The sequence below is a fragment of the Paenibacillus tianmuensis genome (genome assembly GCF_900100345.1).
In the GTDB taxonomy this organism is placed as follows: domain Bacteria; phylum Bacillota; class Bacilli; order Paenibacillales; family NBRC-103111; genus Paenibacillus_G; species Paenibacillus_G tianmuensis.
Genome location: NZ_FMTT01000046.1, coordinates 1 through 51,266 on the forward strand (window position 1 = coordinate 1; position 51,266 = coordinate 51,266).

At 51.6% G+C, this 51,266-nt stretch carries 37 protein-coding genes, 1 pseudogene, 1 CRISPR repeat array and 2 riboswitches; of the genes and pseudogenes, 10 read left to right on the top strand and 28 right to left on the bottom strand.

Going from position 1 to position 51,266, the window contains the following annotated elements; all coding sequences use genetic code 11:
* The 3 genes from tnpA to BLO51_RS22970 form a co-directional block, all read right to left on the bottom strand.
* Window positions 1-288: IS200/IS605 family transposase (gene tnpA, locus BLO51_RS22960; protein ID WP_090675614.1), on the bottom strand; the 288-nt coding region annotated here is incomplete at its 3' end.
* 224 nt (window positions 289-512) lie between these two features.
* Window positions 513-1,367 (bottom strand): VanW family protein, encoded by an 855-nt coding sequence (locus BLO51_RS22965; protein ID WP_090675554.1) that lies wholly within the window; start codon window positions 1,365-1,367, stop codon window positions 513-515.
* Between the two features lie 328 nt (window positions 1,368-1,695).
* A CRISPR array of direct repeats spans window positions 1,696-2,809; the repeat unit is 30 nt; unit sequence GTTTCAATTCCTCATAGGTACGTTCAAAAC.
* 196 nt (window positions 2,810-3,005) lie between these two features.
* Window positions 3,006-3,929: an arginase family protein gene (locus BLO51_RS22970; protein ID WP_090675556.1), complete on the bottom strand. Its 924-nt coding sequence runs from the start codon at window positions 3,927-3,929 to the stop codon at window positions 3,006-3,008.
* 112 nt (window positions 3,930-4,041) lie between these two features.
* Between BLO51_RS22970 and BLO51_RS22975 the strand changes: the two genes are divergently transcribed.
* Both BLO51_RS22975 and BLO51_RS22985 read left to right on the top strand, forming a co-directional pair.
* Window positions 4,042-4,593, top strand: a complete 552-nt coding sequence (locus BLO51_RS22975; RefSeq protein ID WP_090675557.1) for a CGNR zinc finger domain-containing protein — start codon at window positions 4,042-4,044, stop codon at window positions 4,591-4,593.
* 1,489 nt (window positions 4,594-6,082) lie between these two features.
* Window positions 6,083-6,301 carry a helix-turn-helix domain-containing protein gene (locus tag BLO51_RS22985; protein ID WP_090675559.1) on the top strand — a complete coding sequence of 73 codons (219 nt, stop codon included), beginning with the start codon at window positions 6,083-6,085 and terminating at the stop codon, window positions 6,299-6,301.
* A 375-nt stretch (window positions 6,302-6,676) separates the two neighbouring features.
* Here the strand turns inward: BLO51_RS22985 and BLO51_RS22990 are convergent, their stop codons facing one another.
* Window positions 6,677-7,555: a LysR family transcriptional regulator gene (locus BLO51_RS22990; protein ID WP_090675561.1), complete on the bottom strand. Its 879-nt coding sequence runs from the start codon at window positions 7,553-7,555 to the stop codon at window positions 6,677-6,679.
* 88 nt (window positions 7,556-7,643) lie between these two features.
* On the opposite strand from BLO51_RS22990, the gene BLO51_RS22995 reads away from it, so the two are divergent.
* The gene (locus BLO51_RS22995) at window positions 7,644-8,822 is read left to right on the top strand and encodes an MFS transporter (protein WP_167670291.1); all 1,179 of its coding nucleotides are present in this window, start codon (window positions 7,644-7,646) and stop codon (window positions 8,820-8,822) included.
* Window positions 8,823-8,929: 107 nt separating this feature from the next.
* Here the strand turns inward: BLO51_RS22995 and BLO51_RS23000 are convergent, their stop codons facing one another.
* The 4 genes from BLO51_RS23000 to pnuC form a co-directional block, all read right to left on the bottom strand.
* Window positions 8,930-9,862, bottom strand: a complete 933-nt coding sequence (locus BLO51_RS23000; RefSeq protein WP_090675565.1) for a manganese-dependent inorganic pyrophosphatase — start codon at window positions 9,860-9,862, stop codon at window positions 8,930-8,932.
* 427 nt (window positions 9,863-10,289) lie between these two features.
* Complete coding sequence (locus tag BLO51_RS23005) at window positions 10,290-11,186, bottom strand: ADP-ribosylglycohydrolase family protein (RefSeq protein ID WP_090675566.1); 897 nt, start codon at window positions 11,184-11,186, stop codon at window positions 10,290-10,292.
* 22 nt (window positions 11,187-11,208) lie between these two features.
* Window positions 11,209-12,237 carry an AAA family ATPase gene (locus BLO51_RS23010; RefSeq protein WP_090675568.1) on the bottom strand — a complete coding sequence of 343 codons (1,029 nt, stop codon included), beginning with the start codon at window positions 12,235-12,237 and terminating at the stop codon, window positions 11,209-11,211.
* Window positions 12,234-12,890, bottom strand: coding sequence for a nicotinamide riboside transporter PnuC (gene pnuC, locus BLO51_RS23015; RefSeq protein ID WP_090675570.1), 657 nt, complete (start codon window positions 12,888-12,890; stop codon window positions 12,234-12,236). The genes BLO51_RS23010 and pnuC overlap by 4 nt, the downstream gene beginning before the upstream one ends.
* A 299-nt stretch (window positions 12,891-13,189) precedes the next feature.
* Between pnuC and BLO51_RS23020 the strand changes: the two genes are divergently transcribed.
* Window positions 13,190-14,197, top strand: a complete 1,008-nt coding sequence (locus BLO51_RS23020; protein WP_167670292.1) for a copper amine oxidase N-terminal domain-containing protein — start codon at window positions 13,190-13,192, stop codon at window positions 14,195-14,197.
* 6 nt (window positions 14,198-14,203) lie between these two features.
* Here BLO51_RS23020 and BLO51_RS23025 read toward each other — a convergent pair whose 3' ends face one another.
* The 7 genes from BLO51_RS23025 to BLO51_RS23050 are packed head-to-tail and all read right to left on the bottom strand — an operon-like array spanning window position 14,204 to window position 25,090.
* Entirely contained in the window at window positions 14,204-14,884 is a 681-nt protein-coding gene (locus BLO51_RS23025) for a DUF4956 domain-containing protein (RefSeq protein ID WP_090675574.1), read from the bottom strand.
* Window positions 14,885-14,911: 27 nt separating this feature from the next.
* Entirely contained in the window at window positions 14,912-15,622 is a 711-nt protein-coding gene (locus tag BLO51_RS28785) for a polyphosphate polymerase domain-containing protein (RefSeq protein ID WP_167670293.1), read from the bottom strand.
* 3 nt (window positions 15,623-15,625) lie between these two features.
* Window positions 15,626-18,742: an exopolysaccharide Pel transporter PelG gene (pelG, locus tag BLO51_RS30530; protein WP_167670294.1), complete on the bottom strand. Its 3,117-nt coding sequence runs from the start codon at window positions 18,740-18,742 to the stop codon at window positions 15,626-15,628.
* Entirely contained in the window at window positions 18,718-20,163 is a 1,446-nt protein-coding gene (gene pelF, locus BLO51_RS23035; RefSeq protein WP_090675576.1) for a GT4 family glycosyltransferase PelF, read from the bottom strand. The genes pelG and pelF overlap by 25 nt, the downstream gene beginning before the upstream one ends.
* Before the next feature lie 2 nt (window positions 20,164-20,165).
* On the bottom strand, window positions 20,166-22,013 hold the full coding sequence (locus BLO51_RS23040) for a DUF2194 domain-containing protein (protein WP_090675578.1): 1,848 nt from the start codon (window positions 22,011-22,013) through the stop codon (window positions 20,166-20,168).
* Between the two features lies 1 nt (window position 22,014).
* A complete protein-coding gene (locus BLO51_RS23045; RefSeq protein WP_090675579.1) occupies window positions 22,015-22,911 on the bottom strand; it encodes a tetratricopeptide repeat protein in 897 nt (298 codons plus the stop codon).
* 4 nt (window positions 22,912-22,915) lie between these two features.
* A complete protein-coding gene (locus tag BLO51_RS23050; RefSeq protein WP_090675581.1) occupies window positions 22,916-25,090 on the bottom strand; it encodes an NAD-dependent epimerase/dehydratase family protein in 2,175 nt (724 codons plus the stop codon).
* A 213-nt stretch (window positions 25,091-25,303) separates the two neighbouring features.
* On the opposite strand from BLO51_RS23050, the gene BLO51_RS23055 reads away from it, so the two are divergent.
* Window positions 25,304-26,713, top strand: a complete 1,410-nt coding sequence (locus BLO51_RS23055) for a DUF4832 domain-containing protein (RefSeq protein ID WP_090675582.1) — start codon at window positions 25,304-25,306, stop codon at window positions 26,711-26,713.
* 11 nt (window positions 26,714-26,724) lie between these two features.
* On the opposite strand, the gene BLO51_RS23060 is transcribed toward BLO51_RS23055, so the two are convergent.
* The 11 genes from BLO51_RS23060 to namA form a co-directional block, all read right to left on the bottom strand.
* Complete coding sequence (locus BLO51_RS23060; RefSeq protein ID WP_090675584.1) at window positions 26,725-27,495, bottom strand: NUDIX domain-containing protein; 771 nt, start codon at window positions 27,493-27,495, stop codon at window positions 26,725-26,727.
* A gap of 146 nt (window positions 27,496-27,641) precedes the next feature.
* Window positions 27,642-28,391 (bottom strand): PIG-L deacetylase family protein, encoded by a 750-nt coding sequence (locus BLO51_RS23065; RefSeq protein WP_090675585.1) that lies wholly within the window; start codon window positions 28,389-28,391, stop codon window positions 27,642-27,644.
* A gap of 31 nt (window positions 28,392-28,422) precedes the next feature.
* Entirely contained in the window at window positions 28,423-29,415 is a 993-nt protein-coding gene (locus tag BLO51_RS23070; RefSeq protein ID WP_090675587.1) for an N-acetylglucosamine kinase, read from the bottom strand.
* Window positions 29,415-30,923: an argininosuccinate lyase gene (gene argH / locus BLO51_RS23075; RefSeq protein ID WP_090675589.1), complete on the bottom strand. Its 1,509-nt coding sequence runs from the start codon at window positions 30,921-30,923 to the stop codon at window positions 29,415-29,417. Before argH ends, BLO51_RS23070 begins: the two co-directional genes overlap by 1 nt.
* 4 nt (window positions 30,924-30,927) lie before the next feature.
* Window positions 30,928-31,692: a creatininase family protein gene (locus BLO51_RS23080; RefSeq protein WP_090675591.1), complete on the bottom strand. Its 765-nt coding sequence runs from the start codon at window positions 31,690-31,692 to the stop codon at window positions 30,928-30,930.
* A gap of 101 nt (window positions 31,693-31,793) precedes the next feature.
* On the bottom strand, window positions 31,794-34,343 hold the full coding sequence (locus BLO51_RS23085; protein WP_090675592.1) for an NEW3 domain-containing protein: 2,550 nt from the start codon (window positions 34,341-34,343) through the stop codon (window positions 31,794-31,796).
* Window positions 34,344-34,455: 112 nt separating this feature from the next.
* The gene (locus BLO51_RS23090) at window positions 34,456-36,171 is read right to left on the bottom strand and encodes an ABC transporter permease (RefSeq protein ID WP_090675594.1); all 1,716 of its coding nucleotides are present in this window, start codon (window positions 36,169-36,171) and stop codon (window positions 34,456-34,458) included.
* Window positions 36,172-36,186: 15 nt separating this feature from the next.
* Entirely contained in the window at window positions 36,187-37,266 is a 1,080-nt protein-coding gene (locus BLO51_RS23095; RefSeq protein WP_090675596.1) for an ABC transporter ATP-binding protein, read from the bottom strand.
* A gap of 57 nt (window positions 37,267-37,323) precedes the next feature.
* On the bottom strand, window positions 37,324-38,418 hold the full coding sequence (locus tag BLO51_RS23100; protein WP_090675597.1) for an extracellular solute-binding protein: 1,095 nt from the start codon (window positions 38,416-38,418) through the stop codon (window positions 37,324-37,326).
* A 78-nt stretch (window positions 38,419-38,496) separates the two neighbouring features.
* On the bottom strand, window positions 38,497-39,675 hold the full coding sequence (locus BLO51_RS23105; protein ID WP_090675599.1) for an ROK family transcriptional regulator: 1,179 nt from the start codon (window positions 39,673-39,675) through the stop codon (window positions 38,497-38,499).
* Window positions 39,676-39,918: 243 nt separating this feature from the next.
* Complete coding sequence (gene namA / locus BLO51_RS23110) at window positions 39,919-40,923, bottom strand: NADPH dehydrogenase NamA (RefSeq protein WP_281180418.1); 1,005 nt, start codon at window positions 40,921-40,923, stop codon at window positions 39,919-39,921.
* A gap of 167 nt (window positions 40,924-41,090) precedes the next feature.
* Between namA and BLO51_RS23115 the strand changes: the two genes are divergently transcribed.
* The 5 genes from BLO51_RS23115 (at window position 41,091) to BLO51_RS23135 (ending at window position 49,125) form a co-directional block, all read left to right on the top strand.
* Window positions 41,091-41,531: an Lrp/AsnC family transcriptional regulator gene (locus tag BLO51_RS23115; RefSeq protein ID WP_090675603.1), complete on the top strand. Its 441-nt coding sequence runs from the start codon at window positions 41,091-41,093 to the stop codon at window positions 41,529-41,531.
* A 92-nt stretch (window positions 41,532-41,623) separates the two neighbouring features.
* Window positions 41,624-41,707, top strand: a riboswitch (cyclic di-GMP riboswitch).
* Between the two features lie 60 nt (window positions 41,708-41,767).
* Complete coding sequence (locus tag BLO51_RS23120; protein WP_090675604.1) at window positions 41,768-45,847, top strand: collagen binding domain-containing protein; 4,080 nt, start codon at window positions 41,768-41,770, stop codon at window positions 45,845-45,847.
* Between the two features lie 72 nt (window positions 45,848-45,919).
* Window positions 45,920-46,600: a class D sortase gene (locus BLO51_RS23125; protein ID WP_090675606.1), complete on the top strand. Its 681-nt coding sequence runs from the start codon at window positions 45,920-45,922 to the stop codon at window positions 46,598-46,600.
* Between the two features lie 42 nt (window positions 46,601-46,642).
* A riboswitch (cyclic di-GMP riboswitch) is annotated at window positions 46,643-46,732 on the top strand.
* A gap of 14 nt (window positions 46,733-46,746) precedes the next feature.
* Window positions 46,747-47,544 carry a transglutaminase-like domain-containing protein gene (locus BLO51_RS23130; RefSeq protein WP_090675608.1) on the top strand — a complete coding sequence of 266 codons (798 nt, stop codon included), beginning with the start codon at window positions 46,747-46,749 and terminating at the stop codon, window positions 47,542-47,544.
* Window positions 47,545-47,718: 174 nt separating this feature from the next.
* Complete coding sequence (locus BLO51_RS23135; RefSeq protein WP_090675610.1) at window positions 47,719-49,125, top strand: hypothetical protein; 1,407 nt, start codon at window positions 47,719-47,721, stop codon at window positions 49,123-49,125.
* Window positions 49,126-49,271: 146 nt separating this feature from the next.
* Here BLO51_RS23135 and BLO51_RS23140 read toward each other — a convergent pair whose 3' ends face one another.
* Both BLO51_RS23140 and BLO51_RS31055 read right to left on the bottom strand, forming a co-directional pair.
* Complete coding sequence (locus tag BLO51_RS23140; protein ID WP_090675612.1) at window positions 49,272-50,717, bottom strand: MFS transporter; 1,446 nt, start codon at window positions 50,715-50,717, stop codon at window positions 49,272-49,274.
* A gap of 285 nt (window positions 50,718-51,002) precedes the next feature.
* Window positions 51,003-51,266: pseudogene (locus tag BLO51_RS31055) on the bottom strand (IS4 family transposase); the annotation flags it as partial.

Genomic DNA, 51,266 nt, shown 5'->3' on the forward strand with positions numbered 1-51,266 from the left:
GTGCTTAAATTCTTGACGCAAACATCGCGAGGTCGTACCTTTCAATTTTGCCATAACGTCCGCTGGAGAATCCGTTGGCAGCACGTTTAAGAATAGGTGCACATGATCTGGCATGACTTCCATCGCAACCATAAGCCAATCGTTTTTCTGGCATAGCTCTTGCACAAGCTCTTTAAATCTCGCTTCGACTTGACTCACAAATACCTTTCTTCGGTATCGCGGGCAAAACACAAAATGATAGTTGATGAGTGATACGGTTGTGGTCGTTCTTCTATATTCTTGTCCTATATACCAATTGTATCAATTTTAATAACAACTGCAAAAACACGAAGGAATGTAGGACAATGAAGCTGTCCAAAGACAGCCCTTGTCCTAAGCCGATTCATCCCATGCCTAAAGGCAAGGGCTTTCTCGGCTAAAATCTGTAATTATCCTGCCCGTTAGCGGAATGGTTGCCGTACCCTCGTAGCAGTCGGGTGCTTTTGCAACATTTCAATCCGCTAAAGAAAAACTCACTTCTCTTCCCCATATCTCCCCACACTCTTATGTCCCATTTTCTCCTGCCGTACCACATATTTAACTTCTGCCCGGTTATGCAGCAGCATAGTTTCAGTTAGTATATCGCCTGAAGCCGCATCCAGCTCCAGCCGCCAAATTTCGTTTTCGCGATACCATAACCCGTTCCATTCATAAAAGCGGTGATTTCGTTCCTCAATCCGATACAATAACGGCAGTAAGGAATCACAGCGAACCGTTCCCTCCAAATGAGTGTCGGTGAGCCACAGTTTGAGTTGGAACGTATAGTCGGTCGGATTAAAAAAACGGAGGTCTAGGTAATTGTAAAAGATACTTGTACCACTTCCGAACGGTACAGTGCGGCGGTCGTCGGGAAAGAGGTCGAAGCTATGATGGTGGCGTTCCTTTATTTGCAGCGGCGTGTGCAGAGCAAGCCAAAATAGCAGGTTCGCCAACTGGCACAGTCCTCCCCCAACTCCTTTGCGAACCTCGCCGTAAGCGAGCATGAGCCCGTCGATATACCCCTTGCGAGCCGTTGGTTTGCCGACGAGGCGCCAGAATGAAAATGTCTCTCCAGGACGGATTATAATGCCGTCAATATGTCCCAGGGCGATGCGCAAATTAGTAATTTTGTTCTCCTGCAGTTGTGGGTCGGAACCCTGCAGCGTCCGCCGCAATACGGATTTATGCTTCGCGCAGCGATAAGGTAGTTCGATAGCAGATTTGCGTCGGGCAAACAGGCACCGTGCCAAAACATCTTGAAATCGCCTTCGAGTTTGCAACTGTGCCACTCTAACCTTGTATAGAAAAGGGAACTTGAACAGCACCCACTTTTTTATCGAAATAACCATATTCAAACGATCTCCTTTGTAACCTGCCGTCTGTAGATGAAGGGGTATGATTGTTCTCGACTCTGAGAAGATTGTTTTACAAACAGACAATCTTGAAGAGGCTGAAAAGTTTTAAAAAACAACACTAAGTAATACAATAGAGTAGGCCCATGTCAATAACATGGCCTCCATCAGAACATGTGTTCCACAATCGTGTTGTAAGCGTCAAATCAAACAAATCTGTTCATAGGAAGCAAAGCCTGTCACAATGAATCCATCAGACAAAAGGGTTCGGATGGAAGAGACGCTACAGGAAGTATGGTCAAAACATATTGCGGCTTCGGTGACTGTTTCAATTCCTCATAGGTACGTTTAAAACCGAAGCGTTTGCCATGGGAGACGCCTTAGCGGTTGCATAGTTTCAATTCCTCATAGGTACGTTCAAAACGTCCGCTTAGTATCGGTGATTCTGTATGGGTCATGTTGGTTTCAATTCCTCATAGGTACGTTCAAAACTTTAAAAAGTGTACGACATGCAGATTAGTTACGTGGTTTCAATTCCTCATAGGTACGTTCAAAACTTGATTAAGCGCCGTAGCTGACTATCCGTCATGCTGTTGTTTCAATTCCTCATAGGTACGTTCAAAACAGCTGGTAACGTGGCAAGGTTTTGGCTTCAATCGTTCCAGTTTCAATTCCTCATAGGTACGTTCAAAACCTCACATTACGTCATGGGCCGCAAGATTATGTCTTTGGAGTTTCAATTCCTCATAGGTACGTTCAAAACAACGACCATATGCCCCGAATTGATCGTCTTGGAAGTCGGTTTCAATTCCTCATAGGTACGTTCAAAACGTCCCCGCCGCTTGTATCTATCTCGACACCTTCGCGGTTTCAATTCCTCATAGGTACGTTCAAAACCTTAAATGGCTCCCGTTGACTCATGGGGTCATTGAAGTGTTTCAATTCCTCATAGGTACGTTCAAAACGAGAGTTTTCGATAGAAGAAAGTACGATCATCAACTGCAGTTTCAATTCCTCATAGGTACGTTCAAAACGACAACATCATGAAAACACTTGCAACTTTCTTCTTGTTTCAATTCCTCATAGGTACGTTCAAAACCATGATCGGCAGCAGCTTGTCAAGAACTGGCGCAAGAGTTTCAATTCCTCATAGGTACGTTCAAAACGAAGGAATTTTCATGCTGCCTAAGCTTACAGAGAAATGTTTCAATTCCTCATAGGTACGTTCAAAACTTGTGAAGGCGCTGCAAGAGATGCAACGGCGCTCGATGTTTCAATTCCTCATAGGTACGTTCAAAACGAAAACCAGTTCCGATTCGGATAGGGCCGTAATATTGCTGTTTCAATTCCTCATAGGTACGTTCAAAACTATAAAGCAGATCGATGACTATTACAGGTGCGGAGAAGGTGTTTCAATTCCTCATAGGTACGTTCAAAACCCATCAAAATGCCGTAATTCCTGTAGTTTCCTTTCCTTACACAAAACATTCAAGTCACCCAAATCGCCAAAATCCCGTCGCTACGCCATTCATTTGTCGTCGATCCCCCGGCTTTTTTGCAGCATTGGAGGTCGACGACAACTTCAGCACAGTTAAATTATAATACGTCCGCCACCTTTTTCCAACCCCTATGATCTTACGCTTCTTCGTGTCGGATTACTTCCACTCTCAACACTTTTGTTAATAATGCAGAAAAAGTTCGCGTTACCTCATGCATAATGTCCAGATCAGGATCTAAAATAGTCACATCCATCCCGATCACTTTAGGCGAAGAAAGTATCCTGTTCAAAAGGATGGTTAGTTCGTCCCACTGTAGACCTTCGGACTCCGGGCAATCCACACAAGGCATGATCGCGGCATCCAGTATGTCCGCATCCAAATGAAGCCAAAAACCTTCAACTTCTGTCTGATTTATGAAATTCAATACGTCGTCAGCTACTTGTTCAATTCCAAGTTTCTGAACTCTCGCTGCACTCCAACATGTAATGCCGTCTGCTATGGCTTCTTGTATAATCTCCTGTTCAGGATCAGCTTCACGGTAACCAAAACTAACGACGTCCCTACTGCGTATGTATGGTCTATGATTTTCAAGGTTTGTAAGAACTTCCGTTCCTTTTCCCGAAACAATTGCCAAATCCATTCCTGCCACAGCTGCTTTATCTTTATTGAGTTTATTATAGTAATCTGGATGTGCGTCAAGATGAATCAGTCCATATCTTCCCTTACGCTTTAAAGCCAAGGTACTTCCGATAAGTACACTACAATCCCCGCCCAACACAAGGGGAAAACCCTGGCGCTCCAATGCTTTTTCCACTTCATCGGCCAATGTTATAGAAAAAGAAGCGATTGGGCGACCGTTTAATGCACCGTCATCATACTGTTCAATTGCCGGATAGACAGGTTGAGAAAGCTTGATTACATCATGAGGTTTAACTGAATCATGAAAACCGATTTGTTCAAGTACTTCCGGCAGTTTTCCACATCCCCTCTCTTTACCGTCCGGATGTTTTCGTAGACCAAGATTGATCGGGGCATGAATGATGCAAATAGTTCTCCTCATAAGTCACTTCCCTTCGCATAAATTAAAAATAACGTTGGCCTTGCCCAATTTGTAAGACTTAAAGTAAAATTTAAGTATTACAATATATGAAAGCAATGAAGGAGTCAATACCATGAAATATGACAAAGATCAGTGGCTTGCATTTACTTGCTATGTTCTAAACACATACGATCCTTATTATAAGCAACCCGAGCTGCTTGGAAGTTTAGAGCAGTTGAGGGCGCTTCTTAAAAAATATGATCTGTTTGAAGGGTTACCTATTTCTGACGATGACCTTCAAGCAACACGCTCCTATCGCGACCAGCTTAGACATCATATCGCTATGGAGAACGATTCCGATCTGGTGCAAATCTTGAATGAATTCGAACAACGTTCACCTATTCAATCCCGCTTACAGATCAAGGCAGACCGTTCATTCGATTATGTGTACGAACAACATCCTGGGAGAGAAATTAGCGTGGCCGATCGCATTAGTGCGATCTGTGCGTTTACGTTGGGAAGAGTACTCGTGGAATATGGAAGAGGGCGACTCAAAATTTGTGCTTCTCCCCCCTGCGAGGAGTTCTATGTGGATCAATCCAAAAACGGGCTGCAGCGCTTTTGCAGCAAGCGGTGCTCTACCCGGTTTCATGTAAAAAAACATCGGCACTCCAATGAAATATAGTACGATGGACGTGGGATACTGCAAGCCCTCCGCCAGCCATTGTATTCAACATTAGTCGGTGCATTTTTCACCGTCAATGACGTGAGCGTTTGTATTTGGAGCGGAACAAGCGCCGCAAGAGAGCGGACTTGCCGCTGCCCGCCTCGCGCGTAAAGGGATGCAATGTCATCGTGCATCATCACCTTGCGCTCCGCAAAGCCTGACGCTTCTTCTCAGTTAGTAGAGCGATTCAAAAATAATCTTAAAGATATAAGAGGTCATTTGACGGTCTTACATTTCCCGTACCCCAAGCCCAAGTGTCCTCCTATCTTACGGGGCGGCTCCCAAAGGAACCGTCGGCGTCACCAAGTCGAATCTCACGTTTTTCGATACCGATTTGGCCTTTGCGCTCTCAGGCCCATGTCAATAATATGGCCTCTCTCAGAACATGTGTTCTACAGTCGTGTTTGTCCATCGGCATTGATGATAGTTCACGACTTCCTCTTTCGTGATATGGACCGACAACGAGGAACGGCGGGATAACCGCCGTTTTCCGTCTCCTGGATGATTGGCATTAGCATTCTCACTAAAGTGGCGTCCCCTGATATACAAAGGTTCACGTCATTGACGGTGATAAATGCACTGACAATTACGTGAGCCTTAACAGCAGGGTCTCCGTGCTAAAAGTCGCAAGTATACGCTCCCGACTCTCCGTTCTGTGACTCTAGCATACAACAAAATTCGCTATTTTTTGGGTCAGAGGGGTGCGGAATGTGAGAACTGTTCAAAACTCGAACACCGAGTGCTGAGTCCCGTATTCAGCCGGAGTTTCAATTCCCATAGGTACGTTCAAAATGATACAAAATTTTGTTTCAAACACGCAATCCGTATGAGGTTTCAATTCCTTATATTACGTTCAAAACATCACGATAGTGCTCGTTGCGAATGCTTGCATAGATGTTTCAAATCCTCGTAGGTACGTTCAAAACCTTACGTTTATCATTATGCACGAACGTGCTGTACATCGGTTTCAAATCCTCGTAGGTACGTTCAAAACCCATAAAAACCCCGCTACTACGCCATTTCCACATATCCCACACTTTCGTATCTCCAACAGCTAACGCTACAAACCCTTCTGCCCCGTAGTTTTCGTTGTCGTCGACCCCCGAGCTTATTCGCAGCATTGGGAGTCGACGACAAAAAGCATGGTTAAATTATAAACCTTTGTCCACCTTTTTCCAAGCCCATGATCTCCCGATCCGAGTACTTCTGAGTGCGCCAGGTATAGAAAATAACCGAATCCTCATCGTCTTCGATAATTTTATTCAGTTCCGCCTTCTTTTTCTCTACGCAGAACTACAAATATATCACCCCCTTAATTGCCGACACCTTTAACGTGTCATAAACATCATTGTACACCGACCCGTTTAAGGTGTCAATTCATGTTCTCTATTTCATTGATTGACATACGTAAGTGGTAATCCTACAATTTGAGCAGAGGTGAGCAGCATTGATTCATTCAAAATTAAAGTTAGTTCTTGACCAGAGGGGAATTTCCATTCGACAGTTAGCAAAAGACATTGATTATCGTTTCGATAGTGTACGGGCTCTTTATAACGATCAAACGGAACGTTACCCGAGGGAGCTTTTAGACAAGCTCTGTTGCTATTTAGGCGTTGGTATTGGAGATTTGTTAGAGTATCAAAATGAGGGCCAGTCAGTTGATTGATTCCCTCTTAATTTATTACAAATTTTTACTTATTTTCATTAATTTTGAATTAATATATTCTTGGAATTAAAATTAAAGACTAATTACTCGTTACAATATTGTCGTCGCCCCCCAATGCTGCAAAAAAGCCGGGGGATCGACGACAATATAACTGCGCAGAAATAAAGCATTCTCTCATTCACACCGTTTCAGACATTCCTTTTGCATTAATAAAAAATGTCGTCACGAGCGGACCGATGCTTCCCCCTTGGCCGGTTTTGAACCTACCTATGAGGAATTGAAACTCGGAACTGGCGGTTGATCCTTCGGAATGACGTTAATTTTTGAACCTACCTACGAGGAATTTTTTACCCTCCCCTTACCCCCTCCCCCTTATCACGTTTCTTTATCGAACGTATTTTGCGCCACAGTAAGAAATGCTTGCGCGGCAGGCGAAGCGCTGGAGAACGACGGGCACGCTAACGCTACAGTCCGCCATTTCGATACATTCAGGCTGCCAATTTGAAGATGAGGCTGTGTTTTGAGAAACAGTTCAGGGCCTATGGTAACGCCAAGACCTTCCTGCACCATATTGGCAATGGTAGTGCAATCGTAGACTTCAAAACGGATGTTTGGCTTAATTTTCGCTTCCTGAAAAATGTCTAAAATATGCGACTGATACATGCCGGTAGGCATAATAAACGGCTCGTCCCCCAACTCCTCAATGGCGATATCCTTCCTTCCACTAAATTTATGATTGGCAGGAAAGGCTAACACCATGTTGTCCTTGGTGAGGGGAACCACGTCAAACTCTGGATTTGAATTTTGCTGCACCACAAATCCAATGTCAATGACGCCTGTACGCAGCCATTCCGTAATTTCCTCGTAAGAGCCTTCATAAAATCGAAACTCGATGTTGGGGTGCTTCTTCTGGAATTTCGATAAAATCTTAGGCAGTAGGCAGGAAGAAGCGCTGGCAAACGTACCGATGCGTATCGTCCCCGTTTCCAAACTTGCAGTTAAAGCGACTTCCTGCTTGATTTTTTCCATGCTGTTCAAGATTTCTCTCATATGAATGACCAATTTGTGCCCGACTTCTGTCAGCAGCACGCCTTTTTTACGGTCGCGGATCAACAACGTTGCTCCAAGCTCCGATTCCAAGCTTGCGATGGCATGACTGACGGCAGATTGAGTCATATTTAATTTTTCGGCGGCTTTCGTGAAGCTTCCGTATTCCACAACTTTAATGAACACTTCGAAACGGACAAATGACATGAGTTTTTACTCAACTCCTTCATGAATAACATTAACTTTACTAATACTATCATGCGAGATAAAATGATAGCAAGCTTTTGATGAAGGAGTGAAAACACCATTGAATCGCTTTGCTATCTATTTATTAGCTCTAGGAGCCTTTGTCACAGGCACCGCAGAATTCGTCGTTTCGGGTATTCTCGAAATCATATCCGCTGACCTGCATATATCCATTGCAGCAGCCGGACAATTAATAACGGTTTATTCCCTGTCGTATGCAATCGGAGCGCTTGTACTGGTGATGCTGACAGCAAAGTTTAACCGAAAAAAGGTACTGATGTACGCCCTGCTCACGTTTATCGCGGGAAATATCGTGGCACTATGCAGTTCGAATTTTGGTATGCTTATGCTTTCCCGCATCATCCTGGCATCGAGCGGAGGGCTATACACCGTTATTGCTACGAGCTACGCTGCCCGCCTTGCCTCGCCGCAAAAACAAGGCAATGCCATTGCTACAGTCATTACCGGGTTTTCGGTTTCATTGGTACTCGGTGTCCCGTTCGGAACGTTGATCGCCGCCTATCTCGATTGGCGCTACATCTACCTTATTATTGCGGTCGTTACCCTGCTCAATCTGTTGCTGCTTCAAAAGTTTATCCCGAAGTTCGAAGGAGCGAGTCCGGTTCCTTTGAAGCAGCAGCTTCTTTTGATCAAAGATAAACAGGTGATCAGCGGGCTAGCCACTACGGTATTCTGGATTTTGGGTTATACCATGGTATTTGCCTATATTGCTCCGATGCTGAGCGAGTTGGCTGGCTTCTCAATCGAAATGATCAGTTCTGCGCTTCTTGTGCTCGGCGTGTCAGCCTTTATCGGTTCGCGTTTTGGCGGTTACGCCGTGGATCGATGGGGGCCTGTCCGAACGATCTTGATCAGTCTGATCCTTCATTCTGCAACGTTATTCGTGCTGACATCAACGACGGCTTCAACGGTAACGCTTCTTATGACGATCATGATTTGGGGGGCGGCAACCTGGACGACAACGCCAGCCAATCAATTTTATTTGATTTCATTAAGGCCGCAGTCATCGGAAGTTGTCCTTAGCTTCAATACGGCTTTCATGAACATCGGAATGACATTAGGTGCAGGATTGGGAGGAATCGTTATTGAATATACGAACATTCAACATATGGGATGGATTGGAGGAATAACCGTGTTGCTTGCGGTTGTAACTGCCTCTTATTCGTTTGGGATTGGAGTAAGAAAACGAAGCCAGAATATAGGGTGAATGAGTATCCGGTCTTGGATGCCGGAATGTGCTGTCCCGTCTGACCCCATCAATACAAAAAGGCCGCCAAGCGCAAAGTGCTGGCAGCCTTTCTTTTCATCCCTGGATTACAGCTTGTTGAACACGTCGGTGAGCACCGGTACGATTTGCGATTTGCGGGAAACGACGCCTTTGAGCACGGCTTTGTTGTCGTCCAGCTTCACGTTGTACGCTTGCTCTACGGCATGCGCGGCGCGGCCGAGGGCCAAGCCGATCGAATCGTTGTTCAAGATGTCCGTCACGACGAGGAGGAACAGGTCCAGGTTTTTCTCCGCGATGATGCCGGAGAGAGCTGCTTCCAGCTCCGCTTGGCGCGACAGCACGTCGTTCGTGTCGACGGCGTTCACTTGGGCGATTTCCACCTTGTAGTTACCCATTTGGAACTCTTTGGCGTCGAGCGAGATCAGTTGCGCGATCGTTTTGTCGCTCAGATCGGCGCCAGCTTTGAGCATGTCCAGACCGTAGGCGTCGGCGTTCACACCGGCGATTTCGGCCAGCTCGCGGGCGGCGGCTACGTCTTCATCCGTGCAGGTAGGCGACTTGAACAGGAGCGAGTCGGAAATGATCGCGGACAGCATGAGACCGGCGATTTCTTTCGGAATGGCGACCCCGTTTTCTTTGTACAGCTTCTTCAGAATCGTCGCCGTGCAGCCGACCGGCTCGGCGCGGTAGTAGAGCGGACCGCTCGTTTCGAAATTGGCGATGCGGTGGTGGTCGATAACCTCCAGCACGCGAACCTGATCGATGTCGGACGCGCTTTGCTGGCGCTCGTTGTGGTCGACCAGAATGACGTTTTTCGCTTCGTTCGCTACCGTCTCGACGAGGCGCGGCGCTTCCGTTTTGAAGTAGTCGAGTGCGAATTGAGTTTCCCCGTTTACGCTGCCCAAGCGGACAGGCTCGACATTTTGGCCCAGCTGAGTTTTCAAATGCGCATACGCAATGGCAGAGCAGATCGTATCGGTGTCTGGGTTCTTATGTCCGAAAATAAGTACTTTATCCATCCTTATTCTCCTTACTTGTTTTGTTTTGGCGAGAAAAGTATACCGTACATCGACATTCACAATCAAGATTCCTCATGCAGATTATATCGCAAAACTAGCATTATTCCTATCCCTTTACATAGAAAAGTTCCTATCCGGCGGACTTCTTTCAGATTATATTAAGGTTTCATAGAATCCGGGTTAAGTTTCATCCGGTATGCTTGGGAAGTCATCTCGTTACAAAAGACATCATTTAGAAGAGACAGGAGAGAACGAATATGATTAAAATTTACTTGCCATCCGATCTGCCTACCATAACCGCCCGCCCATCCGCCCCATGATCGCAGAGAAAATCCGGGAGGAATTCGCACGGAAACGAGCCTGCTCTATGTCATTCAGATCATCTCGGACTTGACTCCCGGCTCCCCTCCCCGAGTTGTGCGCGCCTTCATCGGGCGGCTTCCTCCCGCAGAGCCGTCAGCCGCTCCGCTACGGCGTCCAGCCGGTCCTTGATCAAGATGACGTCCGCATAGGCAGCCGGGATGCCGTCGTAGCCGTAATACACGCCCGCCAGCCCACCGGCGATGGCGCCGATCGTATCGCTGTCGCCGCCGAGATTGGCGGTGCGCTGCACGACGTCCGCGAAGCCGTCGCCCTGCTGCAGGCAGTACAGCGCCCAGCGCATCGTATCGACGACGAAGCCGGTCGGCTCGCAGTCCGGCGCTTCGGCGAGCGCAGAAGCGTACGGCGTGCCCTGCGTTTCCGCCGCCATCGCCGGGCGCAGCGCTTCGCCGTTCAGCAGCCGCAGCGCGATGCGGTTGTACAAGCCGCACGCTTCGTTGCAGCGCTCGTCGTAGTGCGTCATCTTCGACTGCATCCGCGACATGTGATCGACCCGGCCCGGGTCGGCATAGGCGAGCGCCACCGGCAGGCAGCGCATCAACGAGCCGTTGCCCGCACTGCGGCCCAAGTCTTGATCGGCCAGAAAAGCCGCTTCGAACCAATGGCCGTCATACCGTGCGAATGCCCGGCGGATGATATTGCCGATATCCTTCGGATCGGAACGGTACCACGCCAGGAAGCGTTCCCCGATGCTCGCCATCGGGTCGTTTGGGCAGTCAAGGATGCCCTCCGCCACGCAAAGCGTCATCATCGTATCGTCCGTGACCTCCCCCGGTTCGAGGTCCCATACCCCGCCGCCGACGATGTCGGTCAAATAGCCGTACTTGCGCCGAATCTCCTTGGCGCTCATGAATTCGGTCGTCCCGCCGAGCGCATCGCCGATGGCGACGCCATATAGCCCGCCTTTGATGCGGTCCGCCAAGCTTTTTCTTTCGTCGTTCATCCCGTTCTCCTCCTCTCCCACTCTATAGTTCGGCCCACGGTGCGCCTATGCTCGCATACTTGCGGTAGCGGCCAAGCACCCGCTTCACCCGCGCGATCCGTTCCTCCAGGCTTCCGTGCAGCGGAATGTAAGGCACCCGCCGCACCGCCAGGTCGGCCGCAATCCGCTTCTGGAACACGCGCCGCTGCACGTCGCCCGAACGGTCCCACGTATCGTCGTACGGGATTTCGTCGCCGCACAGGAAGACGAGATCGTAGCGCGAAGCCGCCTGCGCAGCCAAATCCCGAAGGCGCGGCAGCGCCATCCCGTGATAATCGTGCGCGAACATGAACGTCGTGATCGCATTCGTATCGACGAACACATAACCGTTCGCCTCCGAAAGCAGCTTTTCCTCCCTAGCCAGATGCCCCTCGGCAATCTCTACCAGCTGGTCCGGCGTCAGCCGGCGGTCCGTCTGATGCTGCTCCCAGTACTCGCGCCCATACTCCGGCATCCAGACCGTCCCGAACTCGCGGGCCAGTGCTTCGCAAACGGTCGTTTTGCCGGTCGAGGGCGCGCCGAGGAAGACGACGGTCGTCACCAGGTCCCGGTAAACCCGCGGATCGACGAACGCCCGGTTCGCCAACGGGTCGTGCCGTACCGCCGTTCCCGATACCGGAAACGTCTCCCGCTTCGGGTCAACCTGCCGGTCCACGGCGTTCAGCGCTGCGCTCATATGCTCGCCATACGGCTCGCTGGAATAAAAGTGCGTCACATTTCGCCCGCCAAGCAGGCCGAGAATGTAATCCTCCTGCGCCTTCTTAATCTCCGGCGTATACCCCGTTTCCGTCGGCCCGTCCCAAGCCTCGATCACCTCGACCGCGGGATACAGGGCGCGAATCCAGCCAGCCCGCACCGTCAGCGGAATGTCGGTCGTTTCGGGACAATCGTAGATGACGACGATCACATGATCCGTCTCCGCGAGAGCCGTTTCGATCATATATTGGTGCCCCCGGTGCAGAGGCGCGAATTTGCCAAGCGTCAGCCCGACCGTTAATTGAGTATTGCTCATAAGCTCACCCCCATGCGGCCCGACCGCTGCGACGCCCGGTGTTCGCTGCGCCACTGGATCAGTCCGCTTGTCGCGATCCCGAGGAAAATAACGTACAACAACGACAAAGTATACAGCTCTTTATACGCATACATCCCGATTGACAGCACATCGACCGCAATCCAGAAGTACCAGTTTTCCAGCACCTTGTTCGACAGCAGCAGTTGCGCGAAAATGCTCAGCGTCGCAATGAACGCGTCCACATAAGGGATCGACGCGTCCGTGAAGCGGGCAAGCGCATAGCCCCAGCCTGCCGTCACGACGACGAGCAGCAGCGCCAGCCCCAAGCCGAGCCGTAGCGTCATCCGCCGCGTCGGCCGCACCTTCGCCTGTCCGCGCTTGGTCAGCCAGACGATCCAGCCTTGAATGCTCAAGACGAAAAACACGACTTGCAGCGTCATATCCGCGTACAGCTTCGCATCGTAGAACGTGACGAAAAAGCACGCCACGTTCACCAGCCCGACGGGAAAGCACCAAACGTTTTGCCGCGCCGTCAGCCATACGCTGAGCAGTCCGCTTGTTGTAGCCGCAATCTCCAGCGGCGTTGACGACGTGAAATAAGCGACCAGCAGCATGCAGGCGAGCAGCCCGACCATCGTATACCATCTGTCCATGAATCTCATCCTCCCGGTGTCGTTCTCCGTTGTCAATACTTTCAAAACGACTATATTGAAATGTAAAAAAATGAGCTGTACAACGACAGCTGCGGCAGATTGCCAGTAAAACGGTACATCTGTGCGGCGCGCTGCGAGCATTTCTATACTTTCAATTTTATAATGTCATTATGACATTTTCAATTTCAATTTGTCAATGCCTTTTTCAAAAAGAACGGCGGCTATGGTATACTTGTTCTGAAATCGGCTTCCGAGCTGCCGTAGCGAAACTATACATCATCAGAAGGGTGACTACTTGCATGCGAATGTTTCGGTTCCTCTCCTTTTGTTTCATCATGATTACGATCGCTTCCCTCCCCGCTCCTGCGTTTTCCAAATCCGACGAACCCGAAGCCCGGCAAGTCACCGACGTTCTGCAGCTTCGTTCCATCGAGGCAGGATCGGGCCGCTCCTTGACACTGGCTCTGAAAGGAGCAGAACGGTTTACCGTCGCTTGGCGTCTGAGTGAAGCCGGACCGGAAGGATTGGCTTTTTCTAACGACAGCACCGCTTATTACCGGTCGGAAGGACAGCTGCGGTCCGTGCTGCCCTCCGGTGAACGCATCGTCCCGCCGGACTCCTCTTCCAAGCGGACAGATGTGCCGCTGCAGCGCCCGGCCGATGTGAACGCGGAAGGCGGAGCCGTCACCAAGACGGGTACAGCCGGAGCGTCATGGAAATACAAGCTCCCTAACGAAAAACAGGTTGCGGCGGAAACCTTGCAATCCGACGGCAACGGGAACATTTATTTTCAAGACCAAGACCGCAATTGGTATTCTTTGAACTCAGCAGGAAAGGAACGCTACGTGCTTCAGCTGGATGGAACGGGAGAGAAGAGCGTCTGCCGGGTCGCGCCGTCCGGGGATTCGATCTGCACTTCCCCTTCCATCGGTCTGATTGGCATCCGCGAACAAACAAACGCTCCCCGCCTCGTCATTGACGGCAAGGAGCGATTTTTTCCGCAGCGACCGGAGGTCGTGAACGGGACCAGTCTGGTGCCGCTCCGCGCGATTTTTGAAGCGCTGAAAGCGAACGTCGTTTGGCATGAAGAAGACCGGTCGGTCGAAGCGGTGAAAGGAAAGCAGTCGGTTCGGTTAAAGCTTGGCAGCGCGGAGGCATCAGTCAACGGCAAGAAGCTTGTGTTGGAACAGCCGCCCACGCTGCGTAACGAAGTGATGATGGTACCGCTTCGCTTCGTCGGAGAAGCGCTCGGCGCAACGGTCTATTGGGAGAGCGGGACGAAGACGATCCAGATCGTTACCCCATAGGCAGTGTTATTGCGCGTAATCGCCGGTATAGTTGATCAGGGACGCGTCCAGTACGCCTTCGATCTCTGTAATATCGTTCATGAACGCCGTATTGTCATCCCGGAGGCGCATTTCCAGCGTAAGCTCGACAAAATCTTTGCGCACCGTCTTGGACTTCAACCTGTGATTGATTTTATTCAACTGCTTCCGCAATTCGGCGGCAGCGGCATCTGTATGCCGGATAATGAGCAGGTAAGGCTGCTCCCTGATTTTCTTTCTGGACAGCCATACCAGCGCGAAGCCGACAGCCGCCGAACCGAGCAGGGCAATCGGATATTGCTTGGCCCCGATCGCGATGCCTGCCGAGATCGCCCAGAACATGTATACGATATCCAGCGGGTCCTTCACCGCCGTCCGAAAGCGGACGATGCTGAGCGCCCCGACCATCCCGAGCGACAATACAATATTGGTGCTGATGGTCATAATGATCGTTGCCGTGATCATCGTCATCAGCACGAACGTGACATTGTAGTTATAGCTGTACACCACGCCGCGAAACGTCTTCTGGTAAATGTAAAAAATAAACATCCCGATGCCGAACGCAATGGCTAATCCGAGCAGCAGGTCGACATAAGAGACCGTACGGAACGTCTCCAAATGAAGCATGCTTTTCTTGAATAAATCCTGAAAACGAACTGCTTCTCCCATTGATGTGTCCCCTTTTTCCTAAATGAATTATGGCTTTTCGCTGCGAATCCCGACTTCCCGGCAGATGAGATACTTGGAAATGGCTGACCGCTGATGCGCTTGCGGCTGAACCAGCGCCCGGATGAAATCCGGCAAAAAAGCGTTGTATTTAATTTCCATAATGGTCCTGGCCGGCTCCAGCGCTTCCTTCATGATCATATGATCGGAAAACAGGTCGTACGTATTGATCGCGGCAGCCAGCTTCTTGTCAAACGTGATTCGCACGTCCCCCGGATCGTAGACATAGGCTTCCCTCGTATAATCCACAATGACGGCCGGGCGGAAGCCGCGCTGGGCGATCGCGCGGTAAAAATCCTGCACCAGCGGCACCTTCGACTCCTGCAAGCCCGCAACGTCGCCGTCCAGAATCCGTTCGTAATCGTCTCTGCTCAACCGGGCGGCTTCCTTGCACACATAATCGCCATACTTGCTTTTCCGCTCCAGCTTGATCGTCCGGTCGCTGCCGTTGTAAATCCGGATGCGGTATTTCTCCCGGCTAAAAATGCCATGCGATTTGTCATACAGCGCATGATTATGCGGTCCGTCGAAATATAAGCTGCGGATACCGTACCCGTCGGGACTGCCGGAATTTCCGTCCAACGTCAGGATGGCCGACAGCCGCTGCCGAAGCGCGGCGTGGTCATGAGAATGGATGTAATATTTGAGCTCGTGCCGCAGCTTTCGCCCGAGAAATTGCATGCTTTATTCCACCTTTATTTGTCGCATCCCGTAGTAAGGCAAATCGCGCGAATCGCGGTAAATATCGAAGGCAATTTGCTGATTCCCTTTTTGATCCCGGACAATCACTTTCCAGTAGTACTCCCCCGGTTGTAAAGCGTCAAGCGTCACCGTAGTTTCCTTCATATTTTTTTGCTGCGCTACGATTTGGGTAAACAACGGATCTTTAGCTAGCGTCCAGTCATAGACCAGATCATCCCCTTGTAAATCGAAGGACTGATCCCAGACGAACACCGTTTTTCCGTTTTCACGGAGCAGATCCCCGAGATAGAACGGCTTCGGCTTCTCCAAATCCTCGTTGAACCGCTTCAGAGAACGCGCCGGAACCTCGGCGATTCTGTCAAATTCCTGGTCCAGTTGGTCAGCCTTGACGGGCAAGAACCGGATATCCGGATCGCTCTTCAAGAAGGGCTCGACGGTGCCCCTGTACGCATCCACACGCTTCGTTACCGTTTCTTTATTGATCGACTGATACAGCTCGTCGATTTTCTTCTTCAACTTCTGGACATTCTCCTCGCTGCGGAAGAAGCGGTTGTGAAGAACGCTGCCCCAATAGTTGCTGATCCCGTTCGAATAATCGCTAATGCTCCGCAAGCCCCGTTGCAGCTCCCAGCCTCCGTCGTAATCCCAAGGAACGAAATACCATTTGTCAGAGTTCAAAGGCGAATACAGCAAAAAGTTTTGCGCGTCCGTGTCCATGTTATCCATCAGAATGTTGCTGGCCAGCCAGGTCAAATAGTTGTCCAGATCAAAATGCTTCTCCATGACCTCGTTGATCGGAATCGCCATGTTGTTGACATCGTTCAGCATCATCAGCAGCTTGTCGTGATCCTCGCGGCCCTTGATTTCGAGCTGCTTTTCGAAAGCCTGCTTGTCGTACTTCGGATCGGATTGCGACCGCAGCGTCTCGGGATAGCGAAAAAATTCAAACATGACCGCCTTGTACAATTGCCCGTTCGGATCGAGCCAGTGGTTCTTCAAGAACATTTGGTTTGGGTGCTCGATTTGGGTGAACAGCCCGTAATCCTCGTAAGGCGCATTCGCTTTGCCCCCTCCGGACAAATCCTTGACATACAGGTGGACAAACTGCGTTCGAAGGCTTGCCATATGCGGAAGCGTCTCAAAAATATCGAAGCTGAGCTTGTTGCGGATACGAGCCGAATCGTAATAATGCTTGTTCAGATCGATCGTTCGTTGGTCGCGCCACAGTCCCGCCTGATTATTGAGGCGGATTTTGTACGACCGCTGTGGCGAATACCGTGTCGTATTGCCGCGCAAGCTTACTTTCGCGTTGGTTTCCGTCGCGTCGTAGCCGAACAGACCGGATTGGGGACCGCTGCCATCGGCGGCGCCTTCCTGCAAGATAACCTTCAGATCGCCTTCCTCCATCCAGTTTCTGACCCGGTTAAGGGAATACCAGGACAGCCCCCGTTCTTTCGTATCCGGCAATACGGTCATATACAAAGCGGCGACGGAAGTATCGTTATCCCGTTCATAGAGACGTTTGTCCTCGGCCAATCCTTTGGCCGTAAGCGGCGAGCCGGGTACGGCGGATTCGGCGACGGGAGCCGGCTCGGCCGGGACCGGACTCGCGGGAGCTTCATTCGAACACGCGCCAAGCAGGAGGCCCACCCCCAGCAGAAGCAAGGAGGAAGCCGCCATTTTCCCCGGGCGACGCCGCCAGAACGGAACTTTGCGCGGTGTGGCAAGAGGCTGGGCGCAAAAGGTGTAATATTCAATGTTACCGACGTAATGCACCAATCGCCACAGCGCGGCGGCCAGCGCCAGAAATGCGGCAACGAACAAGCCGATGCCGTGGTAGTTGGCGGCCATCGTCCAGGAGGTCAGGTTAACATTAAGCAAAACAAACAGGCTGCTGATCACAAGCACACCCTTCCGATCATCAAAGTATAACAAGATAAGCATGACAATGAAGGCGATAATAAATAAAAAGTACCCGAGCACGAGAATAACATACGCGTCGAGCTGCTCCATCGAAAAGCCGATTGTAGGAAGCAGCTTCAGACCGAGAGCAAGCGAAAGGACGGTAAAAAGCAGCTGCACTTCCATCATAAAGCTGATTTCCCGTGTCAGGGTACGCTGCATCTCTTCCTTGGCGCGAGCAATATCCAGAAGGGTCCCTTCGTTCAAAATGTTGCTATAGTAATCACGGAACTTCTCATAGAAGGCCGTTTCTACAGACACGACGAAGGTGATCAGCGTGGGCGTCACGGTCAAATAAGCATAAAATACCGGTGGGTCGAAGAAAGTGGAGACGGCAAACTGCTCCGCGACCCGTCCGCCGGCCGGACCGAACCAATACACAAAGCTGTGAATATAGACGCCGGAGTAGAACAACGTACCGATACAGAACAATGCGGGATATTTGCGCAAGTAAGAAAGGAAATCAAAATACAAGCGGCTCTCCTTTGCCGGCAGCGTTTGTTCGAGATGCCGTCCCGTAAGCAGCACGATAACGAAAAAACCGGCGGCCAGCATCGTCAGGGCTGCCGTCGCATCCTGAAACGGAGTATACTTTAACACCAGCCATGCCCCTGCCAAGGCGACACCGATGCCGAAGCAGTAGTTGCGGACAATCCGTTTGAAATCTTTAACCGCGCTTAACAGAACCCCTTGAAAGGAAAGGATGATGAGTTCGGCGAAAAAGAGATACGCCGCCGCTTTATACCCGAATCCAGCCGGTACGCCCCGCAAAAACAACCAGGCGCAAGCCATGCCGACCGGCAAGGAGACGGCCATAGCTCCGTAATAAGAAGAAAGCAAATATTCGTACTGCTTCATATACATCTTGTCGGCAATAAACCGGGTCAAGATCATCGACAAGCCGCCCGTAAGCAGCGTAGAAAAGATAAAACCATAGACGATCGTCGCCTGAAACAGCTCCCGTTCCAAAAAGGACACGCCGTACCGCGACATGAACCGCTGCATGAAGAGGAGCATGAAGAGGCACAAAATCATCGGCCCGATGGTGGTCAAGGACGAATAGGCATACGCCTTGACGCTGTGCAGCAAGCCTGCTTGGCGAAACAGTTTTTTTAGTTCGAACCCGATACCGGCCATGTCCGTTCCTCCTCGTAGGATGAATAAAGCTGCCGGTAGCGTTGAATAAAGACTTCGTGCGTATAATGTTTGCGCACCCGCTCCAACCCGTTTCGGCCCATGTCTTCCCGCAGCTTGCGGCTATTGCACAGCTTAATAATGGCAGACGCCATGTGGTCGTAATGCATGACTGGCACCACCACGCCCGCAGGACCGATGCCGTCGTCCAGCCCGTGCAGCAATTCGCGGCAGCTGCCGACGTCCGTCGTCACACACGGCTTGGCGCAGGCCATCGATTCGAGCACGGCCAGAGGCATTCCTTCGCTTATGCTCGACAGGAGCACGATATCCATCCGGCCCAAGTAGTCTTTAATTCGCACCTCGCCGGTAAACGTCACGTCCTTGATCTGCAGCGATTCGACAAGCTGTAAACATTCCTCGTAGTACTCCTGGTCCTCTTCTGCGGGCCCCATAATATACAGCTCGGCTTCCGGCACCTCCCGCTTCACCAAGGCAAAGCTTTGAAGCATGGTCTTAATATCTTTAATCGGCACTACGCGTACGATAGCTCCCAGACGGATTTTCGATTCGTCAACGTCCGGGTTCTGAACGATGTCGGCATAGTCATGAACCTTTACTCCATTGGGAACAATGCTGATCTTGTCCGGCTTGCAGCCAAGCTCCATCTGAATCTCCCGGTTCCGGTTGAACAACGTAATGACCTGATCCGCATAATCGTAGGGACAACGGGAGAGCCGGTAAAAATATTCAATCCACAAATCTTTGAAATAGCCCTTCACCCAATCGGCCTTAATGATTTCTTCTTCCCGTTCGCGGGAATAAATGCCGTGCTCGGTCAGTACATACGGCTTCCCGTACAGATGCTTGGCCAGCGATCCGATGACGCCTGCGTAGCCGGTCGCCACGCTGTGATACAAGTCCGCTTTCGGAATGTCATGACGGATGGACAAAAAGAGCGGAAGAATCATGGAACGTACGGTCCAGAACATTTCCGTAAACGGAATTTGCGCATATTTTTCCTTGCACAGGTTCACCAAAATGTCGAAGAAGTCCTTACTCATCAAAAAATCGGCGGCATTGCGCAATTTCTTGCTGCGGAGCAGGTCGAACAGTCCGCCCCACTCCAAGTCTTTGTTGCCGCCGAGCAGCGAGTGCAGCGCCTCTTTCTGCGTGTCGGTCAACCGGTAGCGGTGCCCCCACTCCCCCGCTTCCCGCAAGTAATCGTCCAGGAAAATCTCTTTCACTTCAACCACGTTGGGCGGCAGCTTGTATTTGAATTGACCGCGCTGCTTCTCCTCCGCCCCGATCGCGAGGATCACAAACTCAAATTCGGGCAGGTCCGTGGTCAAGGAATGAATCCAGCTGGAAACTCCTCCGGTAATGTACGGATATGAGCCTTCGGCAATGATGCAGATACGCATGTTTACTCACCCAATTCAATCTCAAAGTTTGCTTTTCCAGCGGTAACCAAGTAGGTTCCGTCGTCGATTTTTCTCACCGAGGAGCCCGTCAGCTTGCCTATTTTCTTGTCCGTCCTGAGCACGAAGTAGGCTTTGCCCTGGAAAGGCGCAATCTGGCCCCGCAGCCGGTTTCCTTCCCGACTCCAGGCGACATCGCTTGCCAGCACTTGCTTCATATCGACCGCCGCCTCCGTGGAGGTCATCGAACGGAGCCACGGATGCGTCTGTTTCACCCTCGCGAGTATACTGCTGTACTGTTCATACATCTCTTCCCAGGAAAGATTGCGATTGCGCTTCGGGTCCAACAAATCGTCCGGGTGAATAAAGTGCGAAAAAATACCGAGCGCCGTTATCGTATTGGCTTCCGCCCAGCGCTCGAACGGCTGATTGAAATAACCCGAAGTGACCCGCGGCATCTCCAAGATCCCGTCCTGAGTCATTTCAAATTCCTGAACATAGGCGATACCGGACGCATCTTCACCGTAAAGAGACGCAATGACGGCGATGGAAGGCCAGCCCTGTTTCAACGCTTCTCGTCCCTCCGGGCTAAGCACGTTGGAGGGCGGCACATAAGACAGCATCTTATATTTCGGGAACGCCGCGCCCATAAATCGGACCGCTTCGGCAATGGAATCGGCCATATGGCCGATGCTTTTCCACGGCTTGTAGTTGAATTCGTCGGCCACCTCCTGGCTGAGCGTCAGCGATTGATGATTGTAGCCGTGCAAGCCGATTTCGCCTCCGCTTTTAATCACTTCGCGTCCGTAGGAGATCAGACCGTTGGAATCGGCGTCGGTCGGATATTCGAACGGCGGATCAATCTGATCGTGATACGACTCGATCAGCACCGCCGTATATTTGATATCGTTCTGTTTCGCTGCTTTCAGCATGTCCGGCCACCAAATTTGCTTGTAAAAGGTAGGGATGTCCCGGCGGTAAGTGCGATAGATTTCGACATCGATTCCGGTATCCGTTCCCTGCGAAATCGGCGCCGGAAAATCGTCGATGTACATGATTTTCGAGTTGAACACCGGATAGATGAAATCCGGCTCCAATAAACTGATGGCGCCGGCCAGCATGCCCCGGTTGATTTTCTCCTGGAGCATCGCTCCATTAAACGTCATAAATTTCCCCTGTCCGTAGGCGAAGTCCCACAGCAGCGGCACGCCTTCGGCGGTTTTGGCCAACACCCGGCTCTTTTCATCAAGCTCGACGGTCAGAGTCGGATTCGTAATGAAGGAATCGTCGAGGATCAGTCCCGCTTCTCCTATTAAGACATTGGAGGTCAGCTGAATGCCGTCGGAATCCTTAAACTCCCCTATGGCCAAAATACCCATCTTGCGGTACAAGCGGTACAAGGTATCGTCCAATTCGGGGCGTACGGCAAAAAAAGCATATCCCCCTTGCTCCACATAGCGGGCCAGCACATCCGGATCGCCCAGCAGCTTGAGCTGTTCGATAGAAAGAACGGTCGCAGCGCAGCTATCCGGCCGGAACGTCTCCCCGCTTCGCACATCAAACGATTGAACCGGCTTTTTCATATACTTCAGCGTACGGTCGGCGTTGTTTTTTACCTTCACGCTGTACTCTTCCGTACTGTCGAAGACGAGGCAATAGGGCCGTACGGAAGTCCTGGTCAACGTATTCTCGGAGGCAGCGGTAGCCGCGCGTTTCGCGCTTTCCGCCAGAACCTCATTATGGCTGAATTGCAGAACGTACTCGGAACGGGCGATCTGGATAACGGCAGCCATGAGCAACACGCTCAAGATAATGATGTACACATTGCGGTGCAGTCTGAACTTGGGACTCATCTTACGCTCCTTCCGACCAAAATCTCACCATGGTGATTCCTTGATTCGACAAGCGGATCGAGGATTGCTTCAACGCTTCAAGCGTCCTTTTCAATTGTTCGGAGGAACCTACGGAAAAATAGACCTTCATCAATGTCAGGTAGGCCTCTTCATGAAGTGGGAATTGCTCAAGATATTGTTGGGCCGTGTGCTCCGCTGCGGTATAATCGTTCAGCTCCAGTTCGGCATTGAGCTTCTCGACGTAGGCGTCTGCGGATGCGGGCTCAAGCTTGATTAAGCGATCCAATACCGATATGTACGTGCGAATATGCATCGTCAAGGTTCGTTCATCAAGAAAACCGCTGCGCATAAATCCCCGGAGGACATCGGCATAGGAGCGCAGTAGATACGGATCGTTCTTGTTTTCCTCGTATTTGACCGAAAGCTCCTGCATCGTCAGCATCAGCTTTCGTTTGACTTCCACAATCGCGCTGACAGCATAATGGGATGTTTCCGTATCTTCGTTGTTGACCGCCATCCGCAGCACCTCAAGGTACTGCAAGGAGTCCTGCTTCAGCAAATCGATGACCACCTTACGTCTGGTCGTTAGATCGTTGATGAGCAGCGCTTCCTCCAGCGGCACCACATTCATTTCCTTCTCCGTTTCCAGCCTGCGAAGCACACTGCCGGTCAGGCTCGTATCCTCTTGCACAATGAGATTCAGCTCGGCAAACTGTCCGGTCGCGTCATCCGATGCCCTCGATCGCTTCGCCCATAACGCCGGTACCCAAAACCCGATGATCGGCAAGCTCGCCGCAAGGCTGAAACGAATCCACCATTCGCGCCTGTCTTTTCTGTACCGGATGCCGAGGATTGTACCGCTAATGACGATGTACAGCAGCCATATCCACTCAAACATAACGTTAATCCTCTACCGCGACACGTAACGAAATGCCGGCTTTTTCAAACCGCTGCAGAACGAATGCCGCTTCTTCCAAGTTGGAGTTGGTTAGCAGAACGAGCAGCTGCCCGCTTGTCCCCTGGCCGATATAGTCGGTTTCCCGAAGCAATCGCGCAATTAGATACGACAGTTCCTCGGCAGCGGCGTCGGCCTTGCCTGCGGTTAACAGCACGAACTCGACGCCATGCTTCGCACGGGCAGCTTTCTTGCTGTCCAGAATATCGGAGAACACCTCGGCTTTCAGAACGGGCGTTCCTTCGATAAACCTTTGATCGCTTGTGGCCTCTACATACGACAGCGCACGAGACAACGCGGAGGAAATCAAATCCACAATGACCTTGAACAAGTTCTGGTAGTATAACGTGAAATGTTCGAACTCCATGCTTTGCACGGAAATGACGGCAATCACTTCCCCATGACGGAGCACCGGAGCGGCGAGAAGCGGAGCGTTGATGAACAGCTCTTTATTAATAAACGGCTTTTTGTCATGAAGCACCTGCCGCAAGTAAGAAGTCTCCTCCACTTTCACCGATTTGGGCGCTTCGAAGCCGCTCGTATGGGACTGAGCCATAAGCCTTAAAAAGCTTTTATCCTTATTGGTCATATAAATCGTTACCGTTTGCGACTTCATGATCGATTCAACCACGCTCACCGTGGAGGTGAGGATGTTCTCCGGCTCCAAGCTTTCCAGCTCTTTGGTTACCGAGTATATTTTCCCGAAGCTGTCGCCGTTGTTCATAATTTGCCGCTGCAGCTCATCCTTAACAAGACGGGTCTCGTTGTAGACCTCGGTCAGAAACGCATACTTTTCTCCTAAAGCTTCTATCTGCCGTTCCTTGTCTTGAAGGGCGTCGTTTTTGCGCTCAATCGAGTATCCTACCACCAGCCCGACGAACAAGTAAACGGCAATATGGAAGAAGAACTCCGTATCGTAAAACATCGCAATAAACTCGCGTCCGTTATGAAGCTGCTGGTAAACGTACAACGAAACGGATAAAAGAACCGCGAGGATCGATTGCCGGTTACCGTAGATCATCCCGAGAATAAGGATATAAATCAGCCGCAAGTCGATAAATCCGTACAGTTCGTCTTCCAGGGTTAAGGTTAACCAGGCTGTCAGCGCAAAGGCCAGCGCATTTTCCAAATAAGGCATCGCCTTTTTGAAAAGAACCGAGACTGCCGAAGGGCTCTCCTCAACCTTCGCTTCATCCTTCTCCGCACGCGGCTTTTGATGCAGAAACCATTCGTACGTTTTGCGAAGGCCTTCTTTCAAAGCATACTTTGGCGCCCAATCCAAATCCCGCATGATTTTCGCATTGTCCAGCACGGAACGGTAAATGTCCCCGGGTCGCTTATCCTTGTAGATGGCGGACGCCGAGCCGTGGATGCCGCGAAGCGTATCGATCAGGTCGTTGACACTGCTTTCCGTATACGTGGACAAATTGTAAACGCCTGTCAGCTTCGAGAGCGACGAGCGATAAATGGCATCCGCCACATCCGCGACATAAATAAAATCCCGCGTCTGACCGCCGTCTCCGTAAACGGACAAGTCCTTCCCTTCGATCAAACCCTCCATAAACAGGGAAATGACTCCGCCTTCTCCGTTACTGCCCTGCCGGGGTCCGTATACGTTGGAGAAGCGGAAGCTCAGCGTTTCAAGCCCGTATAATTCCCCCCACTTCCGGCAATACGTTTCTCCGATCCACTTGTTGATTCCGTAAGGAGAGATGGGATCGCAAGGCGAAGATTCCTGAAGCGGGATGTGGTCAAGTGCGCCGTAAACGGCTGCGGAAGAAGCGAAAATAAATTTGGGAACGCCGTATTTTTGGGCTAGCGATAGCATATTGGACAGGCCGAGTACATTCGATTGGGTGTCGAGCCGCGGGTTAATCATGGAGGTGCCGACGTCCACTTGAGCTGCCAAATGAACGACGACATCGAATCGGTAACTGCGGAATATTTCTTCGCAATTGGTATCTTCCACAGACAAGGCAAAGGCTTTGTGTTTAAAATCGATATTTCGCTTGTCGCCGGTGGACAGATTATCGATAATGGTTACCCCGTATCCTTCCTTGTGAAATCGGTCCGCGACAAAAGAACCGATAAAACCGTAACCGCCCGTAATTAATACTTGCATGATTTCCTCCGTTACTGACTTTTCTGCAGCAAAAGTCATTATATCGTAATGGATCTAAACAAAATCTGAACAAAGTGCGAAATTAAACATCATTTTTCGACAATAACATATGTATAATGACATTATTCTACCACATAAATAGGAGTTTCGATCTATTGATTGTAAGATTTTTTGTGTTTTGATATATTACATGTTAAGCAGGAGGGGATTTGCATGCGGCGTCGCCGTTTGACTATGATTGCGGTTATATGTCTTGTCGCGGGCTTGACCAGCCTGTTTGGTTACCGGTACATTTCGGCAGACAGGACGACGGATCGCGTCGCCTATATGCCGGCTGAGACCGATCAGGTGCTGGCCAATCCGTACATGGGTTTTGTCGTTGACGCCAAATACGACGATGCCAAGCAGCCTTTCCGGCTTGCGCACGCCAATCTCACATGGCGCGAGCTTGAGCCCGACAAAGGAAAATACGCCTTTGACGCCATCGAGAAAAAGTTCAATTTCCGCTTATGGAAAGAAAGAGGGGTCAAGCTCGTGATGCGGGTGGTGCTCGATTATCCGAGAGAAACCAGCCACATGGATATTCCGGACTGGTTGTATAAGGAGATCGGGAAAAGCGGGGAATGGTACGATACGGACTACGGCAAAGGATTTAGTCCCGATTATAATAGCCCCGTGCTTATCGAAAATCACGAACGTTTGATTCGGGCTCTGTCGGAGCGTTATAATAACGACCCACAGATTGCTTTTGTACAGCTCGGCAGCATCGGCCACTGGGGAGAATGGCATACCCGAAACGATGATGAAGTACGCATACCGTTTCCGAAGGAACGCATTTCCGATCAATATGCAGGACATTACGTCCGCTATTTCACCACCAATAAGCATCTGATGATGCGGCGGCCGCACGAGATCGCCCTGAAGAACGGGATGGGGCTGTTCAACGATGCCTTCGGCAAGCGGGAGTCGACCGTCGACGGATTCTTGCGCTGGTACACGGAAGGCTATACTTCTTGGCTTACCGGAGAAAAGGAGCCGGCCATGCCCGACTTTTGGACGAAGGCACCGAGCGGCGGGGAGTTTGCGAGCGAAAAAAAATATATGGGCGATTCTTCCATTGAGGAAACGCTGCGGCAAGCGCGTTTGACCCACGTTTCCATGATGGGACCCAACGCGCCTGCCCGCGAAAAACCAGGCGGCCCTTTACAGTCCAATATCGACCGCTTTCTCAAAACGATCGGGTATCGGTTCGTCATTGCCAAAGCATCGCACGAGAAGGAAGCGAAGGCCGGCGATCGCTTGAACGTCACGATCAGCCTCGTGAATCGGGGGGTAGCTCCGTTTTATTTCTCCTGGCCGTTCGAGCTGTCGCTGGCCGACAGCAATGGCGTGATCGTCGCCAAGACAACAAGCGAAGCCGATATTCGCCAATGGCTGCCGGGAGAGCGGCAAGTATCGGACAAGCTCCCGATTCCAAGCGGCCTGAAGCCGGGAGAATATACCGTCAATGCGGCTATTTTGGACCCGGAAACCGGAAAACCGGGGGTTGATTTTGCGATCGACGGCAGACGGGCCGACGGACGGTATGCGTTAGGCACGGTTACGATAATTCCCGGGAAATAAAATGTAGAAAATTAGCTGTACAATGACAGCTTCGGCAAATTGCCGGTAAAACGGTACAGCTGTGCGGCGCGCTGCGAGTAACGGTTCGATTTCTTCGGTTCCCCGCGCGCGTCCCGAATTTCCTCCAATACCCCGCTGCGGCTCTGGGTCGATTTCATTTTGCGGATGAAATTCGCTTCCTCGAAGTCCGGCACCACCGTCCGGATGACCTGATACAGCTCGCCGAGCGTGAATTCGTCCGGCAGAAACTCTCCGGCAATCGGGGTGACCAGCATACTTTGTTTGACCCGCTCCAGCGCATCCGAGAGAACCCGCCTGTGGTCGAAGGCCAGCTCCAGCCGGGTAAGCGCTTCAGATACCGGGAACAGCGCCACCTCCGCTGCATCATCGGCAGCGGCCCGCGCGGCCAAATAGTTTTCATGCACCAGCGCGAAGAACGCATGGGAGATAATCCACCCCCGCGGGTCCCGGCCCGGGTCGCTGTATACGTTGAAATATTCCATATGAACGCCATCCACGCCGGTCTCCTCCCGCAGCTCGCGCCTCGCGGTCTCGTACATCGACTCCGTCTCCCGGGAGAAGCCTCCGGGCAGCGCCCACATGCCCTCGTACGGCCATACCTTCCGCTTGATGAGCAGCACCTGCAGCTCCCGCTTGGGCAGCGATTTTGTCGCCGTCGGCTGCGGCTCGGACGTAATGGTGAAGATGACGATATCCGCCGGCGCCCCGTCCGGCGTCCGGTATTTGCTTGCCGTATAGTTCGAACCGTTTTCCATGGTCATGCCGCGCCTCCTCCTTTTACTTCCCTTTTAATAATATCATTATGACATTTTTGATTCATTTGTCAAGACCGCACAAAAAAACTGCCGCTCGCAAAGGAACGGCAGGAACAAATTCGGGAATCCGTCTATTCAGTTGTCGCTGCCCGCTAGTTCAAATCCATCGTCGGCAGCTCGTTCAAAGCCGTCTCCGTCATCTCTTGGACCTGCTGACCGTTGGCTCGCACCAAGGTGTAATATTCGTAGTTTCGGATCACTGTGAAGTCGTCTTCCATCACCCCGGGATAGGCGCGGTTCACCGAGTAAATCTGGCTCCGGTAAGCCTGCAAAGCCCGTCCCTTGTGCAAACGAAAGTCGCTAATATCGACCCGCGCCGTAATCGCGCACGTATGCTTCGGTCCCGAATCCTGACAGTGGTCATAATAATGAGGAATCGAGGTGTAATAAAGAGATGGCCGCCGCCCCTCCGGATACTCTGCTTCCGTCAGCGCGACCGCCTTCTCCGTCGCTTGGGAAATCGCGATATGATCGGGATGCCCCGTGACCCCGTCCGGCGGGAACGTCAGAATCGCATCCGGCTTCAGCTCCACAATCGTCGTACGAACCCGCTCCGCCAACGCTTCCGGATCAAGCGACTTTAATTCGCCGTCCGGATAACAGTACAGAATCAGCTCGGATACGCCGAGCACGGAGCACGCGCTGCGCAGTTCCTCTTCCCGGTGCCGGGCCAGCTCTTCGCGGGTGGCGAATTGAAACTCGCCCGACTTGCCCTTGCATCCCGATGTGGCGCACGCCAGAACCACCTCGTGGCCCGTGTTGCTGAGCTTGGCGATCGTCCCTCCGGCTGCAAAGGATTCGTCGTCGGGATGGGCGAAAACGAATAACCATCTTTTCTTCATTTCCCTTCAGCCTCCTGTTGTTCGTATCGTACTACGCTTCCGCGGGCGTCTGCACTTGCAAATAAGCAAGCCCCATGGCCGTTACGCCGTAAATCGGCTCCTTCCGGGCCTCGTCCGGTTGTACCTGCGGGGCGTACGCTTGGATTTTGCGCATCAGCAGCTCCCGGACGTGTCCTTCGTTCTGCAGCACGCCGCCCTGTAATATCATTGTAAAAGGTTTGTCTAAGAACGACAAGTGCCGTATCACCGCGGCGACGCCGATGAACAGCTCGTGAGCCGCCGCCTCAAGAATCCGCTGCGCTTCCTGATCCCCGGCCGAAGCGGCCTGCCCGACGACGCAGGTAAGCTCGCTCAATTTCTCGACGGAATAGTCCGGACCGTACATCCAGTTGAACAAGTCCTCTTCATGGGCCATCCCCAAATGCGGCAGCACCCATTCCGCAAGCCGGGTGCCCGGCTCCCTGCCGTCATGGGCCTTGAGAATCGCCATCACCGCCTGCTTGCCAATCCAGTAGCCGCTGCCTTCGTCTCCGACGCGGTGGCCCCAGCCTCCGGCTCTGGCCGTTCGCCCTTGCTCGTTGATTCCGAAGATGATGGAGCCCGTACCGGCAATGGCCAGAATCCCCGGCTGGCCGCCTGTTGCGCCGAGCAAGGCGGCGTAGCCGTCGTTCTCCACAATCAGATGCTTAACCCGAATCGGCAGCCGCTCCAGCACTTCCTGCACCAGTCCGGTAATCACGCGCCGGTCGTATTCCGTATCCAGCCCCGCAAGGGCGAACACAGCGCACTCCACCTCGATCTCCGCCTGCGGCACGCCGCTATCGTCCTTTTGTCGCAAGTCCGCGATCGCTTCTTCCATCCCGAACAACAGTTCGCGGATCACGCCGTCTTTCCCGATGCCCTGATAATTGGACGAGCCGCCTTTTCCTTGCCCGAGCACGTTGCCCTGCCGGTCCATGAAGACGACAAGGCATTTCGTCCCTCCGCCGTCAATCGCCAGCAGAGGGATGCTGCGTTTTCCCATCAGGAACCACTCCACTCCGTCATGACTTGGTCCAGATGCTCCTGCGCCCGCTGAATTTTGCCCTTCGCTTGCTCAAGCCAATTCAGGTGGGCGTGATGCTGATACATCCGGAGGTCGACCATGCGGTTGATTTCCTTCGGACTCGGTCCTCCCGGCAGCGAGCGGATTTCCACAAAATGCACGGGATCGAGCGCCTGACGCAGCGTTTCTTCGGTAAGCGACGTATCTCGTCCGATGTGGCGGCGCGCGCTTTCGTTGACGATGGACAGCGTAATTTCGTTGGCCGCCAGACCTTGCGCCAGAGACAGCTTAACGACGTCGCTGACGATATGATGGGCTTTTCTGAACGACAAGCCGTCCGTCCGCACCAGCGTATCCGCCAACTCGGTCACCGTGGCAAAGCTTCCCTTCGTCCGTTCGCGCAGCACCTCTTTGTTCACTTCCATCGTACCGACGACAGCGGCGAACAAACGGTACATTTTGTCCATAATGTCAAGGCTTCGCCAAGCATAAGGCTGCATATCGTCCTCGGTGTCCACAATGTCACCGAACGGCGTATTGTGAATCATCGACAGCACCGTGTTCGTGTTGCCTACGCAGCTCGACAGCAAAGCGCGCATGTGCTCGAACGAGACGGGATTGCGCTTCTGCGGCATGATCGAGCTGATCTGCACGTACGGAGCCGCGACTTTCAGCGCGCCGAACTCCTGCGTGCACCACAGCAGCATGTCTTGCACGACCCGGCCCAGGTTGATCGCCGCCAATTGCACGGCCGTCGCTACTTCGCCCAAGTAATCGGCTCCGCCGATCGCGTCGTACGAATTGTCGATCAGCTCGTCGAAGGCAAGCAGCTCCATCATGTGCTCCCGGCTGATCGCAAAGCCCGACGTCGTGAGCGCCGCCGCCCCCATGCTGCTCCGGTTGCAGTTCGCGTAGGACGCCATGATCCGGCGGATATCCCGGTTCAGCGAATCGACGACCGCCATAAAATAATGCGCAAGCGTCGTCGGCTGAGCCTGCTGCGTATGCGTGTAGCCGATCATCAGCGTATCGGCGTGGTCTCTGGCGAACAGCAGCAGCTGTTCATTGAGCTTCAGCGCGGAGGTCAACGTCACGATCAGCTTCTCCCGCAGCACCATCCGGTAGATGGAAATGCCCATGTCGTTGCGGCTCCGCGCCAGATGCAAATTGCCGGCAATATCGCCCGCATGCTCCAGCATCTGATGCTCGACCTGGAAGAACAAATCCTCGAACTGCCCCGTATAGCTCGCTTGGCGGAGCGCCTCCGGGTCGATTGACCGGATCGCTTTGGCAATCTGCTTCGCTTCGTCTGATGTCACGAGCTTTTGCTTCTCCAGCATGATCAGATGAGCCTTGTTGATGGCCATCATCGGGCCTAGCAAATGGGTCTTGGCTTCGTTAAAGGCCGGCTCCAGCACAACCTCCGTATACGTTTTGCCGGGAAACGTCGTCCCTTCGGTCTCCATCCATTGTTCGCGATATCCCATAGCGTTATTTGGCCTCCCTATTGTTTCCTGTTCTCATATCCAGCCATTCTTTAATGAGCAAGTTCATATTGCGGCTTGCTTCTTCGACGATACGCTGTCCCGCCTCCAAGGAGCACTGCCGGATGCGGCCCGTATAGCCGTCCCAGCCTTGGGGGGTTCCTTCCACCAATACGTAAGGCAAAGGAGATAAAGGAGGACATGAATCTAATTCCAAGTCCGATTCCTGCACGATCACCATGTCCGGGCGAAACGCCTTCACGGCCGACATCTCGTATGGACCGCCGTGTCCTCTTCCCGCCATCCCTTGAAACAGTCCCAACCGCTGTGTAAAATCGACGTCCGCCATCTGCCACCAGTTGATCAGAAGAAAGCTGGCGTCGGGGTAGCTGCCGGTCGCCGCCTCGGCGACGGTCCGGGAAGGGCCCATATTGGCGTCGTGGGCGTTCAGCAGCACGATATTGCGGATGCCGAGCCTGCAGATGCCTTCGACCACATCGGTGAGATAGTCGATAAAAATCGAGGGCCGGACGGATATCGTTCCGGGATAATGCTGCGTTTTGCCCGGGCAGGCCGAGTACGGAACCGTCGGATAGATCAAAGGATGCAGCGAGGCATCAATCCGCTCGGCGAAGCCGTCCGCCAAGATCGTATCGGTCCCGAGTGGGGAATGCGGACCATGATATTCCACCGAACCCAGAGGGACGACGGCAAATTGCGCGCGCTCCGTCACTTGACCGATCTCCCGCCCGTGAACTCCGATCACATTCATATGCTCCTTAAACCTCCGCTTCTTCATCGTATGGGGGAGGACCCCGAAGGGTCCCCGCCCCATGCTGTAATGTTTGCTTGCGCGACGACAATAACGTGCGATTATTGCTTTTGACTAATCATATTCACAAACATGCGGATCGAGCCCGGAACCAGAGCCGGAATCTCGCGGTACCACACCAACGAGCTGTAAGTATATACCCCTTTGCCGTAACGCGCAGTGAGGAATGTGCCGGTAAACTCCTTCTCGCCCGGGTCCCCGTTCGAGATGAGCGCCGTATACTCCTTGCCCCATTCCGACGGGTTGTAGGCGGAGCGGTCTTGAATCCAATTGCTCCAATCCTGGTCCGTAATCTTGTTCGGCGAATTGAACATCGGATGATCCGGAGCCAGCATCGTGACTTTGGAATTCTCGTCCGTTACGCGCCATTGGATGAGCGGAGAGCCGATTTTGATCGGATACGGAGCAAGCTCCGGCGACCATTTGTCTTCCGGCTTATGATATTGGACGACGAGGTTGCCTCCATTCTGAACGTAGCTCAGCAAGCGCTGATTGCTCGGAATCAGTTCCGGACGGAACGCGTAAGCGCGAATGCCCAGCACGATCGTGTCATATTGGGAAAGATCCCCATATTGGATGTCCTTCGCTTCCAGCTTCACGACATCGACGCCCACCTGACGCAAGTATTGATCGATGTTGTCGAAGCCGCTGGAGACGTAGCCTACCTTCAATTTATCCGGAACCTTCAGGTCGAAGGCCTGGATTTTAAGCTCGGCCGGCTGCACCATGTACGTCTTGCCGATATGCGGATACTCGATGACCTGCGCGCCCTGCGTGCTCTGCACATCGCCGTTCTTCGCGACGGCCGTCACGGTGAATTTACCCGGAACGACGTTCGAAGCGGCCTTGACCGTGAACGCGACGGACTTCGTTTCGCCTTTGGTCGCAAAGCTCAGCTCTTCGGCTGCCGGCTCTGCCGTCCAGCCTTCCGGCACGTTCAGCGACACCGTAGCTTTGGAAGCGCCCGGCGTATAGTTGCGCACGGTGACCTTCACCGGAATCGGCTCTTGCGATTTGAGCGTATTCAAAATGGTTGCGTTCGGACTGAGCGACATCGAATACGGAGGCAGCACGGCTACGCCGTTCTGCGGCGTGACCTTCAGCGTCGTTGCCGTATCGTAAGCCTGGTATTCCACCTTCGCGTTGAACACCGAAGGATCGTAAGGCTTGAACAGCCGTGCGTTCGCAGGAATCGTCACCTCGAAGGTAGCCGATGCCGTCTCGTTGTAGCCTAATTGATCGAAGCTGGTCGCTCCGGCCGGCTTTGCCGTCCAACCACTGGGCACGTTTAGGCTCAGGTTGATTTTGTTCAATTTCACGGAACCGCCGTTGAAGGCCGACACGGTGACCTTCGTCGTCTGACCGGCAACCAGTTCGCTTGCGGCCGGCTTGACCTTCGCCACGACGGACGCCGATTCCATGCTCGCTTTATTCAACTGCTCTTCTTTGACATGGAGCCGGTGGAGCAGATCCTCCTTGGTCGCCGCCTCCAAACCGGATGCTTTGACGTCGGCCAGCGCCGTCTGGACGTCCGCTTTCATGTCATGGACTTCCTTCAGCACCTTGGCAAAGCTCGGGTAAGCGGCAACGACTTCGTCCGCATCCTTTTGCAGCTCGCGCAGATGCTTGACGATCTTGTTGTCTTTGCCCTTCGCGTCGATTTCTTTCGCCAAATCCTCGAAGGTAAAAGCGATGCCGTCGAAGAAGTCTTTTTCCTTGTCCGCCGATTTCACCGCGCTCAGATCCAGCTTATAGTAATTGCTGAACAAATCGCCTTGTACGGGACCTTCGTCATAGACCTTCCCCATGCCCTGACTCTTATGCATGAAGCGGGACTCTTCCCCGAGCTGGAGATAAGACGCTCCATAGATTTCGTTGTAATCCCCGATTGGGGCATTCACGGTGTAATCCTTGGCATTGGCAGGAAGATACAGCTTCTTGATCTGCCAAGGCTGAAGCCCTTGTTTCAGATGTTCAGGGAAAATCTCCGGATTCGCGGCATCTTTGAACGCCCGAACGGTAAGGACGTTGATCGTTCTGTGATGCCCGTGCGTGGAGGCTTCGTTCAAAAACGAAGGAATGATCACATCCGGACGCAGCTCGCGAATTTTCCGAATCAATCGTTCGTAAGCGACCGAGTCGCCCCATTTCTCCAGCGTTTCCTCAACGCTCTTGGAAAACCCGAAATCGTAGATCGGATCGTCCAGTTGCTCGCCCAGCATGCCCAACGTCACATTGGTGATCTTGGACGCTTCCTGCAGCTCGCGGGTCCGAATGATGCCGAGGGCCTGCCCCAGCTCGCTCCCGATTTCGTTCTGTCCCCCTTCTCCCCGGACAGCGATGACGCTGGAGGTATTAACCCCTCTCCCCAAGGAAAGATACGCCAAGGTCGCGCTGTGTTCATCGTCCGGGTGGGCCCCTGTGTTCATCGCGCTGGCAATCGTGGTCAGCGGTTTAATCGACTTCCACAAATCGACGACGCCCCGGTCCGCATACGCGGGCTGAGCTTGAGCGGGCAGCAGCATACCGCCCGCCAATACGGCGCTCATGACAATGGAACAAAACTTTGAGGTCGACTTACCTTTGATCATCTTACTCCTCCTCTGATGGTGGAATGTTCCTCAGCCGGAAATGGCCATTTTCCCGCTGTATATCATAACGTGGATGATGAACTCCTAGGTGTTCCCACGAGATGACCGTCAGTTACACGGCCGTGCTGTCGCCCGTCATTTTGCGCGAAACGAACAGCACGATAATGATCAACGTAATTTGCAGCACGCCATATGCACACGCCGTACCGAATTCGAACGAATACATCCGCTGGAAAATCTCGACAGAAAGCGGCGTGCTTTTCGCGGTGAAGAGCAGAATGGAGGAAACGAATTCCCCGATGCCCTGCACGAACGCGAGCAGCGTGCCCGCAAGTATCCCGCTCAGCGCCATCGGAAAGACGACCCGCCTGAAGCTGTACCACCAGGAAGCGCCCAGATTGCGCGCCGCCTCCTCGACCGAAACGTCCATCTGGATCAGCGTCGCCGACGTGGAGCGGAACACAAGCGGCAAATGACGGACGAAATACGCCAAAGGCAATATCCAGAAGCTGCCGATCAGCACCTGATTGAAGCTGAATACGGTAGGCTCGCTGAAGGCGGCGATCAGGTTGACCGCGACGACCGTTCCCGGCAGCGCCCACGGCAGCATGATCAGCACGTCCAGCAGCGTTTTGCCTTTGAATTTCAAGCGGACCATCGCATAAGCGGCCGCCACGCCGAATATAATGTTGCCGATCGTCGCTACGAAACTCATCTGAAAGCTGTTCGCAATCGGTCGCCACGTTTTGCTGTCCGTAAACAGCTTCACATAGTGCTTCGCCGTATATTCCGGAGGAAGAATCTGCGTCGTCCACGTGCCGTCCGTCGAGAACGATATCAAGACCAGCACGAGAATCGGAAGCAGCAGGATGATGACGCCGATAATCGACAGAATCATCGCGACGTATTTTCCTACGGCGCTCTTCACTTCCGTGCGGTGTACGCTGACGCCTTTGCTCAAGTTCTGGTAATTGCGCAGCCCTTGGTACCAGCGCATCACGAGCAGGAACAGGATGGACACGACGGACAGGATCGTGGACTGCGCCGCAGCCATATCCAGATTGCCGTTCGTCCGCGACAAATAAATCTGCATCGTCATCGTCCGCTCGATTCCGAAGATGAGCGGAGCCGTATACGAAGCCATCGCGATCATGAAGACGAGCAGCGAAGAGGCGACCAGCGCCGGCGTCAGCATCGGCAGAATGACGCGCCGCCATATATAGAGCCGTCCCGCGCCGAGACTCGCCGCCGCCTCTTCCAGAGACGGATCGAGACCGCGGATCGCCGAGGAAGCCGTCATGTAAAAGTAAGTGTACATCGTAAACGTATGCACCACGAGCACACCCCAGATCCCTTTCAAGGAAAACGGCACCTGATCAAGATGAAGCAGCGCTTTAAGCGCCCTTGGGATAATGCCACTTTCGCCGTACAAGAACGTAAACGACAGCACGCCGACAAGAGGCGGCAAAGCCATCGGCACGAGGACGAGGACGGCCAAAATTTTCCGGCCGGGAAACTCGTAGCGCTCCAGCAGGAACGCCATGGCGACGCCAACGATCGCGCAGGTGATGACGCTTAAGACGGAAATATAAATGCTGGTCCAGAGCGCCTCCAGGTTGGACGTATGCTCCAGGCTAAAAAACTTGGTATAGTTTTTCAGCGACAACTGATCCTCTACCTGGATACTTTGCACGAACGTCTGGAACAACGGATACACGACATAAGCCAGGAGCACCAAAAACAGAGGCGCGACCAGGACATAGACAAAATAAGGCGAGTGCGTGAAGGAGCCCAGCTTGGAGTAACTTGTTCCCGGTTTAGATCTCATAGATTCATCCCCTCGCTATCCCAAGAAATAGATGCTTTCTTTTGGAATGAACAGGGCGATCTCTTCCCCGCGTCCGCGCACCCGGTGCCCTTGATTGACGAACATCGCTTTCAATTGCTGGCCTGCCACTTGCGATACGTAGTTCACGCTGACTCCCGTAAATTCGGAGATGACCACGTTTCCTTTGACCACATTATCCTGCTGCTCCCCTTGCAGCGCTTCGCGGACCGCTTCCGGACGAATGGACATCGTCACGGTCTTGCCCGCTTCCAGCTTGCAGTCGAGCGAAGCGTTGGCGGTCAAGCCTCTCAGGCTAAGACCCGGAGCGAAACGGACGACCGCTTCGCCGCCCTCGATTCGTTCCACGGTTCCTTCCCACAGATTGGACTCTCCAATAAAGGAAGCGACAAACCGGTTGACCGGGCGGTTATATATTTCTTCTGGACTTCCGATCTGCTGGACGACCCCGCCCTGCATGACCATGATCCGGTCGGACATCGCCATCGCCTCGGCCTGATCGTGCGTGACGTAGATCGTCGTAATTCCCAGCTCCAGCTGAAGTCTCTTGATTTCGATTCTCGTTTCTTCTCTGAGCTTCGCATCAAGGTTCGATAACGGCTCATCCAAGAGCAAAATTTGCGGCTCGATAACCAGCGCGCGGGCCAAGGCAACCCGCTGCTGCTGGCCGCCGGACAATTGATCGATACGGCGGTTGCCGTAGCCTTCCAAGTGAACCTGCTTCTGTGCGCGTTCGACGCGCTGAACGATTTCGGATTTCGAGATTTTCCTTACTTGCAGACCGAATGCGATATTCTCAAACACCGTCATGTGCGGAAACAAAGCATAGTTTTGGAACACCATTCCCGTGTTTCTTTTGTTTGGGGGAAGGTTCGTGACATCTTGATCGCCGAATACGATACGGCCCTCGCTCGGATAATAAAACCCCGCGATCATCCGCAGCGTCGTTGTTTTGCCGCAGCCGCTTGGCCCGAGAAAGGTGAAGAACTCCCCCGGTTGAATCCGAATATTGACATCCGTAACTCCATTGACATTTCCGAATTGTTTGCTGACGTGATCCAGTATGACCTCTATCAAACAGGCTTCCTCCTTTGGTAAAATGTTCAGGCGGAGGAGCTCCTCCGCCCGAATGCATTATTTGGAACCTTTCCCTTTGATGTTCTCATCCCAATGCTGCATCCATTCTTTCTCTTTTTGCGCCATGACGGCCCAATCGATATTCAGCGGTTTCAGCTCCAGCCCTTTTAACCATGCCGGAAGCGTGTCTTTGTTGATGTCCGTACGCGTCGGAATTTGGTACAGCTTCTCCGCCAGCTCGACGCGCAGCTTCGAATCGAAGAGGAACTCGTAAAATTTCTTGGCCGCTTCCATGTTTTTCGCGCCTTTGACCACCCCGACGCCGTCGACCAGAATCGGCGCTCCGCTCGCAGGGTAAATGAAATCGAACGGCTGCTTTTGCAGCTCCTTCTGGATCATGATATCCTGCAGGTTCCACAGCGACAGCGTGCCTTCCTCGCGCGCCAGCTTCAGGTACAGGTTGGTCGGATCTTGGGCGTATTCCTTCGTATTGGCGTCAAGCTTTTTCAGCCAGTCGTACCCTTTCTTCGGATCGTTCGCGTCTTGACGGTAAATCAGGGAAGAATAAATCGTTCTCATCGTCCCGGAAGCAAGCACGCCGCGAATGATGATTTTGCCCTTGTACTTGGCATCGAGCAGGTCGTCCCAATCTTTGGGGGCGTCTTCTTTTTTCAGCGCTTTGGAGTTGTACATGATGACTTCCGGCAGCAGCATTTCGCCGTACCAGCGGTCCTGGCTGTCTTTGTACATCGCCGGGATTTTGTCGGCGAAGCTCGGTTTGACGCTTTCGAGCAGCCCTTCGTTCGCCGCCGTCATCAGCGCCGATTGTGTGCCGCCCCACCAGAAATCCGCTTGCGGGTTTGCCTTCTCCCCGCGTACGCGCTCCAGCACCTGCTGCGCTCCCATGGTAAGAACCTCGACTTCCATGCCGGGGTTTTGCTCTTTAAATTTCGGGATAATTTCTTCGACGACGTTTTTGTCCCTGGCCGTATAAATGACCAGCTTCTGCTTCTCGGACTTCGATGCCCCGGATGATTTGTCTTCCGGCTTTTGAGCGCCGTCGGATGCCCCTCCTCCACAGGCCGTAACCGTCAGCATCGCCATGCTGAGCACGGCCCCCGTTAACCAAGTCGTTGTTTTTTTCTTTGTCATGTTTTGACCTCCTGTGCTTTATGTGTAAATGTAAGCGTCTTCACTTAACCCAAACGGCATCGGAAGCGACAAAGCCGCTTACCGCTGCAGTTTGGAAGTGGACGGAAAAGCCTCCAGCGCGCAATGAATCGCTCCAATAAGTCCCGCCTGATCGCCGAGCGAGGCCATCTCGATTCGGGGAACGGAAGGAACCCAGTCGGTTAGCCATTGCTGTATTTTATGAATCCCTTCGTTCCCGATATGCAGCATTTCTCCGCTGAGGATCAGAAGCGCCGGGTCCATCACGCTCGTTAGATTGGCGATGCCGTAGGTCCAGTGCCGGCAGATGTCGTCGAGAAGCGCCTGTGCCGCTTCGACCCCGTTGTTTGCTTGATCGACGATTTGCTTGACGATGCTTGATCCCTCGTCCATCGAAGGGAGGACCGCTTTGGCCTTCTCGCGAATGGCCCGTACGGAATAGTTGCGCTCGAATACGCCGTATTCTCCCTTGGTCTGGTTCCCGACCGGACCGATCACCATATAACCGATCTCTCCGCTTGCCTCTTTGGCTCCGCGGTATAATTGCCCGTCGATCATAATGCCGGCGCCGATCCCTGTTCCCGCATACATATACACCAGATTGGAATGCCCGACGCCGATGCCCTTGTGAAATTCGCCGAGCGTCATCAAGTTAACGTCATTCTCGATGACCACGGGCAGCCCCAAGGCCGCTTCGATCTCCTTCCGCACGGGCAGCCCCATCCACCCCGTGCTGGGGGCGTAGCTGACCGTACCTTCGCTTCGCTGGGTAATCCCCGGCAAGCCGAGCCCCATGCCAAGCAGCCGTGCTTTGTCGAATCCGCTTTCATTCAGCAGCGCCGCAAGCCCTTGCTCGATGCTCTGAATGGCCGTCTCTCCGTTCATCGGGTGCGGCAAGCACGTCGTTCGCTGAATCAGCAGTTCCCCCTTCAGGTCGGCGATGGCCAACTGCAGGGTACTGCCTTCGAATACCGCGCCGATGACGCCGTAAGCTTGAAAATTATATTCCAGAAGGATGGGCTTCCTGCCGCCCTTCGATTCTCCGAGCCCGACCTCGCTGATCATGCCTTCCACGATCATCTCGTCCACCAAGGCCGATACGCACGGTCGGCTGAGCTCCGTTAATTTCGCCAAATCGGCTCTCGATACCCGGGGGTTTTCTCTCAATTGATGAAGAATGCCTTCCCGGTTAATATGCTTCACCAGCTTGGCGTTTCCCGTTTGGCCTCTGCCAATCAATACACTGTCCCCCCTTTCCGATTAAGTTAGTTAAAATGACTAACAAAGTTTTCTTATCATTATTTTATTGTATCCGCTTACAAATTGTCAACAACAAATTTTACATCTGTCTACATCTTTTCGCCGCCCCGAAAGCCAGCTTCTGTTCCGTGGTACTAAAGGAATAGACCGGAACTCCTTATTTGTAAGGAATCCCGGTCATTTTAGTCTCCAAACTGTTTATAAAAGTTCAATGTTTTCACTTTAGAACCAGTGGCCTTTGTAGGGTAATGGTTCCTCAAATCGCACACCTAACTGCTCGGCTGCTGCAATGGCCCAAAATGGATCTCTTAGCAAAGGCCTTCCAACTGCAATAAGGTCGGCGCGTTCATTTTGTAAAATTTCTTCTGCTTGCAGTCCGCTTTTAATTAGGCCTACAGCTGCTGTCGGAATCGTTACTCTTCTCCGAATAGCTTCGGAATACGGAACCTGATAACCCGGAAACGTATTTGGGGGGTCGGGATGAACTCCTCCACTACTGACGTCTATCAGGTCAACGCCCTGTTCTTTCATCATGGCGGAATATTGAACCGTATCATCGATACGATTGCCGATCTCCCCATATTCATCTGCCGATATCCGTACAAAAAGAGGTCCGCTCCATACGCTGCGTATGGATTCAATAACCTCGCTAAGCAGGCGGTATCGTCGTTCCAAGGAACCGCCGTAACCATCTGATCTTCTGTTCGTATACAAAGATAAAAAGTCATTTAGCAAATAGCCATGCGCCGCATGCAATTCGATTACATCGAAGCCCGCTGCAACTGCTCGAGCGGCGGCTGCTTTAAAGCTTTCAATCAGATCTTTAATCTCTTCTATCGTTAGCATACGACTCTCTCTGCCCTGGTGAGGAAGACCCGATGCTGAAACCGCGACTTCCGGCAAACTTGATTTACGACCGGCATGCCAAAGCTGAATTCCAACTTTTGATCCCTGTTGGTGCAGCATTGCAACCAGACGTTTCAGTTCTGTAACCTGATCATCGCTCCAAATTCCAAGTGATCCATGATTTCTGCCATCTTTTGTGACAGCCGATACTTCCAGCATAATGAGTCCTACCTGGCCAAGCGCCCGAGCTCCATAATGAATTACATGCCAATCTGTAATCTTTCCATCTTCGAGTGCCGATGCTGTGCCCATCGGAGACATCATAATCCGATTTTTCAGTTCCAGATTACGGATTTTCATTGGTAAAAATAATAAACTCACTCTCTCTCCCCCTTCATCTTTCTAAATTAATCATTTTCAAATTCTTCTTTATTATATATAGTTAAAGCAATGCTTTGAATGGATAAAAAACGGTTCATTCACGTGTTTTCCTAATTATAATAGGAATATAAGATCAGGAACTTTATTTTTTAAAGGAGTGAATTGGAATGGATAATACAGATAAAAAAATTATCGAGATCTTACAAGAACAAGGAAGGATTTCCATGAAAGAGCTCAGTAGTATGGTTAGCCTGTCCCAACCGGCAGTTACGGACCGAGTCCGTAAATTGGAGGAACATGGGGTGGTACGTCATTATCGTGCGGTCATTTCCCCCTCTACGATCAAAAAGTCCATCACCGCGTACTTGATGTTTTTAACAAAAGATTGCGAAGGCTTAGTCGAATTTTGCAGACAATCCATTGATCTGATTGAATGCCACCGAATCAGCGGACAATATAATTACCTTCTGAAAGTTGTAACCGAATCGATGCAGTCCCTTGAAGAATTTACCAACGCTTGTGGCAAATACGGGGATTCTGTGACGTTAATTGTGATGTCGTCACCTATTGAAAACAAGCCTTTAATTCCGCTAGTCGATCACAACTAAGAGCTGAAAACCTTTGCATTCTATGATGTTAAAAAAAATTTGAAATTTGGTGTAAAACAACACAGAAATCCCAGACATTATCCGTTATGATTAGATAAATGGTAAGCGATGATATCGGATCTGTATCTGGGCACTTGGATTCGATGGAGCTAGTAGTGCAACCGGACCACCCTTTCATGCGAAGGGTGTTTTTTGTTATTTCCAGGAAGTAATTATTCGGAGGTGGTAAAGAGGTAATGGCAAAGAAGAAAATTAGTACGCTGCTCGTCGCTCTGTTGATCATGATGCAGGCGCTGTATGCATTCGGCTTCTCGCCTCAGGTTCATGCAGCCGCGATTTCCAGCAACATTATCGATAGTGTAACGATGGCGGTGTACGACAAGTCCGGTAATGTGGTAACGGAGGACGTTTACGAACCGGGCTCGAAGGTGAAATTGGACTATACCTGGTCCTTGCCTAACGGCCACGGTTACAAGAACGGAGATACGTACACGTTCAAGCTGCCGGAGCAGTTCAAGCTTTACAACGATATCCCTGAGCAGCCGCTTATGTCAGGCAGCGATGCGATCGGGAAATTCAAGGTCATCAGGGATAGCCATGAGGTTATTATGACCTTGGACATGGTCGAGAACTTGTCGGATATCAGAGGCACTCTGACTTTCCAGACGGTATTCGATACGCAAGTAATTAATGGAAGTACGACACAGATTATTAAAATTCCGGTGAAAGGCGGAGAGCAGGTTTTTACGCTCCACTTTAAGCCGAACGTTGCTTCAACCATCGGAAAAAGCGGCGTAGCGAAAGGCTACAATACGAAAAGCATCGATTGGACGGTAGATGTGAACAAAGAACTGGCCGCTGTCCAGAACGCGGTCGTGACCGATCCGATTCCAGCCGGGTTGGGCGTTCCGGTCACCGTCGCCGTGTATGAGCTTAACGTAAACTTGAACGGCACCGTAGTTCAGGGAGCGCCGGTGGACGGCAGCCAATACAGTATGAGCACGGAAGGTAATGTCCTGAAGCTCAGCTTTAATGAAAGTCCGATTCGAGCGGCTTACCGTATTCAGTATACGACGCCGGTTACCGAGGGGGACAAAACTTCCTTTGTGAACAAGGCGACATTTGAAGGCAGCAACATACAGCCGACAAGCGCCACAGCTACTGTTACGGTACAGCGCGGCACGGCTCTGGACAAATCGTCGACAAAGTACGACCCCAACACGCAAACGATCGACTGGGAAATCAAGTACAATTACAACGAGAAGCCGATTACCCAGGCCAACGCTTTCTTGACGGATTTGTTCAACGATACGCAAGAGCTGGTAGCGGGTTCGCTCCAAGTCAACCAGGTGACGATCGACGCGAATGGCGGCGAGATACTTGGAGCCGAGTTGCCTGCAGCGAGCTACAAGGTGACCCCGGAGGCTGCAGCGGGAATCAACGGCTTTAAACTGCAGTTCCTGCAGGATATCTCGTTCGCTTACAAAATCAAGTACCAAACCAAAGCCAAGCAGCGCGTGATCGACTGGGCTAAGATAACGAACAAGGTAACTTCCGGGAGTGGAGACAGCGATACGGCTACGCGCAACATCAACCAGTATATTATTACCAAGGCCGTCTGGGCGGTGGACTATCAAGCCAAAACGGCAGTCTGGGGCATTACACTAAACCGGGACAATGAGCCGATGACCAGCGTGGTTGTGACGGACAGCTTCCCTAACAAGGGCATGCGTTTCCTTCCGGGATCGCTGGCCGTTAAAGAAGGGAACAAGCCGATGAACGCGGCGGATTACATCGTGGACGCCTCCGTACCGTCGGATCAAGGCTTTAAGATTACATTTAACAGAGCGTTGAACGGACCGGTGACGATTGCTTATACCACCGAGTTCAACATGGATTGGCTCGCCAACAATGCGGCGAATTTTCTGAATAATGCTACGGTCGCGTGGGTCGACGGCAAATCCAAGGATCAAACGAAGATGGTAACCGCCACGCTCGAGCCAAGGGACGAAGCGAAGAACAACGGGTTTAAAAACGGTGTCTATGACGCCTCCCTGAAACAAATTGCGTGGACGGTCGGCGTGAACTATAACGGCAAGACGCTTGCCGGGGCGGTCGTTCAAGATACGCTCGAGTCCGGCCAGAAGCTGCTCGACAATTCGCTTGTCGTATACAACATGAACATTGCAGCCAACGGCGACCCGTCTCAGGGTACGGTTGTCGACAGCACGCATTACAACTATACGGTCGGCAAGGACAACAAGCTGACCGTGACTTTCCTGAAGCCTGTTTCGGCTCCATACTATATTGTCTTTAAGACAAGTCTTGAAGGAAAGCTGATTGACAATAAAGTAAACAACACGGCAAACGTATTCGATGGAAAAACGCAGGTATCGAAAAATTTGACGGCTTCCGTCAACATTCCTTACGGCGGCGAATACTTGAACAAGAGCGGTGCGCAAAACGGCGATAAAATCAATTGGACGGTTCTCATTAACCGCGGGCAATCTGCTGTAACGAATGCCAAAATCGTCGATACGCCATCCGAGAATCAGCTTCTGCTGCCCGATACGTTCAAATTGTTTACGGCCAAAGTAGACGCTAACGGTAAGGTTTCCAAAGGAGCCGCACTGGTCAAAGAAGTGGACTATTCGCTGGAAATCAAGACGGACGATAGCGGAAAGCAGTCACTCGAATTGAACTTCCTGAAAAAACTGTCTACCGCAGCTATTTTGGAATATCAATCTTTGATTGTTGCCAAAGATCAGGATAAAGTCTCCAACAAAATCACATTTACAGGCAATAACGAAACTACGGTGACCAAGGAGACATCCACCAGCATCGTCGTTGGAGTCAGCAGCGGGTCCGGTACGATCGGCGGGGTCAGAGGCTCGCTTACCGTCGTGAAAGTGGACGCAGCGAACGATAAAACCCGTCTTGGCGGGGCAACCTTCGAGCTTTACCGAAAAACCGGCACGGATAAACTTCTTGTCGGTACGCTGACAACCGATGCGAGCGGAACGGTCATCTTCAAGAAATTGCTCGCCGGAGATTATGTCGTGAAGGAAACGGCGGCTCCAGACGGTTATGTACTCGATGCCAAAGAGTATCCGGTTTCGATTAAAAGCGCAGACGGCTTTCAATTAACTGTCGCCAACACCAAATCGGTTACACCGGAGCCGCCGGTAATCAAAGGCTCGTTGACGGTGAAAAAGGTGGATTCGGCGAAATCCGATCTGCTGCTCAGCGGCGCGACCTTCGAGCTATATGAGAAGAAAGGCGCCAGCTTGACGCTCATCAGCACAAAAACGACGAATGCGGGCGGTACGGTCTCATTCGATAAGCTGCCCGTAGGAGATTATGTTGTAAAGGAAACGGCGGCTCCAGACGGCTATGTGCTCAATTCCAAGGAGCATCCGGTTTCGATCCAAAACACGGACAACGTTAAGCTCACAGTCACAAACGATAAGACCAGCACACCGAAGCCGCCGACACCGACAACACCACCAACACCGTCGGCAGTTCAAGGCATGTTGACGGTGAAAAAGGTAGATTCGGCGCAAAACGATCTGCTGCTCAGCGGAGCAACCTTCGAGCTTTACGAGAAGAAAGAGGCAGGCTTGACACGGATTGGCACGAAAACGACGGATGCACACGGAACGGTCGTTTTCGATAAGCTGCCTACAGGGGAATACGTTGTGAAGGAAACGGTGGCTCCAACCGGTTATGTGCTCGATTCCAAAGAGTATCCGGTTTCGATTAAAACCGCAGACGGCCACTCGTTAACGGTAACTAACGCGAAATCATCGTCGGGTTCAGGTTCGTCGGATTCAGGTTCATCGGGTTCATCGGGTTCATCGGGTTCATCGGGTTCATCGGGTTCATCGGGTTCATCGGGTTCTTCGGGTTCTTCGGGTTCATCCGGTTCTTCTTCGCCGACGACAACCGTAACCACAACAACGACGACGCCGAATTCGACGTCGACGGGAATTCAACCAGACGGCAATAAACCGAATGATCAGGAAACGATCGATAGCAATCCCAAGGTTCCGTTAGGCCCTCCGACGGTTGACCCATCGCAGAATGGGAATAAAACGACCCCGCCGGACCTTTCGAAAAATCCGGAAAAACCGGACGGAAACGAAACGATCGAGCTTGCGAATCGGGAAGTGCCGCTAGGCAACCCGCCGAGCAACAAAACTAAAAAAGAAACGCTGCCGAAAACAGGAGAATCCAACCCTGTCTACATCCAACTGGCAGGTGTTGCCTTGGTCCTTCTTGGATTTATGATGCGTCGTAAATTTATAAAGAACTAAAAAAACTTTTCCTAACGCGCGCCTCTTCCGGCGCGCGTTAGGCCATTTGCTAGGACTAAGGAGGGGGCTCGGATGATCAAAAGAACGCTGCCGATCCTGTGTATTTTTCTGGGAATAGCGACTTTTCTCTACCCTGCGATCAACGATCGTTATGAAAGCTACCGGCAGCAACAAATGATGAATCAATGGACGGAAACCTTGAAGCGTATCGATCAAGCTGCCGATACCACAGATTCGAAGCAGCAAACACTTAATCTCGTACCTATATCGGCAGTCGCTGCTGTTCCTGCGGACAGTCAGTCGCAGCCTTCGAATGCCGAGCCGGAATCCGTACCGGCCCCATTGCAGGGAAAGCCCATCGAGGGAGTTTTGACCATCGAGAAGATTAAACTGAAGCTACCGATTATAACGGACGCAACCGTGAACAATCTGAAGTCTTCCGTTGCGAGCATCGCAGGTACCGGGAAAGCCGGCGCCGTAGGGAATTATGCCATTGCCGGACATCGCAACTTCACGTACGGGAAAAATTTTAACAGGCTGGATGAAGTTGACAAAGGAGATCTCGTCGAAGTCGATACCGGAAAACAGCAATACCGGTATGAGGTCCAAGAGAAGCTATACGTTCTCCCTGAGGATGTCTGGGTGTTGAAGGGCAACGGCAAAGACAAGGAAATTACGTTAATCACCTGTCATCCTATGGAAAACCCGACACATCGTATCATTGTGAAAGGGAAATTGATAGAGAACCAATAATATGGTATGCTAGAGACATAAAAAAAATATTTCGGTGCTTTCAACCGACAAAGGCAAACCTAACGAAAGTTGGGGACGCAAAGCTAAAGGGCCTTCCTTAGTGTCTAACTAAGATGGCAGCCAGTTACCGAAAGGAGAGCTTTTTTATGTTCAAAAAGCTTTTGGCGATGACATTCATCACTACATTGCTGCTCGCAGCACCAAAAGGAACATATGCCGCAACCGAAACTTACCAAATCGACCGAACCGCTCTGAATAAAGGACTTATCGCGGTTAATTACACACATAATCCCGATGCGAAAACGATTGTTCGAATATCGAAGGGCAATGAAAACTACGACTATAACCTGACGAACGGGGCGCGTTATCCGTTGCAGCGAGGCAATGGCACGTACAGCGTTCTGATCGCGCAGTTAATAAGTGATAATAAATATAAAGTCATTTCGAAAGAAAGCGTCGAGCTGAAATTGGAAAACGAAAATGCGGTTTTCGTCCAATCGATTCCGCTTATTAACTGGAACGGCCATACGAAAGCCGTCGTCCAGACAACCAAGCTGACAAACGCCGCAAAGACAGATATGGAAAAAACGGCGGCAATCTATACTTATATAACGCATAACATCAAGTACGATTACGAGAAAGCTCAATCGGTCAAAACCGATTATATTCCTAATCTGGATGCCGTTTACGATTCGTCGAAAGGCATTTGCTACGATTACGCGGCCATATTTGCGGCGATGGCCAGAAGTCAAAATATCCCGACCCGCCTGCTTATGGGATATGAAGCCTCGGCCCCATCGACGTACCATGCGTGGAATCAAGTTTTCTTAAATGGACAATGGGTCACGATCGACACGACGTACGACGCAACCCGCGTGCAAAACGGCGAGAAAACCCCGATGATCAAAAATGCGGCGGATTACACGATTACTCAGGTCTATTAGTTCGTTATAATGAACAACATAGGACACTATTACGAACCTCAACCGTATTCGTTCGAAATACGGTTTTTCTTTGTTCATTTTTCTTAACCGATATTGACAGAGGCAACCCGAGGAGGTATGATCCAAATACAAGTTTTTCTATTGGAATTCACACCATAGAGGAGGCTTTTTGCCATGCATCGTTCCGTTAACAAGAAGAAAAGGTTATTCCCGCTCGCAGCCGTCAGCTTATCGGCGGCTTTGCTCTACTCCGGACTGTACGGTGGTACCACAGTTCGTGCGGAAGCAGCCTCCGCTCCTGCGGCACCGTCTTCCGCGGTGTCATCTCCCTCTGCGGCGGCCTATAAAGCCTTTTTGCAGAGCCAGTACCAGATCGAGCTCCTGGCTGCGCCTACGAAGGGCGAATTTATTCGGGACGTGGCGAAAGCGCTGAAGCTCAGAGGCGCCTCCGCCGGGGAGAACCGGTTTAACGATCTGAAACCCGAAGACCCTGCATACGCGGCCGCCCAGGCTTTGGCCGAGAAGGGCGTTTTGTCCGGCGGGACGCTGCAAGCAGCGGCACCCCTCACGGAAGATGCGGCGGTCTATATTGCGCTGAAAGCCGCTAATTTGAAGGAGCTCGCCTATACATACCCCGAAGCGAAAATCCAATCGGCGCTGCGCAAGCTCGGCATCGACTACCCCGGTAATCCGAAATTGTCGCTGCAAGCGGCGCAGGAATTGGCAGCGGCCGTGGACACGGGCCTGCTCCCTGCCGCATGGCACAGCTCGTTCGCCCTCGGCGACGCGGCATCTGGTGATTTTGCCGCCGACCTGCTTGGCAGCGTCCTGTCGTTCAAAGGCGCTTACAAGCACACGATTGGCTCCGTGGCCGACGCGGATATTTTCGCCAAGCTGTACCAAGCATATCAGACGCAGGATCTGATTCAGGTGAAGGAACTGCAAGCCGTCGTTGACGAAGCGCTGAAGCAGAACTTGATCACCGGCTACAATCTGAAGGACTCCCGCTACAGCGCGAACTTCGATCCGAAGCTGTCGCTGACTTACGGGCACGACGATATTACGCATGCCGTACAATTGATCGGACTGCTGCGCAGCGAGGGCTTGAATGCCAAAGTGCAGTTGGAGCCGAAAACGTCGGCCTTCGTCTACCTGAAGGAGTGGGGCGAGCCGAAGCAAACGGACAGCTACAAGGTCGTGCAGATCGAGAACGGCAACTACATCGCCTATGCGAAGGAATATGACATTGCCTTCGAATTCGATACAGCAGAGCAAAAAGCGAAGTTTCAGAACGTGATTTTCCAATACGCCAAAAAGAACAGCGAGGACGCCAAAGGCCTGATCGCCAGCTCCTGGTGGCAGCCGCTCTACTATTCGCTTACCCCGATGGACACGTACAAGGAAATCTCGAACAATAAGCTGACCGCAGGCCACTATTATGCGCAGACGTTCTCCTTGTCAGCCAAAATCACTGAGATCGCATCCGGTCTTCAAAAGATCCGTCCGGACGCCAAAGTGGAGTCTTACCGCTTCTGGGTCGATGAGCCGTTCTACAACTATTTGCTCGGCGGCTATAAATAATCCTGCGCTAACCACGCTTTAGAGGAAGGGGCATGGAGGGCTTTGCAGCCCATCCATGCCCCTTCCCTGTTGTTTTTATAGATAGCATAATTTCTGTTGTAGTAAAAGAAAAGCAGCCTCTTAAAGAAGGCTGCTTACTTTGACCTCTAATGGAATAGATTAGCTGAATTACTGCCTTTCTTGTCGTTACGCAGTCCGAATGCAGCAAATAGGGCGATAATCACGGCTAAGGTCGTAGCCAGAAATGCATCGGAAAATCCTATCGCATCAAGAGTATACAGTGGATTTAACGATTCGGGAGCATCTCTTCGTGCATGCAAAAATGCTCCGATAACTCCTGCTCCCGTTCCTGCTCCAAGATACAAGGCTCCCTGGAACAAGCCCATTCCAGCACCAACTTGATCTTTTTGAAGAGCGCCTACAGCAGCATTATTGGCAGGTGAGTTGATGAAAGCAAATGCTATACCCACCCCCATAACTCCAATTGAAACCAAAATAGGAGATGCTCCAGAGGCAAATGACGACAAGAACAGGATGGAAATTCCCGCGATGATCAGCCCGATGATCAAAAGTGGTTTGGTTCCGACTCGATCAGAGATTCGCCCAACCCATGGTGAAAGGAGTGCAACTGCGGCACCTCCTGGTAAAAGTGTCAGTCCAGCTTTTCCGGGAGTAAGCCCATTGATTTCAACAATTAACAGTGGTACAAATACAAGAACAGCAAAATAGGCAAACATGGAGAAGAAAGCGACTACGAGTGAGTTAATAAAAAATCTGTTTTTGAACAGAACCGGCGGTACAAATGGCTTGCTTGCTGTACGTATACGCCAAATGAAGCCAATCAAGCTTACTAAGGACCCCAGCAGACTTCCTAGAGAAGAAGATGAGGCGAAGCCAGCTGACTCCCCTTGTGTTACCCCAAACAACAAAAGTCCTGCGGTCAGGCCGAGTAGGGCACCGCCGACCAAATCAAATCTCCGTTCGCCATTACCTTCTAATGTTGGTTTAATCGGTGGTAAAGCATATATAGATCCACCTACTATAAGGAGCGACAGAATAAATGTTATCCAGAATAGAGAGTGCCATCCCCAAATTTGACCAACAATTCCTCCGAAAATCGGTCCGAAAGCCGTTCCAATTCCTATGCACCCTGCAACAACACCTAAAGCCGATCCACGTTTTCCTTCCGGAAAAACCTTAGAAATAGCCACAACGGATAGGATAGGAATGGCAGACATTCCTGCGCCTTGAACCATTCGGCCAAATACTAATACTGGAAGACTTGGAGCAACGGCACAGATAAGACTTCCAAGAGTCAATATGGAAGTAGCAAATGTGAACAGCTTCCTCAGCTCAAAAAAATCAGACATCCTACCGTAAAGGGGAACCCCAATTGCTAGTACAAGGGCAACGCCACTTACTACCCAACTTACTTGCGCCTTTGAAGCTTTCAAAGACTCGCTTATCATACTCAGAACAGGATTCACCATATCTACAGTAATGGCAGCCAGAAGGGAAGATAAAACTAAGACCGTCATCAACAACTTTGTAAATGCTCTATTTTGATCGTTTGATTTTGTAATTGTGTTCATTTTGCTATGGCCTCCTAAAATATTGTATTACTATTTTAGGAGGCTAAATCGACTGCTTTCTTAGACAAGAAGGCAAAAAGTAACCGGTAACTATTTTCATGAATTGTATATCTGAAAAAGGGCGTACGTATCCCGTTGCAAAAAAAATCGCTTGAAACTTTTACACTTTTTCCTAAAACGCCATTCATGAAAACAGCCGCCATCTCTTTTCACCTCCTTACCTTACAAATATTTGATTATTATATTCGAAAATAACAGGCCTGTTGATTAACCAAATTATGTAATCTAAACAACCCTCTGGGGGTTATGTGTCTGCACAATATATTGAATCTTTATAAGCCATTCAGCAGGCAGCAGATGAAGAGCGAATAAACGTGTAAATCGGACAAAGGAGAGTTCCACATGCCGAGATATGGATGCAGAAACGGAGTCAAACAGCCATTTCAGCAGAACGTACACCATCAATGCTGCAAATAACTGACCATAAACGGCGTTCTCTGTTGTCCCAAACAACGTAGGAATGTTTAAATGCTGCTTAATCCAACGAAA

Excerpts from the sequence above, each read along its gene's own strand:
- BLO51_RS22975 (WP_090675557.1), top strand. The coding sequence starts at position 4,042 with ATGAAATATGACAAAGATCAGTGGCTTGCATTTACTTGCTATGTTCTA.
- BLO51_RS22970 (WP_090675556.1), bottom strand. The coding sequence starts at position 3,929 with ATGAGGAGAACTATTTGCATCATTCATGCCCCGATCAATCTTGGTCTA.
- pnuC (WP_090675570.1), bottom strand. The coding sequence starts at position 12,890 with ATGGACAGATGGTATACGATGGTCGGGCTGCTCGCCTGCATGCTGCTG.
- BLO51_RS23090 (WP_090675594.1), bottom strand. The coding sequence starts at position 36,171 with ATGAGATCTAAACCGGGAACAAGTTACTCCAAGCTGGGCTCCTTCACG.
- BLO51_RS23045 (WP_090675579.1), bottom strand. The coding sequence starts at position 22,911 with ATGTTTGAGTGGATATGGCTGCTGTACATCGTCATTAGCGGTACAATC.
- BLO51_RS23020 (WP_167670292.1), top strand. The coding sequence starts at position 13,190 with ATGCGAATGTTTCGGTTCCTCTCCTTTTGTTTCATCATGATTACGATC.
- pelF (WP_090675576.1), bottom strand. The coding sequence starts at position 20,163 with ATGCGTATCTGCATCATTGCCGAAGGCTCATATCCGTACATTACCGGA.
- BLO51_RS22965 (WP_090675554.1), bottom strand. The coding sequence starts at position 1,367 with ATGGTTATTTCGATAAAAAAGTGGGTGCTGTTCAAGTTCCCTTTTCTA.
- BLO51_RS22990 (WP_090675561.1), bottom strand. The coding sequence starts at position 7,555 with ATGTCATTTGTCCGTTTCGAAGTGTTCATTAAAGTTGTGGAATACGGA.
- BLO51_RS23050 (WP_090675581.1), bottom strand. The coding sequence starts at position 25,090 with ATGCAAGTATTAATTACGGGCGGTTACGGTTTTATCGGTTCTTTTGTC.
- BLO51_RS23060 (WP_090675584.1), bottom strand. The coding sequence starts at position 27,495 with ATGACCATGGAAAACGGTTCGAACTATACGGCAAGCAAATACCGGACG.
- BLO51_RS23085 (WP_090675592.1), bottom strand. The coding sequence starts at position 34,343 with ATGATCAAAGGTAAGTCGACCTCAAAGTTTTGTTCCATTGTCATGAGC.
- BLO51_RS23055 (WP_090675582.1), top strand. The coding sequence starts at position 25,304 with ATGCGGCGTCGCCGTTTGACTATGATTGCGGTTATATGTCTTGTCGCG.
- BLO51_RS23065 (WP_090675585.1), bottom strand. The coding sequence starts at position 28,391 with ATGAAGAAAAGATGGTTATTCGTTTTCGCCCATCCCGACGACGAATCC.
- BLO51_RS23040 (WP_090675578.1), bottom strand. The coding sequence starts at position 22,013 with ATGAGTCCCAAGTTCAGACTGCACCGCAATGTGTACATCATTATCTTG.
- pelG (WP_167670294.1), bottom strand. The coding sequence starts at position 18,742 with ATGGCCGGTATCGGGTTCGAACTAAAAAAACTGTTTCGCCAAGCAGGC.
- BLO51_RS23010 (WP_090675568.1), bottom strand. The coding sequence starts at position 12,237 with ATGAGCAATACTCAATTAACGGTCGGGCTGACGCTTGGCAAATTCGCG.
- BLO51_RS23120 (WP_090675604.1), top strand. The coding sequence starts at position 41,768 with ATGGCAAAGAAGAAAATTAGTACGCTGCTCGTCGCTCTGTTGATCATG.
- BLO51_RS23140 (WP_090675612.1), bottom strand. The coding sequence starts at position 50,717 with ATGAACACAATTACAAAATCAAACGATCAAAATAGAGCATTTACAAAG.
- argH (WP_090675589.1), bottom strand. The coding sequence starts at position 30,923 with ATGGGATATCGCGAACAATGGATGGAGACCGAAGGGACGACGTTTCCC.
- BLO51_RS23080 (WP_090675591.1), bottom strand. The coding sequence starts at position 31,692 with ATGAATGTGATCGGAGTTCACGGGCGGGAGATCGGTCAAGTGACGGAG.
- BLO51_RS23115 (WP_090675603.1), top strand. The coding sequence starts at position 41,091 with ATGGATAATACAGATAAAAAAATTATCGAGATCTTACAAGAACAAGGA.
- BLO51_RS23130 (WP_090675608.1), top strand. The coding sequence starts at position 46,747 with ATGTTCAAAAAGCTTTTGGCGATGACATTCATCACTACATTGCTGCTC.
- BLO51_RS23070 (WP_090675587.1), bottom strand. The coding sequence starts at position 29,415 with ATGGGAAAACGCAGCATCCCTCTGCTGGCGATTGACGGCGGAGGGACG.
- BLO51_RS23135 (WP_090675610.1), top strand. The coding sequence starts at position 47,719 with ATGCATCGTTCCGTTAACAAGAAGAAAAGGTTATTCCCGCTCGCAGCC.
- BLO51_RS23125 (WP_090675606.1), top strand. The coding sequence starts at position 45,920 with ATGATCAAAAGAACGCTGCCGATCCTGTGTATTTTTCTGGGAATAGCG.
- BLO51_RS28785 (WP_167670293.1), bottom strand. The coding sequence starts at position 15,622 with ATGCAATTTCTCGGGCGAAAGCTGCGGCACGAGCTCAAATATTACATC.
- BLO51_RS23005 (WP_090675566.1), bottom strand. The coding sequence starts at position 11,186 with ATGAACGACGAAAGAAAAAGCTTGGCGGACCGCATCAAAGGCGGGCTA.
- BLO51_RS23100 (WP_090675597.1), bottom strand. The coding sequence starts at position 38,418 with ATGACAAAGAAAAAAACAACGACTTGGTTAACGGGGGCCGTGCTCAGC.
- BLO51_RS23025 (WP_090675574.1), bottom strand. The coding sequence starts at position 14,884 with ATGGGAGAAGCAGTTCGTTTTCAGGATTTATTCAAGAAAAGCATGCTT.
- BLO51_RS23000 (WP_090675565.1), bottom strand. The coding sequence starts at position 9,862 with ATGGATAAAGTACTTATTTTCGGACATAAGAACCCAGACACCGATACG.